The organism is Verrucomicrobiia bacterium (assembly GCA_035629175.1).
Taxonomy (GTDB): Bacteria; Verrucomicrobiota; Verrucomicrobiia; order Limisphaerales; family DASXHY01; genus DASXHY01.
The window spans coordinates 57,672-115,342 of record DASPIL010000023.1; the positions used below are offsets into that span (position 1 = coordinate 57,672).

The 57,671-nt window shown below is 58.5% G+C and carries 42 protein-coding genes (2 of these 42 cut by a window edge); 28 read left to right on the forward strand and 14 right to left on the reverse strand.

What is annotated here, in order from left to right; all coding sequences use genetic code 11:
- The 3 genes in view from VEH04_03885 to queD are tightly spaced (at most 44 nt apart) and all read left to right on the forward strand, a layout consistent with a single transcriptional unit that may run on beyond the window.
- Window positions 1-1,052, forward strand: the 3' portion of a protein-coding gene (locus VEH04_03885) for a hypothetical protein (GenBank protein HYG21898.1). Its footprint begins 94 nt before the window's first position; 1,052 of the gene's 1,146 nt are visible here — the last part of the coding sequence; its start codon lies beyond the left edge, outside the window; it ends in the stop codon at window positions 1,050-1,052.
- A gap of 5 nt (window positions 1,053-1,057) precedes the next feature.
- Complete coding sequence (locus VEH04_03890; protein ID HYG21899.1) at window positions 1,058-2,419, forward strand: acyl-CoA reductase; 1,362 nt, start codon at window positions 1,058-1,060, stop codon at window positions 2,417-2,419.
- A gap of 44 nt (window positions 2,420-2,463) precedes the next feature.
- Window positions 2,464-2,817 (forward strand): 6-carboxytetrahydropterin synthase QueD, encoded by a 354-nt coding sequence (queD, locus tag VEH04_03895; protein ID HYG21900.1) that lies wholly within the window; start codon window positions 2,464-2,466, stop codon window positions 2,815-2,817.
- Window positions 2,818-2,957: 140 nt separating this feature from the next.
- Here the strand turns inward: queD and VEH04_03900 are convergent, their stop codons facing one another.
- Window positions 2,958-5,051 (reverse strand): beta-galactosidase, encoded by a 2,094-nt coding sequence (locus tag VEH04_03900; GenBank protein ID HYG21901.1) that lies wholly within the window; start codon window positions 5,049-5,051, stop codon window positions 2,958-2,960.
- 163 nt (window positions 5,052-5,214) lie between these two features.
- Here VEH04_03900 and VEH04_03905 point away from each other — a divergent pair, with 163 nt between their 5' ends.
- Both VEH04_03905 and VEH04_03910 read left to right on the forward strand, forming a co-directional pair.
- Window positions 5,215-6,021 carry a hypothetical protein gene (locus VEH04_03905; GenBank protein HYG21902.1) on the forward strand — a complete coding sequence of 269 codons (807 nt, stop codon included), beginning with the start codon at window positions 5,215-5,217 and terminating at the stop codon, window positions 6,019-6,021.
- Between the two features lie 9 nt (window positions 6,022-6,030).
- Window positions 6,031-7,371 carry an arylsulfatase gene (locus tag VEH04_03910; protein HYG21903.1) on the forward strand — a complete coding sequence of 447 codons (1,341 nt, stop codon included), beginning with the start codon at window positions 6,031-6,033 and terminating at the stop codon, window positions 7,369-7,371.
- A 29-nt stretch (window positions 7,372-7,400) separates the two neighbouring features.
- Here the strand turns inward: VEH04_03910 and VEH04_03915 are convergent, their stop codons facing one another.
- Together VEH04_03915 and VEH04_03920 are read right to left on the reverse strand one after the other, a co-directional pair.
- The gene (locus tag VEH04_03915; GenBank protein HYG21904.1) at window positions 7,401-8,120 is read right to left on the reverse strand and encodes a nucleotidyltransferase family protein; all 720 of its coding nucleotides are present in this window, start codon (window positions 8,118-8,120) and stop codon (window positions 7,401-7,403) included.
- Window positions 8,104-9,084, reverse strand: coding sequence for a phosphotransferase (locus VEH04_03920; GenBank protein ID HYG21905.1), 981 nt, complete (start codon window positions 9,082-9,084; stop codon window positions 8,104-8,106). The genes VEH04_03915 and VEH04_03920 overlap by 17 nt, the downstream gene beginning before the upstream one ends.
- Window positions 9,085-9,364: 280 nt before the next feature.
- On the opposite strand from VEH04_03920, the gene nusA reads away from it, so the two are divergent.
- The 7 genes from nusA (at window position 9,365) to VEH04_03955 (ending at window position 18,038) form a co-directional block, all read left to right on the forward strand.
- The gene (gene nusA / locus VEH04_03925) at window positions 9,365-10,642 is read left to right on the forward strand and encodes a transcription termination factor NusA (protein HYG21906.1); all 1,278 of its coding nucleotides are present in this window, start codon (window positions 9,365-9,367) and stop codon (window positions 10,640-10,642) included.
- A 106-nt stretch (window positions 10,643-10,748) separates the two neighbouring features.
- Window positions 10,749-13,322, forward strand: a complete 2,574-nt coding sequence (gene infB / locus VEH04_03930; GenBank protein HYG21907.1) for a translation initiation factor IF-2 — start codon at window positions 10,749-10,751, stop codon at window positions 13,320-13,322.
- Window positions 13,323-13,403: 81 nt separating this feature from the next.
- Window positions 13,404-13,766, forward strand: coding sequence for a 30S ribosome-binding factor RbfA (rbfA, locus tag VEH04_03935; GenBank protein HYG21908.1), 363 nt, complete (start codon window positions 13,404-13,406; stop codon window positions 13,764-13,766).
- 39 nt (window positions 13,767-13,805) lie between these two features.
- On the forward strand, window positions 13,806-14,789 hold the full coding sequence (locus VEH04_03940) for a bifunctional oligoribonuclease/PAP phosphatase NrnA (GenBank protein HYG21909.1): 984 nt from the start codon (window positions 13,806-13,808) through the stop codon (window positions 14,787-14,789).
- A 5-nt stretch (window positions 14,790-14,794) separates the two neighbouring features.
- A complete protein-coding gene (gene truB / locus VEH04_03945) occupies window positions 14,795-15,511 on the forward strand; it encodes a tRNA pseudouridine(55) synthase TruB (GenBank protein ID HYG21910.1) in 717 nt (238 codons plus the stop codon).
- A gap of 40 nt (window positions 15,512-15,551) precedes the next feature.
- Complete coding sequence (locus VEH04_03950; GenBank protein ID HYG21911.1) at window positions 15,552-16,475, forward strand: bifunctional riboflavin kinase/FAD synthetase; 924 nt, start codon at window positions 15,552-15,554, stop codon at window positions 16,473-16,475.
- A 129-nt stretch (window positions 16,476-16,604) separates the two neighbouring features.
- Window positions 16,605-18,038, forward strand: a complete 1,434-nt coding sequence (locus tag VEH04_03955) for an MFS transporter (protein HYG21912.1) — start codon at window positions 16,605-16,607, stop codon at window positions 18,036-18,038.
- 14 nt (window positions 18,039-18,052) lie between these two features.
- Here VEH04_03955 and VEH04_03960 read toward each other — a convergent pair whose 3' ends face one another.
- From VEH04_03960 to VEH04_03975, 4 genes are all read right to left on the reverse strand, one after another.
- Complete coding sequence (locus tag VEH04_03960; protein HYG21913.1) at window positions 18,053-19,996, reverse strand: OPT family oligopeptide transporter; 1,944 nt, start codon at window positions 19,994-19,996, stop codon at window positions 18,053-18,055.
- A 256-nt stretch (window positions 19,997-20,252) separates the two neighbouring features.
- Window positions 20,253-20,840, reverse strand: a complete 588-nt coding sequence (locus tag VEH04_03965) for a methyltransferase domain-containing protein (protein ID HYG21914.1) — start codon at window positions 20,838-20,840, stop codon at window positions 20,253-20,255.
- 29 nt (window positions 20,841-20,869) lie between these two features.
- Window positions 20,870-21,568, reverse strand: coding sequence for an ABC transporter ATP-binding protein (locus VEH04_03970; protein ID HYG21915.1), 699 nt, complete (start codon window positions 21,566-21,568; stop codon window positions 20,870-20,872).
- Complete coding sequence (locus tag VEH04_03975) at window positions 21,561-22,829, reverse strand: ABC transporter permease (protein ID HYG21916.1); 1,269 nt, start codon at window positions 22,827-22,829, stop codon at window positions 21,561-21,563. The genes VEH04_03970 and VEH04_03975 overlap by 8 nt, the downstream gene beginning before the upstream one ends.
- 327 nt (window positions 22,830-23,156) lie before the next feature.
- Here VEH04_03975 and VEH04_03980 point away from each other — a divergent pair, with 327 nt between their 5' ends.
- The 11 genes from VEH04_03980 (at window position 23,157) to VEH04_04030 (ending at window position 37,371) form a co-directional block, all read left to right on the forward strand.
- Window positions 23,157-24,179 (forward strand): aldo/keto reductase, encoded by a 1,023-nt coding sequence (locus tag VEH04_03980; protein ID HYG21917.1) that lies wholly within the window; start codon window positions 23,157-23,159, stop codon window positions 24,177-24,179.
- A 263-nt stretch (window positions 24,180-24,442) separates the two neighbouring features.
- Window positions 24,443-24,640, forward strand: coding sequence for a hypothetical protein (locus VEH04_03985; protein ID HYG21918.1), 198 nt, complete (start codon window positions 24,443-24,445; stop codon window positions 24,638-24,640).
- Window positions 24,641-24,778: 138 nt separating this feature from the next.
- The gene (locus VEH04_03990; protein HYG21919.1) at window positions 24,779-25,810 is read left to right on the forward strand and encodes an LOG family protein; all 1,032 of its coding nucleotides are present in this window, start codon (window positions 24,779-24,781) and stop codon (window positions 25,808-25,810) included.
- A gap of 280 nt (window positions 25,811-26,090) precedes the next feature.
- Window positions 26,091-27,992: a TonB-dependent receptor gene (locus VEH04_03995; GenBank protein ID HYG21920.1), complete on the forward strand. Its 1,902-nt coding sequence runs from the start codon at window positions 26,091-26,093 to the stop codon at window positions 27,990-27,992.
- An 89-nt stretch (window positions 27,993-28,081) separates the two neighbouring features.
- A complete protein-coding gene (locus VEH04_04000) occupies window positions 28,082-28,603 on the forward strand; it encodes a YfiR family protein (protein ID HYG21921.1) in 522 nt (173 codons plus the stop codon).
- Entirely contained in the window at window positions 28,603-31,572 is a 2,970-nt protein-coding gene (locus tag VEH04_04005; protein ID HYG21922.1) for a PAS domain S-box protein, read from the forward strand. The genes VEH04_04000 and VEH04_04005 overlap by 1 nt, the downstream gene beginning before the upstream one ends.
- A gap of 86 nt (window positions 31,573-31,658) precedes the next feature.
- Window positions 31,659-32,210 carry an HAD family hydrolase gene (locus VEH04_04010; GenBank protein HYG21923.1) on the forward strand — a complete coding sequence of 184 codons (552 nt, stop codon included), beginning with the start codon at window positions 31,659-31,661 and terminating at the stop codon, window positions 32,208-32,210.
- Complete coding sequence (gene kdsB / locus VEH04_04015) at window positions 32,207-32,965, forward strand: 3-deoxy-manno-octulosonate cytidylyltransferase (GenBank protein HYG21924.1); 759 nt, start codon at window positions 32,207-32,209, stop codon at window positions 32,963-32,965. Before VEH04_04010 ends, kdsB begins: the two co-directional genes overlap by 4 nt.
- A 54-nt stretch (window positions 32,966-33,019) precedes the next feature.
- Complete coding sequence (locus tag VEH04_04020) at window positions 33,020-34,633, forward strand: CTP synthase (GenBank protein HYG21925.1); 1,614 nt, start codon at window positions 33,020-33,022, stop codon at window positions 34,631-34,633.
- Between the two features lie 145 nt (window positions 34,634-34,778).
- Window positions 34,779-35,057 (forward strand): hypothetical protein, encoded by a 279-nt coding sequence (locus VEH04_04025; protein ID HYG21926.1) that lies wholly within the window; start codon window positions 34,779-34,781, stop codon window positions 35,055-35,057.
- Between the two features lie 229 nt (window positions 35,058-35,286).
- Window positions 35,287-37,371, forward strand: a complete 2,085-nt coding sequence (locus VEH04_04030) for a threonine--tRNA ligase (GenBank protein HYG21927.1) — start codon at window positions 35,287-35,289, stop codon at window positions 37,369-37,371.
- Window positions 37,372-37,384: 13 nt separating this feature from the next.
- Here the strand turns inward: VEH04_04030 and VEH04_04035 are convergent, their stop codons facing one another.
- From VEH04_04035 to VEH04_04045, 3 genes are all read right to left on the reverse strand, one after another.
- On the reverse strand, window positions 37,385-37,525 hold the full coding sequence (locus tag VEH04_04035; GenBank protein ID HYG21928.1) for a DUF5989 family protein: 141 nt from the start codon (window positions 37,523-37,525) through the stop codon (window positions 37,385-37,387).
- Between the two features lie 80 nt (window positions 37,526-37,605).
- Window positions 37,606-38,028, reverse strand: a complete 423-nt coding sequence (locus VEH04_04040; GenBank protein ID HYG21929.1) for an SxtJ family membrane protein — start codon at window positions 38,026-38,028, stop codon at window positions 37,606-37,608.
- 1 nt (window position 38,029) lies between these two features.
- Window positions 38,030-39,880, reverse strand: coding sequence for a carbamoyltransferase (locus VEH04_04045; GenBank protein HYG21930.1), 1,851 nt, complete (start codon window positions 39,878-39,880; stop codon window positions 38,030-38,032).
- 273 nt (window positions 39,881-40,153) lie between these two features.
- Between VEH04_04045 and VEH04_04050 the strand changes: the two genes are divergently transcribed.
- Window positions 40,154-41,866, forward strand: coding sequence for a cation:proton antiporter (locus VEH04_04050; GenBank protein ID HYG21931.1), 1,713 nt, complete (start codon window positions 40,154-40,156; stop codon window positions 41,864-41,866).
- Window positions 41,867-41,994: 128 nt separating this feature from the next.
- Here the strand turns inward: VEH04_04050 and VEH04_04055 are convergent, their stop codons facing one another.
- Complete coding sequence (locus tag VEH04_04055; protein HYG21932.1) at window positions 41,995-43,545, reverse strand: UbiD family decarboxylase; 1,551 nt, start codon at window positions 43,543-43,545, stop codon at window positions 41,995-41,997.
- Window positions 43,546-43,848: 303 nt separating this feature from the next.
- On the opposite strand from VEH04_04055, the gene VEH04_04060 reads away from it, so the two are divergent.
- Window positions 43,849-44,625: a prepilin-type N-terminal cleavage/methylation domain-containing protein gene (locus tag VEH04_04060; GenBank protein HYG21933.1), complete on the forward strand. Its 777-nt coding sequence runs from the start codon at window positions 43,849-43,851 to the stop codon at window positions 44,623-44,625.
- A 158-nt stretch (window positions 44,626-44,783) separates the two neighbouring features.
- On the opposite strand, the gene VEH04_04065 is transcribed toward VEH04_04060, so the two are convergent.
- The 3 genes from VEH04_04065 to VEH04_04075 form a co-directional block, all read right to left on the reverse strand.
- Window positions 44,784-45,752, reverse strand: coding sequence for an NAD-dependent epimerase/dehydratase family protein (locus VEH04_04065; GenBank protein HYG21934.1), 969 nt, complete (start codon window positions 45,750-45,752; stop codon window positions 44,784-44,786).
- Window positions 45,749-46,744 carry an N-acetylmuramoyl-L-alanine amidase gene (locus VEH04_04070; protein HYG21935.1) on the reverse strand — a complete coding sequence of 332 codons (996 nt, stop codon included), beginning with the start codon at window positions 46,742-46,744 and terminating at the stop codon, window positions 45,749-45,751. Before VEH04_04070 ends, VEH04_04065 begins: the two co-directional genes overlap by 4 nt.
- 112 nt (window positions 46,745-46,856) lie before the next feature.
- Entirely contained in the window at window positions 46,857-49,238 is a 2,382-nt protein-coding gene (locus VEH04_04075) for a tetratricopeptide repeat protein (protein ID HYG21936.1), read from the reverse strand.
- A gap of 203 nt (window positions 49,239-49,441) precedes the next feature.
- On the opposite strand from VEH04_04075, the gene gltB reads away from it, so the two are divergent.
- The 3 genes from gltB to VEH04_04090 all read left to right on the forward strand — a co-directional run.
- Complete coding sequence (gene gltB / locus VEH04_04080) at window positions 49,442-54,079, forward strand: glutamate synthase large subunit (GenBank protein ID HYG21937.1); 4,638 nt, start codon at window positions 49,442-49,444, stop codon at window positions 54,077-54,079.
- Window positions 54,080-54,260: 181 nt separating this feature from the next.
- Window positions 54,261-55,745, forward strand: coding sequence for a glutamate synthase subunit beta (locus tag VEH04_04085; GenBank protein HYG21938.1), 1,485 nt, complete (start codon window positions 54,261-54,263; stop codon window positions 55,743-55,745).
- A gap of 573 nt (window positions 55,746-56,318) precedes the next feature.
- Window positions 56,319-57,671, forward strand: partial view of an ATP-binding protein gene (locus VEH04_04090; protein HYG21939.1) — the 5' portion only. It continues 690 nt past the right edge of the window; the window shows 1,353 of its 2,043 coding nt (coding positions 1-1,353); the start codon lies at window positions 56,319-56,321; its stop codon lies off the right edge, out of view.

Sequence of the window (57,671 nt, forward strand, 5' to 3'; positions counted from 1 at the left end):
CTGCGCTCAAGTCCCACCTTGACATCGAATTCAATGGAATGGCGCTTGTTCTCTTTGCGTTGCAGTTTGCAAATAACGCCGTTTATCGGCGCCTCTGTGAGTCGCGCGGGATCACACCCGACACGGTGAACCACTGGAGCCGCATCCCTTCAGCTTCAACGGTCGCATTCAAGGAATTCGATGTAACTTCGATTCCGGCCGCGCAGCGCATGAGCGTCTTCCACTCAAGCGGAACGACTGAGAATCGTCCGAGCCGGCACTGGCATTCGACCGAATCCCTGGCGCTTTACGAGGCTTCGCTGCTGCCATGGTTTGAGCGAAACGTGATGCAGAACGTGATGGGGCAGGGGTCAACGTTCAAAGCAGCCGCCCTGACGCCGCCGCGCGCGTTGGCGCCGACCTCATCGCTCGTGCACATGTTCGAAACCGTTCGCGGCCGGCTGAGTGAATCGGTAACGGACTTTGCATTTCTGGGCACCGTTGCGCCGGATGGATCGTGGAAACTGGAGGTCGCGGCAACGCTGGATTTTCTGCAGCTCGCCATCGAGGCAAAACAACCTGTGCTGTTGTTGGGAACCGCCTTTTCGTTCGTTCACTTGATGGATGCCCTCGCCGAGCGCGATCTGCCCCTTGCGTTGCCGAACGGTTCGCGCGTGATGGAAACGGGTGGTTACAAAGGACGCTCCCGCAGCATGCCCAAGTCTGAATTGCACGGGTTGATTTCGAATCGACTCGGTGTTGCGGCGACGCAGATTGTTTGCGAATACGGCATGAGCGAATTGAGCTCGCAGGCTTACGATTCGGGCGAGTTGCGGACATTTCGCTTTCCTCCATGGGCGCGTGCCCAGGTTGTCTCCGTTGAAACGGGGGCCGAAGTCTGTGTTGGGGAAACTGGACTGCTGCGGATCTTTGATCTCGCCAACGTTTATTCCGTGATGGCCATCCAGACTGAAGACCTGGCCATTCGACGAGGCGATGGATTTGAGTTGGCGGGACGCATTGAATCCAGCGAGCCGCGAGGCTGCTCCCTGATGCCCGCGAGCTCCTTTTGATTGCTGTGAACCTGCCCAATTACTTTATCGCCGACCTGCCGGCCGATGCGGTGCTGACACCTGAAATGCTCAGCGAGGCATGCCGCACGTTGCGCCGAAACCGCGAGCAATATTTGGCGGCGCGGTCGACGGAGAGCCTCATTGAATTGCTCAGCGCGGTTGCGCTGAACTGGCTGAACCCGGGCTACACCTTTCGCAAGCTTGCGCTGGAACATGGGCCTGCGGCGACGGGTTTTTCCCGAGAAACCCTGTCGAACGGCCTCGACCAGTTTTTCCGCCAATTGACGCCCGAGAATTTCAGCACGCTTCTGACACAGGATCTCGGTCACACGCAGCGCCTCGAAAAATTCGTGGCGACAGTGGCGGAGGAACGTCAGTCCCGCCGAAGCATCGCCTGCGCGCCCGAGTTGCTGGTGCAGATCGCGGCCGGAAACCTGCCGAATCCTTCGTTCATGAGCCTTGCGCTTGGGATTCTTCTGCGTTCCGCGCAAGTCATGAAATGCGCCAGTGGCGGTGCGTTTCTGCCGAGGCTTTTCGCGCACTCCATTTATGACGAAGATCGAAAACTCGGCGCCTGTCTTGAAGTCGCAGAATGGCATGGCGGAAACACGGCTCTCGAGGACGTGCTGTTTGCCGATGCGGATTGCGTCACGGCGACAGGATCCGATGAGGCGCTTGCGGCGATTCGCCAGCGCGTTCCCGCCCGCGCCAGGTTTGTGGGTTATGGGCACCGCGTGAGTTTTGCTTTTGTGGCAAAGGATGCGTTGACGAGTTACAACAGCCGCAGGGTCATCTCGCGCGCGGCCAATGATGTGGTGGCATGGAACCAACTGGGATGCCTCTCGCCGCACGCGGTGTATGTGGAGAATGGGGGGACCCTGGACGCGGAAGGATTTGCGGAAGCCCTCGCGCAGGAGCTTGCGGAACGTGAAGCAGTGGAACCGCGCGGGTCCGTTCCCAATGAAGCTGCCGCTCAGATCGCCTCTCGCCGCGCGTTCTACGAAGTGCGGGCGGCGCATTCCCCCGACACGCGCCTATGGACCAGCGAACAGTCCACAGCCTGGACCGTTGTTTACGAATCCGGCGCGAAGTTTCCACACTCGTGCCTGAACCGGTTCATCTATGTGAAAGGTGTTCCGGACTTGAAGGCGGTTATTGAAGGTGCGGACACCGTTCGCAAACAGGTTTCGACCGTCGGCATTGCTGCATCCGAGGCGCGCTCAATGGCGCTTGCCACGGAATTCGCGCGCTGGGGCGCGACGCGGATCTGCCCGATCGGCGAGATGCAAAATCCACCCCTGACGTGGCGCCACGATGGACGGCCAGCGCTGGGTGACTTGATTCGGTGGACGGATTGGGAAGGATAGAACTTCGCGATGCCGTGCTGTCGCGTCTGCCTGACAAAGTTACGATGGAACTAAGAAAAACGTTTCAATTTGAAGCGGCGCATTTGCTGCCGCATTTGCCGCAGTCACATAAATGCCGTCGCTTGCACGGGCACAGTTTCTCCGTCGAGATCGCCGTGACGGGTGATTGCGATCCGAAGCTCGGATGGGTGATGGATTACGCGGAGATCACGGCCGCGTTTCGCCCGATCTGGGAGAAGCTCGATCACTACTACCTGAATGAAGTTGAGGGTCTCGAGAATCCGACGAGCGAGAACATCGCCATCTGGATCTGGCGCCAACTGAGGCCTGTGTTGCCCCTGCTGAGCGAGTTGGTGGTAGCGGAGACGTGCACCGCGCGCTGCGTGTACCGCGGGTAGGAGCGCGGGGCTTCAGCCCGCTTGAGCGCGTGGAGGCAATTGCGCGTAGGCAGTGTCCGCGACTGGCAGCGGGGTTTGACGCTGAAGCAGGCTGAAACCTGCGGTCTGGAAATCCCGGTTAACGTGGGACGCGTGACGACTTATTCCTGCCACACCGTGACGCCAGCCACTGGCACTTCGGCCGTCCCAACGAGGATCTTTGCATCGCGCGGCACGGGCGCACGCTGTGATTTCTCTGTGAAATTCGTTGCGATCCAGAATCCGTCGCGCCAATCCACGAGGAAATTTTCAGGAAGGTTTTCCGTTTCAACCCGCGCTCGGTCGAATACACCGCGAATCAACTGCGCTTCGAATCCGCCATCCTGCGAATCGACGCCGATGTAAGTCACACTCCCCCGGCCAAGTTTGCGTGTCACCGCAGCTGCGCCCCCCGCGTAATATTGGTCCGCGTGCGTGGCCAGTACCGTGGCGTCCGGGCCAGGTTCAAGCACCTCGCCCCACGTCACCCAATCGTAGGTTTGCCTCCCTGCTTTGACCTTCGCTGAATTGGGAGCGGGCAGGGTGTCATAGAATTTAATCTTCGCCCCGATGAGTTCGAGGATCGGCATCGCCCACGGTCCTTCCCACAAGTGACCCCGCCGATCCTTGATTCCGGTGCGGCAGCTCAGCACAAGGTGCCCGCCCTTTTCAGCATACGCCGCCAATCGGCGCACAAGATTCGAGTCAGCGAGTTGGTATGCGGGGGCGATGAGGAATGGATACTTTTGAAAGTCTTTGTCTTCGGTGATGACATCCACAGGAGCGCCGACACGCTTCAAGGCGCGATAATGTTTAAACAGGTGGCCCATCGTATCCCAGCGAATGTTCTGCTTGTGGTTGTCGATGTCCCAGCGGTTTTCAAAGTTGTAAAGAAGAGCCGTGCGGCGGGCGCTGTAAGCGGGGGGTTCCTTGGCATCAGGCTTTAGATTTTCCCGCAGCAAGGCGATTTCCTTCGCCGCCTGCGAATACTGTTCTCCGCCCGTGCTGGCAGTGACGCCGTCGGTGCCGACGATTCCATAATGATACTGCTCGGCTCCGAACAGAGGCTGCCGGTAGCGGTAGGTGCAGACGATTTTTGAGCCCGCAGCAAACGCCCGCATGAGCCACATGTGAATGGCGCCGGGATACGGCTGGGGATTCACTTCACCCCAATTCACCTGGCCAGGCTGCAGCTCCATGATGCCCTGGAAACCGTTGATGCTGCGGAAGAAATCGTGAGCGAAGGACATCTGCGCCGCGCCGCCGAGCCGGAAACCGAGCGGTCCTTCGTTCAAGTTTCCGTGGGCGGGATAAATCGTCCACGTCACGATTTCGAAATCCCTGGCGTTCAGGATCGGATACACGCGGTCAAAGCCCTGCATGAAATTGTGCGTGACCCACTGGCGATCACCGCAGTGCTTGCGGAGAATCGAGGTTTGAAACCGGAGATAATCGGCAGCTTCCTCGGCGAACCAGCGTTGGGAGTCGAGAACGGAATGTTCATTCCACTGCGCAACGAATTCGTCCTTGTTGGGAATGCGGATCTGATCGAAATTTTGATACAGCTGCGACCAGAACGCGTTGCCCCAATCGCGGTTGAGATTCTCGATCGTTCCATACTTGTTCTTCAACCACGCGCGGAACTTTGTCTGGCACGCGTCACAGAAGCACGGTTCCTTGCCGTAATGGCTCAGTTCGTTGTCGAGCTGCCAGCCCCACACGCGCGCATCATTGCCAAAGCGCTTGCCGAGTTCATCGACGATTTTGCCCACGTATTCGCGATACTTGGGGACGCTCCAGCAGGCGTGTTGACGCGTGCCGTGCTGCATGCGGCGTCCCTTGGCATCGATCAGCAGGATTTCGGGATGTGCTTCTGAAAGCCACACGGGCGGTGCCGGGCTGGGTGTGCAAAGGATGACCTTCAAGCCTTGCTCGGCGCAGAGTTGGACATTGCGCTCAAGCCAGTCGAAATCGAATTTCCCTTCCGCGGGCTCCATGAATGCCCAAGCGAACTCGCCCATGTGAACGAACTCGAGATTCAGCTTCTTCATGTTGCTGATATCGCGGGCCCATTGGTTGGAAGGCCACGCTTCTGGATAGTAGTACACGCCAATCTGCATGAGATCGCGTTGGGGAAAGAACTTCTCGGAAGCGGAAGCGCTGCCGAAACCAACGATCGCTGCCAGGGCCGATGCGAGTGCCAGGGGAAGTTTCATGGTGAAGCGGAGTAGACCAAGAAAGCGCGCGAAGGCGAAGTGAAATCAAGCCGTTGACGCTGGCTGAAATCGGCCCGGGCTTGCCAACTTACCGGAATTCTGTAGAAGGATGTGTCCACTCAAAGCGCTCGCAGCGTTCCTGCATCCAATTGCGATTTGTCTTATGAAAAAACTTCCTCTGGTTCGATGGCTGGTCTGCCTGGCGGCCGTTCTCGTGCCGGGCCTGACTTCGACCTCGGGCCAGGTGGTTCTCAGTCCGGCGTCGGTGGTTGGCAACACGCTCGGTGAATCTGCCCCCGAGGCAAGCGTCACGAACATGATCAACCAATCAGGGATCACGACGCCATTCGTCAGCGGCTCAACCCATTTCGATACGTATTTCGCAACGCCCAGCACTGTGTTTGCCAATGCCACCGCGAGCAACAACTGGCAGAGCGAGGTTGTCTTCACGCTGCCGCTTGCGGGCACCCTGGACTTCGATTTGGGAGCCACATACAACGTGGACAAGATTGCGATCTGGAACATCTCGGCGAGAGATGTGACGGTCCGCGTCGCCGACTCCATCGCGAATCTGGCCACCGCTCTCATCGCTGCCACCAACACGCTCGTGAATCACATCAACTTTCCGTTCAGTTATCCCGTGGATGTCTTGACGTTGAGTAACAGCTATTCAGGGCGGTATGTGCGTCTGGACATTCATTCCGCCTACACGTTCTCACCAAGCGACACCTTTGCCTTCGCGATCATCGGCGAGGTGGTGGTTTCCGCGTCCACCGATGTAGCCGTGCGGGGATTATCGATTCATTTGGAATCGAATGGAGACGCTGTGGTGACGTTCAGTGGAACCCTTCAAAGCACAACCAACGCGACGTCGTCGTTCATCGATGTGATCGGAAGCCCTGCCAGTCCCTACATCATTCCGAAGGCGACGCAATCGCCCGAGGCATATTTCAGGACCCGGGGAAATTAATACGTTTCAATGATGCGCCTGATTCTTGCGATCCTTGCGTTTCTGTCCTTCGAGTCAGTGCTCAAATCCGCGCCGCGTTCGCCCAATGTGATCTTCATTCTTGCGGACGACCTCGGGTACGGGGACCTCGGTTGCTACGGGCAAAAGCAAATTCGAACGCCGCACCTGGATCGGCTTGCAGGCGAAGGCATTCGTTTCACGCAGGCGTATGCAGGTTCGACCGTGTGCGCGCCGTCACGTGCCGCGTTGTTGACGGGAAAGCATACCGGTCGCGCGACCATTCGCGGGAATCGCGCCAATCGTTCACTGCCGGAAACACCGCTGTCTGCCCAAGAATCGACGCTTGGGGATATCTTCAAACGGGCTGGTTACGACACGGCAGTCATCGGCAAATGGGGCGTGGGAGAGAATGGTTCCCCGGGCGCGCCGAATCGGAAGGGCTTCGATTTGTTCTTTGGCTATCAGACCCAGTTTGCCGCGCATGATTATTATCCCGCGGCGTTGTGGCGAAATTCAGAACGGGTGGAACTTGCGCGCAACACCGGCGGCAGGCGCGGGACTTACACGCACGACTTGTTCATTGAGGAAGCCTGCAACTGGATTGCGGCACGTCGGGATCGTTCCTTTTTCCTTTATCTCGCACTCACGATTCCCCATGCGAACAACGAGGAGCGTCCGAATGGAATGCAGGTTCCGGATGCCGCTCCTTATTCGGATGAGGCATGGCCCGCGACGGAAAAGAACTTCGCAGCGATGATCACCCGCATGGACGACGGTGTTGGGCGCCTCGTCGCACTGTTGAAGGACCTGGGGATCGAGCGTGACACGCTGGTGGTGTTCACGAGCGATAACGGCCCGCATTCAGAAGGCGGACATAGCGCCGAGTTTTTCGACAGCAATGGTCCCTTTCGCGGCCGGAAGCGCGATCTTTATGAAGGAGGGATTCGTGTTCCGTTGATTGTGCGCTGGCCTGGGCGCATCCCGCCACGCGTTTCTGATCAGGTTGTGGCGGCGTGGGATTTTCTTCCCACGTTTGCGGAAATGCTTGGCGAAGCGAAGCCGGAAGAGACCACCGGGATTTCAATTCTGCCCGCGTTGTTGAAAGGCACGAGGATCAATCACCCGCCGCTGTATTGGGAATTTCATGAAGGGGGATTCAGCCGCGCTGTCCGCCGCGGCGACTGGAAACTGATTTTCAAGCCGGGAGCGGAGTCTCGCGAATTATACGACCTTTCCCGCGATCCCGCCGAAAGCCGAAATGTCGCATCGGAGCATCCGCGGGTCGTGCGGCGGTTGGAATCCGTGATGACCCGCGAACGCAAGCCGAGCGAACTTTGGCCAGTCGAATGAATCAAGCCGATACCGTAGCTCCCGCAAGGTTAGGAACGGCTCCCGGTTTTCCAAATCTCCTCGATGTGAGCGATGTCGGAAACGGTTCCTGCCTGGTACCAGGCTCCACGATGCGGAAGGCAAAAGAGCCGATTGCGGCGCAACGCTTCAAGCCACAGCACCTTCACAGAAAACTTCCCGCCAGGTGATTCCGCGAAGATCCGGGGATGAATGATACCAACACCTGCGATGATATACGGCGCGTCAGCGTCGATCCAATCGAACGTATTGTCAGGTTTGATGAACAAATGGTCTTCCCCTTTGTCGTGACCCACCGCGCGCAACTTCGATTGCGTTAACAGCAGGACATCCATGCGAGCGTCATCCCATGCGCGGCTCAGGCGGTTTAAAGCGGAGTCGTCGTCGTCCTTCCAGATGATGTCGCTGTTGATCGTAAAGAACGGTTCGGGCCCGAGCAACGGGAGGGCCCGATGCAATCCGCCGCCGGTTTCCAGCGGTTCTGGTTCCTCGGACAGCGTGATGCGCACGCTTGTGAAGGCCCGAAGGTAGTCCATCAGGGGTTCCTTAAGGTAGGAAACATTGATCACGACCTCGTCGATGCCATACGCGATCAGCTTCTCGAGCGCGTATTGAATCATCGGTTTACCCGCGACAGCCACGAGAGGTTTGGGCGTGTGATCCGTCAGGGGCTTGAGGCGCTTGCCGAAGCCGGCGGCCAGCACCATGGCTTTCCTAATGCGCTGTTCCATGTCGATTCATCCAGGTTCTTACGGGTGCCAGGGTGGGATGCTGCAAGGCGGTTTGAAGTCGACGCTCAACCCGCGCCGAATGCGACTCCTTGTACTGGTGCTTCTGTTCCTTGCGGCTTAATCGCTCGAAAATCGCAAGCACCCGGGTGTGCCGTTGGGCTGCCGCAATGGCGACCGATTGATCAAAGGCATCGCGTTCCAGTCCAGGAAAGGCATCCCGATAGCGTGCCAGCATTTCCTCCCGCAAGCCCGGCGGCAATTCACGGCGGGCGTCCTCCAGGAGTGACACCAGATCGTAGGTGACAGGACCTGCGTAAGCGTCCTGGAAATCCAGCAGGCCCACGCGCTGCACCCCCGCGGATTCGGGAAGGAGCATCAGATTGGCAACATGGTAATCTCGCAGCAGAAGGGATTGGGGAGCGGCATGCGCGAGCGGAAGGACCTCGCTCCAGGCGCGCCGGAATTCCTCCTGTTCCGCCGCCGGGATTCCGGGCGTTCGCCATTCCAGGAAGAGTTCGATGTCGTGCAACATCTGTTCGGGGGAATACACGCGAAGTCCGGCAGGAACAGCATCAGAATTTCGGTGCAACGAAATCAACAGGTCGGTTGCCAATTCGAAGAGTTCCCGAGGTTCAGCGCCTGAGTCCAGCAATTGAGCAAAGGTTCGATCCCCAAAGTCTTCAAGGAGCAGCCATCCGCGCGGAACGTCTCTTGCCAAAATCTTCGGCGCTGAGAACCCCAGCCGCCGCAGGTGTTCGTCCATCCTTACAAACGGGGGCACGCTGGATGGGCAGGAGGAGGCATCCATCAGGACTCCGGTTCGCGAGCCTTGGACAACTCGAAAGTAGCGGCGCTGCGAGGCATCTCCAGCAAGGGGCGTGACCTTCGCCTGGGGCCAGCCGGCAAACCAAAGGAAGGTTTGCATCGGGTCGGCGGGTTCAGCGGATTTGACGTTGATGCTCATTGTCGGCGGCAAGGTAAGAGCCTCCCTTGGAATTGGAAAGGTTCAGACGCGGCAGATATCCATGAGATTGCGGAAAGTCGTCGAAGTGGCCGAAGCCGCGCAGACACGGGGTTTCGCGCGGGTCGGGCGGGAATGGGGGCTTGACGCCTTTGCGGCAAAAACCTAATGTCTTACGCGAACGGTAAAGATTGCTGGATAGCCAGCGCGCCAAAGTCGGAAGATAAAACTTGCCGACTTTTTTGTTCCCCACGTGGGATTTGCCGTTTGAGGAAGCAATAATATGAACGCCGATTTTTTAGCGGTCCTGGATTATTGGGAGAAAGAGAAAGGCATCAGTCGTGAAATTCTCACTGCTGCTGTGCAGGAAGCCCTGTTGTCTGCCGCCAAGAAAGCCGTCGGCCCAGCACGCGAACTCCGCGTCGCCATTGAATCCAAAACCGGCGATATCAAGGCGTTTGCCAAGTTGGTTGTTTCCGAGAAGGTCATTTCAAAGCATGACCAGATTTCCGTGTTTGACGCTCGCCGCATCAAGCCCGATGCGCAAGTGGGAGAAGAGCTTGAAATTGAGGTCACGCCTACAGGGTTCGGGCGCATTGCTGCCCAATACGCCAAACAGGCCTTGATGCAGCAGATTCGCCGCGCGGAAAAGGCGCTCATCTTCACCGAGTTCAAGGATCGCGTCGGCGATATCATCAGCGGCACGGTTCGCCGCTTTGATCGCTCCGATGTGATCGTTGACCTCGGAAAGTATGAAGCGCTCCTGCCCAACCGGGAACGGGTTCCCACGGAGGAATACCAGGTGGGCGAACGTGTTCGTTGTTACGTGAAGGCTGTGGAGCAGGGGCCGCATGGGCCTGAGATCATCCTGTCCCGCGCCGATCCGCGCTTCGTGATCAAGCTGTTCCAACTGGAAGTTTCAGAAATCAGCGATGGCACTATTGAGATCAAGGGTATTGCGCGCGAACCGGGGTTCCGAACCAAACTGGCGGTCTGGACGCGTGACGAGAAGGTGGATCCCGTGGGCGCCTGTGTCGGCCTGCGCGGCCAGCGCGTGAAGAACATCGTGCGCGAGTTGAACAACGAAAAGGTGGATATCATCCGCTGGGATTCGAACATTCGCAATTTCATCACGAATGCGCTCGCCCCGGCGAAGCTGAAGACTTTTGAAATCGATGAGCCCCGCAAACGGGTGCGCATCCTGACCAGCGAAGACCAGTTGTCACTGGCGATCGGGAAGCGCGGCCAGAACGCGCGGCTGACGTCGAAGCTGACGGGCTGGCAGGTAGACATTGACGCCGAGCACGTGGTCACCAAGGGATTTGAGGAGAAGGTGGCCGAGGCGGTGGAATCATTGGCGGCGATTCCTGGGCTGACGCGTGAGCAGGCGGATGTGCTGGTGCACCATGGGTTGACGCGGCTCGAAGATTTATTGCAGGCGGATGAGAGCGACCTTTCGGGGATTCCGGAGATTGGCGACCAGGCAGCGGCGATCCTGGAAGCGATTCGCGCTGAGAGTGCGCGCCGCACGTTGAAGATTGGCGAAACGCAGGTGGGTTGATATGGTTGGCGCTTCAAAAACGCCTGTTGTAATCTCGCGCCTATGACGGCTGCCCGGCACAACCCGCATCCGCTGGCGCGGAGTTCGTTCGCAGTTAAACAGAATTATGCCCGTTCGTATTTACGATATTTCAAAGAAGCTCGGCCTGGAGAACAAGGAAGTTCTCACCAAGGCGAAGGAACTGGGCATTACCGCCGCGCGCGTTGCGTCGAGCTCCCTCGATAAAATTACCGCCGAGTACCTCGAAGAACAGCTGCGCAAGGATCACCCTGCGCTGAGCGCCCCTGCTGCGCCAGCACCGGCACCTGCGCCCCCACCGCCGCCCGACAAGATTATCGTCGTTACTGCGCCTCCGCCGGAGCCCCCGCCTGTGGTCGAAGTGGCGCCCGAGCCTGAACCCGTTCCCGAAGCGGAGCCGGTTTCTCCTGTGACTGTCGTTGAAGTTCCCCCGGCGGCCGAGCCCGCTCTTGAACCGGCGGTTTCCGCTGAAGCTGCCGCGCCGGAACCCGAAGTGGAAGCGCCGTTCGTTGAAGAGTCGGCGCCTGCCGAACCCGTGGCCGAAGTCCCTGCGCAGCCGCAAGTTTCCGCTGCGCCGCCCGTCCCCGCTGCCCCAACTGTGCCGAAGGTTGGTGAAAAGGTTGGATTTATCCAGCTTCCTCAAAGGCCGGCTCCGAAGGTTGGAGACAAAGTCGGTTCCATCAAATTGCCCCAGCCCCCAGTCCGGCGCGGCGAACCGCAGCGCGGCGATTTCAACAGGGGGCGTGATGTCCGCGGCGGCATGCGAGGAGCACCCCCTGCCCAGGGAACCCAAGGCCAGCGCCCGGGTCAGCCACAGCAGCGTCCGGGGGGCAGGCCTGAACCTTCGAAGCCTCTGTTGCCGGCCGATGCACAGGTGATTGTGATCAAGCCGCCGATCATGGTACGCGAGCTCGCGGAGCAGTTGAAGCAGAAGCCATTCGTTATCATTGGCGACCTGATGAAGCTGGGCGTGTTTGCGACGGTCAACCAGGCGATTGACGAAGCGACAGCGCAGAAGGTCTGTGCCGCTCATGGTTTTCGTTTTGAAGTGGAGAAGCGCGAACGCGGCGGCGGCGTGGTTCACGCTCCCATCAAGAAGGTTGAACTCGACCAGGAGGACAAGCCGGAGGAATTGCGTCCGCGGGCGCCGGTTGTCACGATCATGGGCCATGTCGACCACGGCAAAACCACGCTGCTCGACGTCATTCGCAAAAGCGATGTCGCGGCAGGAGAAGCCGGTGGAATCACACAGCACATCGGCGCTTACACGATCTCCTTTCCGCACCCCGAGCGGAAGACCGAGCTGGCGCAGGTCACCTTCCTTGACACCCCGGGTCACGCGGCATTCAGTTCGATGCGCGCTCGGGGCGCCAATGTCACTGACATTGTTGTGCTCGTCGTGGCAGCCAACGACGGTGTGATGCCGCAAACGCTTGAGGCGTTGAGCCACGCGAAGGCCGCGAAGGTTCCGATCATCGTCGCCGTGAACAAGGTGGATCATCCCAACGCGAACCCGCTCAAGGTTCGGCAGCAGCTGCAGGACAAAGGTCTGGTTCCGGACGATTGGGGCGGCGACACAATTTTTGTGGACGTCTCCGCGCTCACGAAGCAGGGCGTTGATAAGTTGATCGAGATGCTTCTGCTGCAGGCTGACTTGCTGGAGCTGAAGGCAAATCCGACGCGGCGCGCCAAGGGCAATGTGATTGAATCCGGCCTGGAGCCTGGCGGTCCGACGGCGACCGTGCTCGTGCGGAAAGGCACGCTGCGCGTTGGCGACGTGATCCTGTGCGGACAATTTTACGGCAGGGTTCGCGCCCTGATCAACGAGGAGGCCAAGCGCTTGAAGGAAGCGGGTCCTTCGGTGGCCGTGAAGGTCCTGGGATTGAATGGCGTTCCTGAAGCGGGATTGGAATTCAGCGTGGTCGAGGACGAACGCGCTGCCCGTGACCTGACCGAAGAGCGCGCGCAGGAAGCGCGGCTGCAGGGCCAGGAGGCGGCGCGCAGCAAGGTCACATTGGAAAACCTGTTTGCGACCCTGGAATCGCAACAAAGCAAGACGCTCAAGCTCGTTGTCAAAGCTGACACGCAGGGTTCAGTGGAAGCCATTGTGGAGGCGCTGAAGAAGATCGATTCGGAAAAGGTTTCCCTGGAAATCATTCACAGCGCGGTCGGGACGATCACCGAATCCGACGTGGCGCTCTCCTCGGCTTCCAATGCGGTCATCCTCGGTTTCCACACGCGGGTCGACAGCGGCGTTGCGGACAAAGCGAAGCATGAAGGCGTGCAGATCAAGCTTTACGCCATCATTTACGAGCTGATCGATGAGGTGAAGGAATCGATGGCGGGCTTGCTAGAGCCCATTCTCAAGGAAGTCATCATCGGATCGGCTGAAGTGCGGAAGGTGTTTGAACTTTCCAAGGGCGCGCCCGTCGCGGGTTGCATCGTCAACACAGGGCGCATTGCAAAGGGCAAGGTGCGGGTGCGGCGCCGGCGCGAGGTGATTTACGAGGGCCTGACGCAATCGCTGCGCCGGTTCCAGGACGAAGTTAACGAGGTCCGCGCGGGGATGGAGTGCGGCATTCGTATCGACGGCTTCGGGGAATTTCAGGTCGGCGACGCGATTGAGTGCTATAATGTGGAAAAAATAGCGCAGAAGCTGTGAGCTTCGGGTTGTGCGGCGAACGAGTGATGGGCGTGCCCGTCCACGATCGGCCGCAAGCTTCGCGCCCAGACTGGATGAACCATGCCTTCTCTTAGAATTCAAAGGGTCAACGAATTGCTGAAACGCGCGATTGGCGAGGCCATTCGCCGTGAACTGCCGGTTAACGAAACGGGATTGATCACGGTGAACGAGGTGGATGTCGCCGGCGATTTGAAGACCGCGACCGTCTACGCCAGCGTGCTCGGAAATGCCGAACAGCAGAAGCGCGGTTTCGCCCATTTGGAACAGCATCGTCCCCGGATACAGGACATCGTTGCCCGAAGCGTCGTCTTGAAGTACACGCCCGTGTTGCGCTTTGTCTTTGACGATTCCGTGGTTCGCGGCAACCGCGTGCTGGAAATCATCGAGAACCTTGAAAAGGATCCAAAGGCGGGAACCGAATAGTCGGATTCGGACCTTGCAGCAGCGCTCGCCGGGAGTTTCATGAAATCGCGTCCCAAGATCATCGATCGCATTATCGAAGCCATTCGAGAGAACGAAACGTTCTGCATCGTGGGGCACATCCGGCCGGATGGCGATTGCGTCGGATCCCAACTGGGCCTTGCGCTTGCCCTTCGCGCGGAAGGCAAGAAAGTCACGGTCTGGAACGAGGACACGCTGCCGGACAAGCTGGCCTTCCTCGATCCGGATCACCTGTTTCAACAACCGAAACCCGGCCAGAAGTTCGACTGCGTCATTGCAACGGATTGCGCAAGCTTCGAGCGGCTCGGCAAGGTGGGCGAGTGCGTGCAGGACCGCAGGTTGTCGATCAACATCGATCATCATGCCAGCAATACGCGCTACGCCGACCTCAATTGGGTTTCGCCGCGCGAACCTTCCACCGGTGAATTGATCTACCGCCTGCTGAAATGCGCCAAGTGGCCCATCACCAAACAGATTTCGGATTGCCTGTTCACCGCGGTCTCGACGGATACAGGTTCGTTCCAATACCCGTCGACGCGTCCTGGAACGTTTCACGTGGGCGCGGAACTGGTCACACGTGGCGCGAACCTCGCAAAGATTTGCGACGAAGTTTACCAGTCGTATCCCCTGTCGCGCGCGCGGCTGCTCAAGCACGTTTACAGCAACTTCAAGCTGACGCATGACAACCAGGTTGCGTATTTCTGGCTGAAGAAGTCTGACTACGCGCGCACCGGCGCGGGGAGCGATGACAGCGAGGGGCTGATCGATCACATCCGTGCGATCGAGCCTGTGGTTGTGGCGTGTGTCTTTGAGGAACTCGAGCCGGAGTTGACGCGCATCAGCCTTCGCTCGAAGAACGAAAAAATAAACGTTAACGAAATCGCCGCGCTGTTCGGCGGAGGCGGCCACAAGGCTGCGGCCGGCGCCCGCATTCCAGGCAAGCCGCTCGCCGTGCAGCGCAGGGTGATCGCCGCCATCCGCAAGGCGCTCGACGCTGCCACATAACGCTCATGCAAGAGTTCACCGCGCTGGACGGCGCACTGCTCATCGACAAACCAAGCGGCCCTACCTCTCACGACGTGGTTGACGCCATCCGCCGCAAGTTCGCGATCAAGAAGGTTGGCCATTGCGGCACGCTGGATCCGAATGCAACGGGGCTGTTGATCATCGTGCTTGGACGCGCGACGAAGCTTTCCGAACGGTTGATGTCCGACGACAAGGTGTATGAAGGAACGCTGCGGCTGGGCGAATCCACCGACAGCTATGACGCCGACGGTGAACTGACAGGGTCGTTGCCGGTTCCGCCGCTTTCGCTGGCTGAGCTGAACGAGACGGCCGCAGAGTTTATTGGCGACCTGATGCAAACGCCGCCGATGGTTTCAGCCATCAAGAAGGATGGCGTGCCGCTCTACAAGCTGGCGCGGAAGGGATTGGAAGTTCCGCGAGAACCGCGGCTGGTGCACATCTACAATTTCCGGTTCACCCAGTACGAAGAACCCCTCGCGACCTTCAAGCTCGCGTGCACGAAGGGAACCTACGTCCGCACGGTCGCGCATGAGATGGGCGAAAAACTCGGCTGCGGAGCGCATCTCGCGACCTTGCGGCGAACGGTTTCCGGCAAGTTCGACGTCGCCGATGCGGCCACGCTGGATGCTGTGCTGAAACTCTCGGCGGCCGAGCTCGCAAAGCGCGTGATTCCTTTCCTGAAACTCGCGGCCAACGCGTAGGTGCCGATTCCAGGCTGTTCGACGCGGAATTCTCATTTCGGTGAACGTCATCCATAGCGCAACGGAGCTGAAACCTGCGGGACGGAAAGTCTGCGCGGCAATCGGGTTTTTCGACGGAGTTCATCTCGGCCACCAGCAGATCATTCGGCAAACGATCGCCGACGCGCAGCAACACGGGGCGATTTCTGTCGTTATCACGTTTGACAATCATCCCACGACGATCGTGGCACCCGAACGCGCGCCCGCCTTGATTCATCCGCTCGCGCAGCGCTTGCGAACGATTGAGTCTTTTGGAGTTCACACGCTGCTGCTGCTGCATTTCGATCGCGATTTCAGCCAACAACCGGCCGAGGATTTCATTGCCAGCCTCGCGCGTGACCTCGGCCGCATCCACAGCCTGTGCGTCGGGGCGAACTTTACGTTCGGCCATCAGCGTGGCGGAAACGTTGCGTTGCTGGAACGCATGGGAAAGAGTCTGGGTTTTGCGGTGCATGGGCTGGCCGCGGTGGCGCTCGACGGCAAGACGATCAGCAGCACGCGCGTCCGTGAAGCGATCCGCAATGGCGATTTGGATGCCGCAGGGCAGATGCTGGGTCGCGCCTACTCGATCAGCGCGGCGGTCGAAGAGGGCGATCGACTTGGATCGCGCATTGGCTTTCCCACAGCGAACCTCAGCGTGCGCGGGTTGGTGCTTCCTCCCAACGGGGTGTATGCAGCGCAGGCGATCATCGGAGGCGCAACACATCGCTGCGTGTTGAACATCGGCGTGCGACCCACGCTCGAGACCAGGAATCCCGCGACGCGGCTTGAAGTGCATGTCCTGGATTTCAGCGGCGACCTGTATGGCCAGGAATTGGAAGTCGTGTTCGGTGAAAAACTTCGCGAGGAGCAGAAGTTCGGATCACTTGCGCAGTTGCAGGAGCAAATTGCCAGGGACGTGGCGGCTGCCCGATTGGCCGGCTGACATTCGCGAAAATCCCGGGGATGCTGCTCCGTTCTTTCGCGTTCCAAGTCGGGGGCCGAAAAGACGCGTGAAGACAAACGAAGGCTGGCCTCCTGTTCCGGATTCCGCTACTCAGGTGCAGCATCGCATATGAACGCAGCCCCGCCCCCAGCTCGCGAACGCTGGCCTTTCCAGGTCAAGTATATCCTCGGCAACGAAGCCGCGGAGCGGTTCAGTTATTACGGGATGAAGGGCATCCTGGCCTTGTACATCACCAACGTGTTGCTGATGACCAAGGATCAGTCGACACACATCATCCACCTGTTCGGTTTCGCCAATTACTTCATGCCGCTTGTCGGCGCGTGGGTGTCGGATCGGTTCCTGGGCCGATACAAAACCATTCTTTGGATTTCCCTTTCCTACTGCGTCGGGCATGGCGTGATGGCGTTGAGCGATGTCACCACGACCATTGATGGAAAAACGATGTGCCTGTACATCGGCCTTGCGCTGATTGCGTTTGGATCAGGCGGAATCAAGCCGTGCGTGTCGGCGTTCATGGGGGATCAATTCAAGCCTGAACAGCGGCACCTGCTGCAAAAGGCATATGCGGCGTTCTACTGGTCGATCAACCTGGGTTCGACCGCGTCGTTCCTGATCATTCCATGGGTCGCGCGCAAGCATGGGTATGCGTGGGCGTTTGGAATTCCGGGACTCGCGATGGCGTTCGCAACCTTCGTTTTCTGGCTCGGAACGAAGCATTACGTGATGGTGCCGCCGGCGCGGACGACGCGGACGGCGGGGTTTCTGCAGGTCCTGTCGTTCACAACTGCGAAGTTTCTCAAGGCTTGGTTGAACCGTGAGCAGCCGAGACAACCATTCTGGGACGCGGCGCGCACGAAATTTCGGGAGGATGAAATCGATGCCGCGCGATCAGTCCTGCCGATCCTTTCCATCTTCGCCCTCGCACCGATTTTCTGGTCGTTGTTCGATCAAACGTTTTCGACGTGGATCCTGCAGGGTGAACAAATGGTGCCGTACCAGCTTGGGGATTTCACGATTGGCCCGGAGGCGATGCTGACGGCAAACCCGATTCTCGTGATGATTTTCCTGCCGATCCTCACGTGGGGCGTCTATCCGATGCTTGGCAAGTGGGCGACGCCGCTTCGGCGCATGTCGGCCGGAATGTTCCTGGCAGGCGGGTCATTCATCGTAGTGGCGATGATGCAGACACGGATCGACCAGGAGGGCGCCCAGTTGAGCGTCCTGTGGCAAATCGTTCCCTACATCATCATCACGATTGCGGAAGTCCTCTTTTCAACAACGGGACTTGAGTTTGCGTTCCGCGAAGCCGCGCCGTCGATGAAGAGCACGATCCTGGGTTTCTGGAATCTGACCGTGGCATTGGGCAACCTGCTCGTAAGCGTGCTCACGTCAGTGCTTGCCGTTGGGGATAGTGGCTCGGAATCGGTCAGCGCGGGTCGGTTTATGTTGTATGCGGCGATGACCTTTGGCGTCGCAGTGGTCTTTGCGATCGTGGCGTCGTTTTATAAGTATCGCGATCCAAGTGCAGCGCTGGGCAAGTGACGCGGGTGATCTGATCAGCCGAAGAGCCGTTTCAACAGCTCGGGCCCGTTTCCCCACAAAACGAGGAGGACGCCCATGAGCGAACCGCCCGCGATGATTCCAGACGCGACTGGGAACGTGAATTCCTCCGCGGCGTTTGGCGCCTTCTTTTGGACGGCGTAGGCGATCACTGCGCCGATGAAAAACAGGAGCGCGTAATACCATTGAAACACCCACGCCAGCCCTGCGGCTGCGGCGGACGGGTAGTAGGCCCGGCCTTTTGGAAACAGAACGGGAAGGAGGGCGAATAGTGCGCCCACGGCGCCCCCAACCCCGATGGACCAGATCTTCACCGGTTCCAAGGCGCTCAAGCCAACACTGAGGGCTTTCGCAACAGCGGCCCAGGTTTGCGCAGCCGGCGCGGGAAATTGTTCCGTTCCAAGCACTGAGGCATCGGGGACGAGGGCGCGAAACGCAAACACGGTCACGAACGTTCCGACGAAAATTCCGGCGAACTGTGCGATGAATTGCTTTCGCGGATTGGCGCCAAGCAAATAGCCGCTTTTGAGATCCACGAGCAGGTCAGCGGAAGACGCGGCCGCCGCAGACGTGATGTTCGCGCTCATGAGGTTCACGTTGATGTTCCCCGGGTTGATCGCACCAAACGTCAGTTGCGTCACCTTGCCCAACGGCCCGATGGGAGTGACATCCGTTTCGCCCGTGATGCGGCAGGCGACCAGGGCGAGCGCGAACGAGAGCACCACCGCAAGAAGGCTTTGCCAATACGGCATGTCGAACGAAATCTTCGCAAGCCAGGCGAGCGTAATGAGCGCGATGAATTGACCCGCTGCGAACCAGCTCATCGGGGTCTCGATGCGTTCCATCGGGTCGTTGGATGCCTTCTTCGTGGTGAACATCGAAGTCAGCGAACGAAACGCGCGAACGACGCTGCTCCACTGCAGCAGAAAGCTGAGGACCCCGCCCGACACCATGCACGCCGTGCCGCCCCAGAGTGTCCATTGGACAAGATCGCGGAAGCCGCTGGTGGTGACGACGCCCTGTTGTTGCAGGATGGGCACAAAGACGCCCCAACAGAGAGTTCCGCTGATGAACATGGTGGCGCAGACGCGCATTCCTGTGATGGCTCCGGCAGCAACAAAGATGGCATCCCAGGAGAAGACGATCGTTCGGCCGCTCCACGCTGCGTAATTGTCGCCAAGCAACGCCTTCTGGGCGTTCGACAGCAGCGCGCTGCTCGAGAACCGCTCCTCAAGCTGCGGCGCGACGCGTGAGAGAAGGCCGAAACCTTCAGCCCAGAACTTGTCGATGGCGGCAAGAATGCCCGAGATGAAGAGCGCCTTTGCGGCTCGCAGGCCTTTGCCGGAATGCGAATGCAGGGCACGCAGCGTTTCCGCGGCTGCAATGCCGCTGGGAAATCGAAGCTGCTCCACGTTGATCATCTGGCGCTTCATCGGTATGGCCATCGTCACCCCAAGCACCGCAAGAAAGAAAACCCAGGCAAGCATCAGGCCCAGGGACATTTGCGTGTTGTTGAGAATGACGAAAGCGGCAAACGCGGAGATCAATGTCCCACCCGTCGAATAACCCGCGGAACTGGCCGTGGATTGCATGCAATTATTCTCGAGGATCGTCATCGGCCGCCGTGCGATCCGAATTTTATGGAGCGTCGTCCAGATGGCGTAGGAAAGGATGCAGGCGGTGATTGCGACGCCGAAACCCCAGCCGGCCTTCAGTCCGATATAAAGATTGGTCAGCGAAAGCACACCGCCGAGAGCGGAGCCCATGATCACTGCGCGCCAGGTGAGTTGGGGCATCGAATCGCCGCGCCCTTTGTACACCTGCTCGAACCATTGGCGCTCGATCTCTTCGGGAGTTCCCTTGAATCCCTGGATCGGAAGTGTGAATTCGTGCGCCGATGCTGCAGGAGCGTCGCTGCCGGAACCAGATTCGGATTGCATGCGGCAAGAATTCCCCAGCCAACGCGGCGGAGCGACTCTTTTTTCGGGCACAGACCTCCAGGTTCTCGGCCAGAGCGGCGACTTGCAGTCGGCTTCCGATGACAAGAACCGATCGTGCGCACATTGAGAGTTGTGTCGATGCAACAAAAAAGTCCAACGCGCCACGAATTCCGCCGCGGGAAAAAATGAAGCGCTGCAAGTCGGCGCTCCGCTGTCGCGGTCGGGGGAGACGTGCTGTGACCTTCGTAATGGATCGCTACGGGACTCGCAGCTTCTTTCGCCACCAAAACATTCTCTCGAGTCCCGTGCGGTTTGGATACGACCGCGGCACCCAGTCTTCGAGCAACTCAAAGCCCGCAGAGAAGCGTCGCAATTGTTCTTCGCGATCTGTTCCAAACGGCGGCCCGTCGGTGTCAGGAATGAAATAGTTCACCGCGAGAAAATGGCCACCGGGTTTCAGCCAGCGCAGAGCCGCTTCAACGTATGCGTCGCGTTCAGAAGGTTGAATGGCGCAGAACAGTGTGTGCTCAAAGATCCAGTCGAATTGCCGAGGAAGGGTGTCGCGAAGAAAATCACCGTGCTGAAAATGCGCGCGCAATCCTGCGGCTTCAGTTTTCTCGCGCGCCAATCGAATCCCGCTCGGCGCGAGGTCGAATCCGTAAACGTCAAAACCGGCCGCAGCCCACGCGCGGACGTCGTGGCCTGTGCCGCAGCCGGGAACGCAAACCGTGCCTTTTTCCAGCTTGTGTGAGGCCAGAAAATCCACGAGGCCGGGTGAGGCCTCGCCTTTGTCCCAACGCAGGTCGCCTGCCTGATAGAGGCTTTCCCAATATTGCTCGCTCATAAAATACGGCACAGACTTGGAGGTCTGCGCTACGGCTCAATCTGGCCATCAACAAGATGCACCACCTTCGGCGCCCGTGCTGCAACCGACGCGTCGTGCGTGGCAATGACGAGCGTGGTTTTCCGCTCGGACACCAGCGAGCACAGCAGGTTGATGATTTCGTTGCCTGTGTGGGAATCCAGGTTTCCGGTCGGTTCATCGGCGAGGATCAAGTCAGGTTCGTTGATCAGGGCGCGCGCAATCGCGACGCGCTGCCGTTCGCCACCGGACAGTTCGTTCGGACGATGTTCGACGCGATCCTTCAAGCCAACCTGTTCCAGCAACTGGCGTCCACGCGCCCTGGCCTTGTCCGCTGGGACTCGTGCAATACGCGCGGGCAGGCAGACGTTCTCCAGCGCGTCGAGCTCGGGCATCAGATGAAATGCCTGGAAAACGAAGCCGACGCGGGTGCGTCGCAGTTCGGCCAATTTTGCTGGTGCGAAGCGCGCGAGGTTTTGTCCGCCAAACCAGATCTCACCCGTGTCGGGTGTGTCCAATCCCCCCAACAAATGCAGGAGTGTGCTTTTGCCTGCGCCTGATGCCCCGCGCAGTGCGACAAATTCCCCGCGCGCCACGCTGATGCTCAGATCACGCAACACGGTGAGCGAACGGCGGCCCAGCGAGTACGTCTTGCTGACGCCCTGGGCGGAGACCAGCGTTTCCACGGAGTGCGATCGGGAATCACTCATAACGCAGCGCCTCCACCGGGTTGAGACGGCTTGCGTGCCACGCAGGAAACGCCGCGGCACAAAGGCAGATCAGCAGCGATCCCCCGCAGATGATCACGATGTCGCCGGGCACGATCAGCGCGGGCAACTGGGTGAAACCATAGATGTCCGCCGGGAACAGTTCCATTCCTGTAGCGCTGCGCATCATGCGCAGGAAACCGTTGCGATACGTGAGCAGCAGCAGTCCGCCGATTGTTCCTGTGATGATCCCCATCACGCTGACAATCAGGCTCTGTCCCATGAACACCCACATCACCTGGCGATTCGAAGCGCCAATGGCTTTCATCATTCCGATTTCGCGCGTCTTCATCACCACGAACGTGATGGTCGTGCAGGTGATTCCGAATGCGGCGACGATGACAATGAAGAAGAGGATGTAGAGCATCACGTTTTTCTCCACGAGCACCGCGGAAAGCAGCGCGCTGTCCTCAAGCCACGTCTTGATCGTGAGCCGCGGATCCAGCGTGCGCGCGAGTTGTGCCCGAACGGGGAAGGCGAGTTGCGGGTCGTCCAGCACCACCGTGATCGCGTGAACGCTGTCGTCGAGTTCGTACATGTCCTGGGCATTCTCCAGCGACGCGACGATCATGTTCAGGTTGTACTCCTCAAAACCCACATTGAAGATTCCGCGTACTTCGTATTCATCGGAAAGCACGACCTCCTCTTCGCCTTGCTCGCGACTCTCCTTCATTCGCTCGATGTGTTTGGGAGAATAAATATCGATTCGATCGCCGACGCCTGCTCCGAGCCGGGACGCGAGCGCCGTTCCGATCAGAATGCTGCGCCCACCGAGGTCGAATTCACCGTGAACAATGTTCGTGGAAAGCGAACTGAAACGGCCTTCGGTTTCGAGGTCGAAGCCGCGAATATTCGGGGCCCAACGGGCCGATTGTCCGTTCTCGAGGCGATATTCCACGAGGACAGGGCCCATGATAAGCGGGGCGACGCCCTTGACGTGTTTGTTGGTGGCGACCTGTTTCATCAGCTCGCGGTAATCGGGCAGGGTGGAGCCCGATTCATGGATGCTGATGTGCGGGTTGAGGCGCAGGATGATGTCGCGGAGTTCCTGCCCGAAGCCTGTCATGACGCTGATGACGATGATCAGAACGGCGACGCCGAGTGCGACGCCGATGACCGAGATGAGCGTAATGACTGAAACGAACGTGCGTTTCGGCCGCAGGTAACGCAGCGCGAGCAACAGTTCGAAGGGCAGTCCAGACATGCGGCGGAAGCTAAACGGATCGATTCAAAGTTCAAGGTTCAAAGTGGGTTGAGCCTGCAACATTCATTCAGATTAAGAGATGAGCAACCACGAAACACACTCATCACACGAAATGGGGCAAGCAAAGATCTGCAGCACGGCGATCCGCTGTTCGGAAATGGCTGGCACAATGCTTTCGAAGGGAACCTGAACGCAAACAACCATCCAAAAGAATTCGCAGCATGCGCCGGATGCGGGTAAAGCCGTACGCCAGTTGCATTCAGCGTGCCTGTGCGCTAGTTCTTTGGAGAACCAGCAGCCGGCCAGGGACAGCATCGACAAATTTTTATGTGCGATCGAAACGAACAATTGGGGCGCCCCTTCACGCGCCGTGAGTTTCTGAAAGTTTCCGCTGTCGCGGGAATCGGCCTGGCGAGTGCGCCGAAACTCTTCTCGGCGGATTCAACACCTGGCGAAATCCCTGTGCGCGAACTGGGAAAGACCGGCGTAAAGGTTTCCGCCGTTGGACTGGGCGGTTATCACATTGGGATTCCGGACGAACAGGAAAGCATCCGCATGATCCGCAGCGCCATTGATCGCGGGATCACTTTCATGGACAACTGCTGGGATTATCACAACGGCAAGAGCGAGATCTACATGGGCAAGGCATTGCGCGATGGGTATCGCGACAAGGTTTTCCTGATGAGCAAGATCGATGGCCACACAAAGGAGGCCGCGGCAAAGCAGATTGAGGAATCGCTTAAGCGGCTGCAAACGGATCGAATTGACCTCATGCAATTTCATGAGGTGATTCGCGACACGGATCCCGACAAGATCTTTGGGGAGGGCGGCAGTGCGGAGGCGATGCTTGAAGCGAAGAAGGCGGGCAAGATCCGGTTCTTCGGATTTACCGGCCACAAGGACCCGGCGATTCATCTGAAATGCCTGCGCGTTGCAGCGGAGAAGCAATTTCCTTTCGATGCCGTCCAAATGCCGTTGAATGTGATGGATGCCCACTTCCGCAGCTTCGAAAAGCAAGTGTTGCCGGAACTCGTGAAGAATCGCATTGGCGTTTTGGGAATGAAGCCTCTAGGGAGTGGAGCGATTGTTCGAAACGGCGGCGTAACGGCTATTGAGTGCCTGCATTACGCGATGAGCCTGCCGACGTCGACGGTGATCACGGGATGCGACACGATGAAGATTCTGGACCAGGCGGTGGAGGCAGGGCGGACGTTCAAGCCGATGACCAGGGAACAGATAACGGCATTGCTTGGAAGGACACGCGAGCCTGCACAGGAGGGCCAGCTCGAGCGCTTCAAGACATCCACGCAATTCGACGGCACCACGCATAATCCGCATTGGCTGGGGTGAGATGGAACATAGCCCAGGTGTCCGAACCTGCTGGATCGCCGTGCTTCCAAGCGGCTGGGCGTAACCCGCGCATTCGCGATACAACTGACTCGGAGGTCTGCGATACAGCGGCGCTGCGTGGGAGCGGGATTCATTTTGCTTGAATTACGGATGCCGCATCGGGATTATCCACGACACGTCGGCCGGTGGTCCGTGAGGAGCGTCGAAGGGCAGTTTGTCTCGCCCGGTTTAGCTTTGAACGAACCCGAGCTGCGCATGACAGTATGTCGCAACGCTCCAGTGCATTGACCTGGTTTAAACGAGATAAGGAACGGGACCGGTTTTACCTTTTCCCGGGGATGGGCGGCCGCGCGGCGCGCGCGAAGCACCGTCGCATCCTGAATTGGTCCATTGCGATAGGCCTGCTCGTTTCATCGATCGTTGCCATCTGCATCTACCTTGCGAACCGTCCCGGGCTTTAGGCGCGCGACGCCGAAAGCGCTGAAGGTTCTGCGGTTTAGGCGCGAACGGATTTCCACAACCGCGGTTCACCTCGACCCAAACCTCTGGCAATCCCTTACCTCAGTTGCAAAACGGGGCGACGCCGGTAAGCTCAGCGCATGATGAAGGCCGAACGAACGCCAGCGGATCCCGAATTGAGGCGCCGTATCCAGGAACTGATCCAGTTCAAGGGCGGGGGATACAACCAGGAGAGCGTTGCCGATATCATAGAAAGCGCGCTGAAGCTCCTGCACGACGTCCAGGACAGCGGCGATGTGCGCGTCATCCGCACCGCCATTCGCGAGTTGCGATACGCCTTCCGTTTGTTTGCGCCCTTTGCCCACGCCCGCAAGGTGACGATTTTCGGCTCCGCGCGGACGTTGCCATCAAAATTGGAATATCAGCAGGCACTGGAGTTCGGCCGCAAGATCGCAGAGGCGGGGTTCATGGTCATCACCGGGGCCGGCGGCGGGATCATGCACGCCGGGCATGAGGGCGCCGGGCCGGAGAAAAGTTTCGGGGCGAACATCCGCCTTCCCTGGGAACAAGGCGCGAATCCGATCATTCGCGAGGACAAGAAGCTCGTCACATTCAAATACTTCTTCACCCGCAAACTGATCTTTATCCGCCACTCCGACGCAATCGTGCTGTTCCCGGGGGGATTTGGAACCATGGACGAAGGGTATGAAGCGCTCACCCTGATGCAGACAGGCAAGAGCCAGTTGATGCCGCTGGTCCTTGTGGATCGGCCGGGCGGCACGTATTGGAAGACGTGGGACAAACACGTGCGTGAGCACCTGCTCCGTGATCAATTGATTTCCCCGGACGATCTGAACCTTTACCGCATCACCGATAATACCGACGAAGCCGTCAAGTGCATCACCCGGTTTTACAGGAACTTCCATTCCAGCCGCTTCGTAAAGGAGTTGTTCGTGATCCGCCTTAAACATGCGCCCACCGAGACTGCAATTGAGGCAATGAACGAGGACTTCCACGACATCATCACCGGAATCCCCATTCGTGTGACGGGTCCCACGCCTGAGGAGCTTGAGGATGGAGATAATGTCGACCTGCCGCGGATCGCATTTGGATTCAACCGCCGGGACTATGGGCGTTTACGGCAGCTGATCGATGTCCTGAACAGTCTTTGATCCGAGGGCCTGCATAGGGTCTTAACCCCATATTTTGAGTGTTTGCGGAGTGTGGATACTTTTCCGGTCCCGTTCGTCCCTTTTCTCGGATGTTGGCGCATTCTGAAAAGTTAACGCAGTCACAGGAACCCGCAGCCTTTGCGGCATCCTGTGTCGAATTTTCTTTGCCCCTGGTTACAGTGATTGGCTGCAACGTCTTCATTGCCAAAGTCTTTGAGGGTCAGGCGGGACGGCCTGCTGAGTCGTTTATTGTCTGATTTTTCGCCTCATGAGCCACTACATGCGTCGACTCTGCAGCCTGGTGCTCGCGATTCTCGTTTGCGTTTCCACTGAATCCCGGGGGGCTGAATTCGGAGAGGCTGAGCCCGCATCGGCGAAAAACCTGAAGCAGCTCAGTTTTGAGGAATTGTTGGAGCAGGAGGTCAGCCTGGTCACGCGGACTCCTGAGCGGCTGAGCCGATCTCCCTCGGCCGTGCAGGTCATTACGGGGGATGATATCCGCCGTTCCGGTGCGACGAGCATTCCTGAGGCGCTTCGCCTTGCGTCGAACCTTCACGTGTCGCAGGTCGACACCCGAAACTGGTCGATCAATGCCCGCGGATTCAACAACCCGCTGGCAAACAAACTCCTCGTGATGATCGACGGCCGCTCGGTGTACACGCCCCTGTTCGCCGGCGTGTTTTGGGATGTGCAGAACGCCCTGCTGGCCGACGTGGATCGGATCGAGGTCGTCAGCGGGCCCGGCGCCACCCTGTGGGGCGCAAACGCCGTTAATGGCGTAGTCAACATCGTGACGCGCGGGGCTCGCGACACCCAGGGGATGCTCGTGGAAGGCGGCGGCGGATCGCTTTTGCAGGATTACGGCGCCGTTCGCTATGGCGGCCATGTGGGCAGCAATTTCTTCTATCGCGTTTACGGCTTCCGATTTGATCGGAATCCTACGGTTTTCCCGAACGGCCGCGATGCAACGGACGCATGGGAGATGACGCAGGGCGGATTTCGAGCCGACTGGCTGCCGAGCGAGGCAAACACAATTACGATTCAAGGAGATTTCTATTCGGGAGAAAACGAAGGGGAGCCGGGCGTGCGTTCGGCAATCGATGGACAAAACCTGCTCGGCCGCTGGACGCATGCGTTGTATGAGGAATCCGACTTTACACTGCAGTTCTACGTGGATCGCACCTGGCGCAACGTCATGCCTCGGAACAATGAGGAACTGCGGACGTATGACATCGATTTTCAGCATCGCCTTCCGCTTGGGTCGCGAAACAATGTGACGTGGGGGCTCGGGTACCGGCTGATGCAGGACGACGTGAAGAATTCGGCTTCACTGGCATTTTTTCCTGCGCGGCGCGACCTGCACCTGTTCAGCGGTTTCCTGCAGGATGAAGTGGTGCTTGTCCCTGATCGGTTGAAGCTGACGGTGGGTTCGAAGGTTGAGCACAACGATTACACAGGCTTCGAATTTGAACCCAGTGGACGACTTGCCTGGCTGCTGGATGAACGGCATACGCTCTGGTCGGCGGTATCGCGCGCCGTTCGCGCACCGAGCCGCATCGACACAGACGTCCTGTTTCCTACCGCAGGCCTTGCGGGAACATCGGACTTCAAAGCTGAAGAGTTGCTGGCGTTCGAATTGGGATACCGCGTGACGCCGCATCGCAACGTTTCGCTCTCACTCGCGACGTTCTACCACATGTATGAGAACATCCGCAGCATAGAACCTGCTCCCGGTGGATTTGAGATTCAGAATAAGAACGAGGCGGAGTCCTGGGGCGTGGAGCTTTCGGGCACAATCCAGGCAACAGACTGGTGGCGTATGCGAGGGGGCTATACCTATTTTGATCGCGATGTGCGCCAGGTTCGCGGCGGGATGGACATCAACGACGGAACCAGCGAGGGGAACGATCCCCGCAACCAGGCGGTTGTCCAGTCGATGTTCAACCTGCCAGGCAGGGTAGAGCTGGACTTCACATTCCGTTACGTCGACGCACTGCCGTCCCCGCATGTGCCCGCATATTTCACCGTTGACACGCGCGTCGCGTGGCATCCGACTGAAAACCTGGAGCTTTCGGTGGTTGGACAAAATCTCTGGGACGACCAGCATCCGGAGTTTGGCGCTGCCGGCACGCGGCAGGAGATTCCACGCAGCATATTTGGAAAGGTGACATGGCGGTTTTAGGGGCAACTCATCGGAAAAGGGCGGGTGGATGGCGACAGCCCCGGGGGCTGCGCGGCTGGGATATTTTCCGCATTCGCACCGCGTGGTGGATGGCACTTCTATGGTTTGTTTCGGGGACGCTTGCATGGGCGCAACCTGTTTCGCGCGAGTATCAGTTGAAAGCGGTGTTCCTTTTCAACTTCGCACAGTTTACCCATTGGCCCACCAACGCCTTCGCCGGCACCAACGATCCGATTGTGATTGGGGTGCTGGGACGAAACCCGTTTGGCGATGCGTTGGGGGATACGGTGCGGGGGGAAACCGTGGGTGGCCGCCCGCTGTCGCTCGAGCATTACAGCCGGGTGGAAGAGGCGACCAACTGCCACATCCTGTTCATCGCGCCATCAGAAAGCCGCCGCACGCAACGGGCGATCGACGTGCTGCGCCAGCGCCCCGTCCTGACTGTGGGGGACGAGGATACGGCAGAGGGGCGCGCGGTCATGATCCGATTCGTTGAGCAAAACAACAAGTTGCGCATTCGCGTGAACCTGGATGCGGTCAACGACGCCCATCTGACGCTCAGCTCCAAGCTGTTGCGCGCGGCGGAAATTGTTTCTTCAGGGAGACAGTGATGCGACTTCAGGATCTTCCCATTCGCCGGCGCATCATGGCGGCCATCATGCTGACCAGCATGACGGTTGTGTTTCTCACGGTGGCGGCGTTCATGATCTACGATCTGACGACGTTGCGCCGCACCATGGCGCGGGACTTCACGACGCTTGCCCGTGTGCTTGCGGATAACAGCAGCGCGGCGCTGGCATTTCAGAACGACATTGACGCGCGCAAAGTCCTGGCTTCCGTCACGGCCGAACCGCAAATTGTGGCAGCTGCGTTGTACGACGCGGACGGGAGCCTGTTCGTATTTCATCCGCCCGAGCTGGACACGGCCTCCCTGCCGAAAAATCCCACGCCGATTCCCTATCAATTCAGCCGCCACGATGTGGTGCTGGTGCAGCCGGTCATGGAAGCGACGGCGCGGTACGGAACGTTGTATCTGAAGGCCGACCTGCGGATGTTTTACTCGCGCTTGAAGCTCTATGCCGTGCTCTCGATTATCATTCTCGCGAGTGCTGTCATTGTTGCCTTCGCGCTTTCGAACCGTCTGCAGCGGCATGTTTCAGAACCCATTTTAGAGCTCGCCGGCGCGGCTCAAAGGGTTTCGAAATTGGCTGATTATTCAGTGCGAGTGCCGCTCAGCAGCGCCGGGGAGATCGGCCTCCTGACGAGCGCATTCAACCAGATGCTCACGCGCATCCAGGAGCAGACAGTCGCGATTCAGGAGAGCGAGAATCGATTGCGCATCGCGCTCGAGGCGTCGCGCACGGGCACGTGGGATTGGGATATTGCGGTTTCACGCGTGCGCTGGGACGAGCGGAACGCAGCTCTGTTCGGTCTGAAGCCTTCAGAATTCCGGGGCACGTACGAACATTTCGAGGCGTTAATAGAAGAGGGCACGCGGGAAACCGTCAAGCGCGCCGTTAAACACGCTCTCGAGCAAAAGACTGATTTCGAGGTGGAGTTTCCCATCGTGCTTCCGAACGGCACAAGGCGCCAGATGCTCGCCCGCGGCCGCGCGTTCTACGATGGGAATGGGAAGGCGGTTCATATGAGCGGGGTCACGCAGGATGTGACGGAACGCCGGCGTTCAGAAGTCGCGAGCCGCTGGTTCTCTGCAATCGTCGAATCGACGGATGACGCGATTGTCGGAAAGGACATGCATGGAATCGTCACGAGCTGGAATCGCGGCGCTGAGCGCATTTACGGGTACACAGCGGACGAAATGATTGGCAAGCAGATGGAAATCCTGTCCGTTCCCGAGGACGCTGGCTTTGAAGAAAGGCTTCTCGACCAGGTGCGTCGCGGCGAGACCCGGCAATATGAGGTGGATCGGGTTTGCAAGGACGGAAAGCGGATCACCGTCGCGCTCACATCGTCGCCCGTGCGTTCCAACAATGGTGAAGTGATTGGCGTTTCGTCCATTTCGCGAGATATCACCGCGCGCAAACTCGCGGAACGCGAACTGGAGGAAAGCCGCGCGCGCCTTTCGGGAATCATCGGGTCAGCGATGGATGCGATCATCAGCGTCGATTCCAATCAGACGATTACGCTGTTCAACGCGGCGGCCGAACGAATGTTCCGCGTGGATGCGATCGACGCTGTTGGAAAGCCGCTCGACATGTTTATTCCCGAACGCTTCCGCCGCGCGCACCGCGGCCACGTCCAGGAGTTTTCAAAGACAGGATCGACGGCGAGAGCAATGGGGCACTTGCGGCCGCTGGCAGGTCTGCGGGCCAATGGCGAGGAATTCCCGATTGAGGCGTCCATTTCGCACATCGAGATCGGCCAGCAGCAAATCTTCACGGTCATCCTGCGCGACATCACCGAGCGGATGAACGCAGAGCAATCGCTTGAGCGGCAGGCGCGCGTGCTGCGGGAGCAGGCGCAAATGCTCGACCTTGCGAACGTGCTGGCGCGTGACCTCGATGACCGCGTCATTCTGTGGAACACAGGCATGGAGAAGATGTATGGATGGCTCCGCACCGAAACTTTGGGGCAGGTGGCGCATCAGATTCTTAAGGCCGGTTTTCCCGCCCCGCTCGAAGAGATTAAGGCGATTCTTTATCGGGAGGGACATTGGGAAGGGGAGGTGGTTCACACCCGCAAAGATGGCCAGCTGCTTTATGTGAACAGTCATTGGGTGCTCCACACGGACCCGCAGGGGCAGCCGATCGCGGTGCTTGAGGTGAACACTGACATCACGGAACGCAAGCACGCCGAGCAGGAGATCCTGCGCATGAACGCCGAACTCGAACGCCGCGTGCAGGAGCGAACGACTGAGCTTGTGGCGGCGAATCACGAGCTTGAGGCATTCACGTATTCAGTGGCGCACGACCTGCGTGCACCGCTGCGGCACATTGACGCATTCACAAAAATCATTTTCGACGACTTTGCCGACGAAATTCCCGAGGAAGCGCGCCACTATCTGGAGAACATTCGCAAGGGCAGCCAGAACATGAATCAGCTGGTGGACGACCTTTTGAACCTCGCGCGGATCGGACGACAGGAACCGCGGCGCGAGACGACGCAACTCAACGTGTTGGTCGACGACATCATTAGTGATCTGCGTCGGGAAACGGATCGTCGCAACGTGGAATGGCGGGTAAGCCCGCTGCCAACGGTGGAATGCGATCCCGGACTGATCAAGCAGGTGCTCGTGAACATCCTTTCCAACGCCGTCAAATACACGCGCCCAAGGCAGCAGGCGGTCATTGAGGTCGGTCAATTTGAAGAGAATGGAGAAACGGTCATTTTCATTCGCGACAACGGTGTCGGCTTCAATATGAAGTACATCGACAAACTGTTCGGTGTGTTCCAGCGGTTGCATCGGTCGGATGAATTCGAGGGCACAGGCGTGGGATTGGCGACGGTGGAACGAATCATTCGCAAGCATGGCGGCCGAATCTGGGCTGAGGCCCAACCCGACAAGGGCGCCACGTTCTACTTCACACTCGGCAACCGCGCCAACGCCGCTGCCGCCTGACGCCGCTTCGCGCCTGGGCTGCCCAAGCTCCCCGTCACGTTGAACCTTGAACGTGGAACCAGGTAATCCCTACTATCGCGCGCGACATGAGACGCGCCGTTTTCCTGGATCGCGATGGCACCCTGATCGCGGAGAAACATTATCTGCATCGGATAGCCGAGGTGGAAATTTTCCCAGGTGCGATCCCTGCATTGCGCCGGCTGCACGACGCCGGGTTTCTTTTGTTCGTCATCACGAACCAATCGGGTGTTGGCCGCGGTTATTTCACGCTCAACGATGTGGAAAATGTCAGCCGCCACATTGCGTCTCTGTGCGCAGAGGAAGGCGTTTGTTTCGCCAGGGTCTACGTGGCGCCGGAACATCCTGACGCTCCCAGCCGTGGACGCAAACCGTCACCGCAGTTCGCCTTTGACGCGCGGGAAGAGTTCGGGCTGGATCTGAGCCGCAGTTACATGATCGGCGACAAGCTGATCGATTTGGAATGCGGGTGGAATGCGGGGTTGCGCCGAAGTCTCCTCGTTCGCACGGGTTATGGGGCTGAGTTGGAACGAACTTCGCCCGGACAATTGACGAAAGCCGTCGTTGTGGATGGACTTCCCGACGCTGCAGATTGGATTCTCAAAGATTCGAGCCAATGAACATCCTCGGAATCATCCCCGCCCGTTTCGCGTCGACCCGTTTTCCGGGAAAGCCGCTCGCGCGCATCGCGGGAAAATTCCTCATCCAACACGTCGTTGAGCAGTGCCGCCGGGCAAAATCGCTTTCCGACGTAATTGTTGCAACCGACGACGAACGGATTGCCTCCGTTGCACGCGCATTCTGCAGGGTGGAAATGACGCGGCCAGAGCATCCAAGCGGTTCTGATCGCATCGCCGAGGTGGCGGCACGTTGTGATTGCGAAGCCGTCGTGAACATCCAGGGTGACGAACCCTTGATCGATCCCGAGGTGATCAACCGCGTGGCAGGCCTGCTTGCGGAGCATGAGATGTCGACGGCGGCGACGGTGATTCGGGATGTTGCCGAGTATGACAACCCCAACGTCGTAAAAGTCGTTGTCAATGCTGCCGGCCGCGCATTATATTTTTCGCGGCGCACGATTCCATATCTGCGCGAAGCCGCCAACCGTCCGGTGAGCGAACAGTTGGCGGCGTTTCCTTTTTTGAAACACCTGGGCATTTACGGATTCAGGCGGGAAACGTTATTGAAGCTCGTCCGATTCCCAGTGTCACCGCTGGAATCCGCGGAAAAGCTCGAGCAATTGCGGGCGCTGGAAAATGGAATCCAGATTGCCGTCGCGCGGGTGGAATACGACAGCGTTGGCGTGGATTTGCCGGCCGATGTTGCGCGCGTGGAAAGAATTTTGGCTGCAGTTCGAAATGATGCGCAGGGATGAAGGGATCAGGCGGAGAACCGTTGTGGGTCCGCCAGGAGCTGTGACCGGTAACCAATGAAATATATCTTCGTAACAGGCGGCGTGGTGAGTTCGTTAGGCAAGGGCCTGACCGCCGCCTCTCTCGGCACCCTGCTCGAAAACCGCGGCCTCAAAGTCGTCCTGCAGAAGTTCGATCCCTACTTGAACGTGGATCCGGGAACGATGAGCCCATACCAGCATGGAGAGGTTTACGTGCTCGACGACGGCGCGGAGACGGATCTCGACCTCGGACATTACGAGCGCTTCACCAACGTGAAGCTCACCCGGTTGAACAACCTGACGAGCGGACAGGTTTACCAGAACGTTCTCAACAACGAGCGCGAGGGCAAATACCTCGGAAAAACCGTCCAGGTCATTCCTCACGTCACGGACGAAATCCAGAACCGCATTCATCAGCTCGCCGAACAATCGAAGGCGGACGTGGTCATCACGGAGATCGGGGGCACGACTGGCGACATTGAAGGATTGCCATTCCTTGAAGCGATCCGCGAATTTGCCCTCGACGCAGGCCACGGCAACGTCGCCTTCATTCACGTCACCTACGTTCCGTTCATCAAGGCGGCAGGAGAGTTGAAGACGAAGCCCACGCAGCAGTCGGTCGCCAAGTTGCGCGAAATTGGCATCGCGCCGCACATCCTTGTCTGCCGCTGTGAACAGCCGCTCGACAAGGAGCTGCGTCAGAAAATTTCCCTGTTCTGCAATGTTCCCTACGAAGCCGTGATCGAGGAGAAGGACGTTGATCACAGCATCTACGAAGTACCCCTGATGCTGCAGCGCGAACGGATGGACGACCTGGTCTGCCGTCTTCTGCACCTGGATACGGGCGTGGCATCCATGGCGCACTGGCAGGAAATCATCCGCAAACTGATCGCGCCGCAGCATCGGGTTCGCATCGGCGTTGTGGGCAAATACATTGGCCATCAGGACGCGTACAAATCTGTTTACGAGGCAATCATCCATGGCGGCGTTGCCAACGATTGCGGGGTGGAAATTCAGCGGGTCGATTCCGAGGAGATTGAGCGCGACGGTCCCGAGAAACATTTGAAGGGACTCGGCGGCATTCTGGTCCCGGGAGGGTTTGGCGAGCGTGGCATTGAGGGTAAAATTCGCACGGCCCAATACGCGCGGGAGAAGAATATTCCGTATCTGGGGCTTTGCCTGGGCATGCAGATCGCCACGATTGAGTTCGCGCGTAATGTTCTGAAGTTGAATCGGGCCCATTCAACCGAGTTCGACGCCAATACGCCGCATCCTGTCATCGCCATGCTGGATGAACAGACGCGCGTCACGAAAAAAGGCGGCACAATGCGACTCGGCGCTCAGGCTTGCCAGCTCGTCATGGGAACCCGCGCGCAGAAGCTGTATGGCTCGTTTGTCGTCAAGGAACGGCATCGCCATCGTTACGAGTTCAACAATTCCTATCGGGAACGGTTCGAAAAGGGCGGGTTTGTGTTCAGCGGCTTCACCCCTGACGGCAAGCTGGTCGAAATCATTGAAGTTCCCGAGCATCCGTTCTACCTCGCGGCACAGTTCCATCCAGAGTTTCACAGCAAGCCGCACCAGCCGCATCCGCTCTTCCGGGGATTCATCGCTGCCGCCCACGCACAGATGCATCATAAGCCGATTTGAACCCGTGTCAGATGCGGGATTTCAGATTTGAGATGACCCGCCCCCGGGGCAAGTCCCTAGGGTGAACACCGCATATTCCGGCCGTCAAGTTTCTCGACGCGTGGCCGATATCTGGACAACAACAGCAATTAACCGAAGATAAAATATGCGAGTAGAACCAAACGACAGCACCCAGAACGCGTTCCGAGTGTCCTCATTAAAGGCAAAGCACATCGCCACCCCCAACGCAGCGGCCGAGGAAGCCGCAGACTTCGCTGCATCCGCCCAATTGCTCGAAAAGCTGGAGCAGGTTGAGTCAACCCGGGCCGGCAAGGTCGAGGCAGCCAAGGCATTGGTCGCCGACCCGAACTATCCTGGTTCGGCCACGCTGGCGAAGGTGGCCGATGTGATTGCGGAAGGCCTTGCGTCGGAAAAACGGCAATAATGCGGCGGATTTGAAGAGATTCCGATTGCTCCCGTACCGGCCCATCCCTACTTTTGCTCGCGTGTTCAAATCTGGTTTCGACACAACGACCCTTTAGCGTCCGCCCGAACAACCGGGATGGACGCGAACGCCTCGAACTGTTCTATTCGGGGCGTTTTTATTTGAAGCGTTAGTTGCCAGTAGTTTGGGCTGTGTGCCTGAACGGACGCGCAGGGACTGAAACTTTTTTATGGCCGAAGAAAATCCAGTGCAGCCGAATCCGCAACGCAAGACCCTCGACGAGCGCGAGAAGATGACGGAATTGGAGCGCATCCGCCATTCGTGCGCTCATGTCATGGCCACGGCCATCCTGCGACTCTGGCCAGACGCGCAATTCGCCTACGGCCCGCCTGTCGAGAACGGGTTCTACTACGATCTCGAATGTTCGCATCGCATTTCTCCCGAGGATTTCGAGAAGATCGAGGCGGAGATGAAGCGGGAGATCAAGGCGAACAACGTTTTTGAAAAGATCGTGGTCACGCGGGATCAGGCGATGGCCGAAGCCCGCACTGGCCGGCTGGGCGGCCTGGCTGAACGCCCGGGAAACGAAAGCAAGTTCAAGCTGGACCTGCTCAAGCAAATTCCCGAAGGCGAACAGATCACCTATTATCGCAATGGCGATTTCGTTGACCTCTGCGCGGGGCCGCATGTCATGCGCACGGGCAACATCGGCGCGTTCAAACTCACAAGCGTGGCCAGTGCCTATTATAAAGGCGACGAAAAGAACCCGCAGTTGCAGCGCATCTACGGGACGGCCTTCAAGAACAAGACGCAGCTTGACGAGTATTTCAAAATGCTCGAGGAGGCGAAGCGGCGCGATCATCGCAAGATCGGCGCGGAGATGGGATTGTTCGCGATCGACACGGAATACGTCGGACCTGGAATGCCCCTGTGGCTTCCGAAGGGCACCGTGCTGGTTGAGGAACTCGAAAAGCTCGCCAAGGAGACCGAGTTTGCCGCGGGATATGTCCGCGTCCGCACGCCGCATCTGGCCAAGGAGAAGATGTACAAGACCTCAGGGCACTTGCCGTATTACGCCGAGAGCATGTTTCCGGCGATGCATCTGCCGTTGGAAGGGATCACTTCAGATCTTACGCCAGAACAGAACAAGGCGATCACAAGTGAAGCAGATCAGAAGATTCTACAAGAATTGCCGAACTTTGAAGAACTAGAACGATTCCGGGGAAGGCAAGGGGAACTCCTTCACGTGATCGACAATACAATTGAAAGCTTCGACGGAGAGACGAAGAAACGATGGGAAATGCTTGCGCGGACAAGGCTTTCAGTTGCCCTCACCGAACATCTCACCGCCGAGCGCTATTACTTGAAGGCGATGAACTGTCCGCATCATCACCGCATCTTTGCGGCGGAACCGCGGAGCTATCGCGATCTGCCTCTGCGCCTCGCGGAATACGGCTGTTGTTATCGCTACGAGCAAAGTGGCGAACTCTTTGGACTGATGCGCGTGCGTTCACTCAACATGAACGACGCCCATATTTATTGCACGGAAGAGCAGTTCGCGGACGAGTTCCGCGCCGTGAATGAGATGTACCTGAAGTATTTCAAGATCTTCGGCCTCGAAAAATACCAGATGCGTTTCAGCACGCATGCGAAGGAAGGGCTTGGCGAAAAGTATGTGGATCAGCCGGAGTTGTGGCTCAAGACCGAGGACATGGTGCGCAAGGTCCTGATTGAATCCGGAATCAATTACGTGGAGGTCGCGAACGAAGCCGCGTTCTACGGTCCCAAGATTGACGTGCAGGTCTGGAGCGCGATCGGCCGCGAATTCACGATCGCCACGAACCAGGTGGACTTCGCTGTGCCCGCGCGATTCGGTTTGCAATACAAGGATCGCGACAATGTTCTGAAGACGCCCCTCTGCATCCATCGAGCTCCGTTGGGCACGCATGAACGATTCGTTGGGTTTCTCATCGAACATTACGCGGGCAACTTTCCCTTGTGGCTTGCGCCCGAACAGGTGCGCGTGCTCACGATTGGCGACGAGGAGCCGCTTGTGTCCTATGCGAAAGGCATCGCGCAGGAACTCCGGGCCAGCATGGTGCGGGTGGAAACTGATTTCGGGACGGATCCCATCAAGGCGAAGATCGCTGAAGCGGAGAAGGCAAAGGTGCACACGATGCTCGTGATCGGCGGCCGCGATCTCGAGTCGGGAAACGTAAGCGTGCGCCTGCATACGGGGGGACCGCAAGGCGCGAAGCCGAAGGCCGAGGTGGTGGCAAACATTCTGGCAGCGATCCGCGATCGCCGCGCGTGAGCGCGGTGGCAACTCAGAACAGTGTGTAGATGAACGGGGCGAGACCCGTTCCTCCGAGCAGGATCAACGCGCCCAGGACGAGAAACAGTACGAGGATCGGCACGAGCCACCACTTCTTGTTCGTTTTGAGAAATTCCCAGAGTTCAGCCACCAATCCCGCATCCTTCTTCTGAGCGGCGGCTCTTTCAAATGCACTCTCTCCCGGGTTCTTCATGCAATCTGCTTAGACAAGGTTCAATATTGCTTCAAGTAGTTTTCAGGCGGAGACGGCTCTCCCCGTTCGTGCCAGTAAGTGTCGCGATGCCCCGAGCGTTTGAGTTTGCCTTTGGCGATCAAAGGCTTCAATTGCATCTCATCACGTCCCCGCAGGCGCAAGGCGATTCCGATTGGCGTCATGATGACGAAGAACAAGAAGACGAGAATGGCGTGCGTGACAACCCAGCCGATCGGAAAGGCTGCGATGGTGGCGGTGACAAAGAGCCATCGAACCGCCCCTGGCCAGATCAAGCCGATCACACCGGCCACGGCCAGCACTCCGGACACGGTCGCTGCGAGTGCAAAGCACCCGTAACCGACGAGTGCGGCCACAATGCACGCTGCTGAAAACTGGCGCAGCATTCGATGCGTGGGATTGAGGGGCAGCTCGGACCAGCGCATGTCAGTCGAGGGCGAATTGTTTCAGGTGTCGCTCGCGCGCCGCCGCCGCAAGGGACGCGGGCACCTGTTGCTTGTGCACTATAAAGTCTTCCAGCACTAACACATCCATCCCCGTCGCCAGGAAACAGCGGATCGCATCCTGCGGCGTGCAGACGATTGGCTCACCGCGAATGTTGAAGCTGGTATTCACCAGAACCGCGCAACCCGTGCGCGCCTCAAAGGCCTTCAATAAACGATAAAAGCGGCCGTGCCGCTGCGGGTCAACGGTTTGAATGCGTGCGCTGTAATCCACATGCGTGATCGCAGGCAGGGTCGACCGGGGGACTTGGAGGCGGCGGCGCAAGTCTGGATCCTCCCGCATCTGCCGCGCCTGTTCATTGGCGACATGCAGCCTGTGTTCGGATCGGAGTGGGGCGACGAGCAGCATGTACGGGCTTTCCGTTCCCGGCGGCACGTCGAAATACTCATGCATGCGCTCCCGCAGGACGCACGGTGCGAACGGTCTAAAACTCTCGCGGAATTTGATCTTCACATTCATTTGCGCCTGCATCGCGGCATTCCGTGGATCTCCGAGGATGCTGCGGGCACCGAGCGCGCGCGGGCCGAATTCCATCCGACCATGGAACCATCCGACCACTTTGCCCGCATCGAGCGCTTCAGCAACATCGTCCAGCAACCTGCCTTCCTCGACGTGTGTCGCAACAAGTCCTGATTCCCGCAGCGCCGCTTCTATCTCGTGCTGCGCCCACGCGGGGCCGAGAAGGCTGCCGTGTTGCGTGTCCTGCGGATTCTCGCGGGGGTGTTCGAGCAGTTGATGCCACGTGAATAAGGCCGCTCCAAGCGCGCCGCCAGCATCGCCCGCGGCCGGTTGAATCCAGATGTTCTCAAAACGGCCTTCTTTGAGCAGGCGACCGTTCGCAACACAGTTCAGCGCCACGCCTCCCGCCAGAACCAGATTTCGCGATTCCGTCACGCGTTTGGCCTCGTGCGCCATTGCCAGCACGATTTCTTCGGTCACGAGCTGGATACTGGCGGCCAGATCCATATGCCGTTGTTCCAGGGTCGATTCCGGAGCGCGAGGAGGTCCGTCAAACAAGTCATCGAACCTCCGATTGGTCATGGTCAGTCCATGGCAATAATCGAAGTAATCCAGATTCATTCGAAAACTGCCATCGGTTTTGAGGTCGAGCAGGCGCTCGCGAATGACATCGGCGTAGGCTGGCGTTCCATAAGGCGCCAGGCCCATGAGCTTGTATTCCCCGCTGTTCACCTTGAAGCCGCAGTAATACGTGAATGCGGAGTAAAGCAGGCCGAGTGAATGCGGGAAGCGCATCTCGCGAAGCAGGCGAATGCGGTTGTTCTTTCCATGTCCAATCGTGGCGGTGCTCCATTCACCAACGCCGTCCATGGTCAGGATGGCGGCGTCGGCAAACGGACTGGGAAAGAACGCGCTCGCCCCGTGGCTTTCGTGGTGCTCGGTGAACACAAAGCGCGCGTGTCTGGCCGCCTTCAAGCGGTCGCGCAGCACGCGTTTCAAATGGATCTTGTCCTTCAGCCAGATCGGCAGCGCCATTTGGAAGCTGCGGAAGCCTTTTGGCGCAAAGGCGAGATAGGTTTCAAGAAGACGGTCAAATTTAAGGAATGGCTTGTCGTAGAACACGACGTAGTCGAGGTCCGCAGCGCTGCATCGTGCTTCCCCAAGGCAGTAGGCCAGCGCATTTTCGGGAAAGCGAGCGTCGTGTTTCACACGGGTGAAGCGTTCCTCCTGGGCTGCGGCGATGATTTTGCCATCGATGACCAGTGCCGCCGCGCTGTCGTGGTAAAAGGCGGAGATGCCAAGGATGCGTGTCATCGGATCGAGATCACCCTAGGCGAGCGGGAAAAACGGGGCAAGCCCGCTTCAAGCGATGCAGACCTGCGAGTTTGGTGTTGTGTCGCACGGTTCATTGCCGTCTCGTGATGGATCACGACCTGCCGGCTTGGATGCTGACACGACGACCGGGTTTGGAAACGTGGATACGTCTTTTAGACCTCGCACGTCGCGTTTTGGGGGACCGCCCGGGAGCGACTCCCGTAATACTCCAACTCGACGGCTCGCGGCCGCCCTGCTTACTCTTCGCGTCAGATGCCCCAGCTTTTAATCGACATTGCTCTCTGCATTATTGCCGCGTGGGTTGTGGGAGTGGGCGCGCACCTGTTGAAACAGCCGCTCCTGCTCGCGTATCTGCTCGCGGGTTTTCTCATTGGGCCGGCTTGCTTCAAGTGGGTCACGGACCAGGCTTCGATCGCAACAATTTCCGAGATTGGATTGATCCTCCTGTTGTTCATGATCGGCCTCGAGCTGGATCTCAAGAAGATGTTCAGTTCCGGAAAGGCGATCAGCATCACAGGCTTTGTGCAGGTGTTCGTGTCGATCGCGCTGGGCTGGGCGTTCTTCTGCATCCCCATCTTTTTCGCGACGCGACTCGAGGCTTTGTATCTGGCAGTGGCGGCCGCGATGAGCAGCACGATCATCATCGTGAAGGTGTTGTACGACAAACACGAGCTCGACACGCTGGCGGGGCGGATCACGCTCGGCATCATGGTGCTGCAGGATCTCGTGACGATCATGTTCCTCGCGATCCAGCCGAACCTCAGCGATCCGCGGCTGGCTGCCCTGGCGTTGGCTTTCGGCAAGGTATTTATGCTCATCGGGATCGGTTACGTCGTAAGCCGGTTTATTTTGCCGCCGATCTTCAAGTTCGCCGCGCGTCTTCCGGAACTCATCCTGATTGGGGCACTCGCGTGGTGTTTTGCAATGGCTGGCTTTGCTGGAACGATCGGACTTTCGTCAGCCATGGGAGCTCTCATCGCGGGCGTGATGGTATCCACATTTCCCTACACGCTCGACGTGGCAGCCAAGGTCACCACGTTGCGGGACTTTTTTGTGACGCTGTTTTTCGTGGGCCTTGGGATGGCGATTCCCATGCCCACATGGGAACTCCTCCTGCTGATGCTGCTGTTCAGCATGTTCCTCGTGGGCAGCCGGCTGGTGACGGTTTTCGTTCCGCTGCACCTTATGAAGATGGGTCACCGCGCCAGCCTCATTCCGGCGATCAACTTTTGCCAGCTGAGCGAGCTTTCAATGGTGCTGCTCGCATTGGGACACAAGAGTGGCGACGTTTCGCCGCGATCAATGGGCGTTGCGTCTCTGGCCTTTGCGTTTCTCGCCGTGGATTCCACCTATGCGATGTTTGGAAGCGAAGCGATCCTGCGCAAGACATCGCCATGGCTTACGCGGCTTGGCTTCCGCGACTTGCCTGAAGCGCCGTCAGCTACCCCAGCTGCGGTGGTCCAGAAGAAGCGGATTTTCATTCTCGGGTTCTCCTGGACGGCCAGTTCGTTGCTGGATTCCATCCTCCGCGAAAAGGCTGCGATGGTGCCTGAGTTGCAGGTGATTGATTTCAATCCCCAGGTGATCTCCGAACTGCGCAGGCGCGGGGTCAAAGTGACTTACGGCGACATCAGCCGGCGCGACGTGCTGCTGCAGGCGGGAATCACTGAAGCCGAAATTATTATCTGCACGCTGCCTGACATCATCCTGAAAGGTGCGAGCAACCTGAAACTGCTTCGGCAGCTGCGTGAACTGAGTCCAGCAGCGCAGATCATTGTGCACGCCGAGAAGTTATCGAACATCGTGCCGCTCTATGGTGCGGGGGCAAGTTACGTCAGCGTTCCGCGACTGCTCGAAGCCGCTGACCTGGTCGGTGTGATCGAAGCAGCGAATAAGGGTTTGCTCGAGGAGAAGCGCAAAGAACAACTCGACGAACTGGCAGAGCGCGACGAGGTGGTTCCCTAAATACGAAGGCGGGTTGGAGTCTTGGTTGCATCAAGGTGTGTCTCCTCAACGCCGCACACGCTTGGAGAACCCGCCCAGCAGGTCAATGGAATACTGTGCCGCGCCGATCCCCGCGGTAGACGACGGCCTCAACCCTTTAAAAGCGCATTGACTCGCGATATTACAGCGGGATCCATCGCAATTCCGGGTGGCCAGGGGCGCTTGAATCCTTCTCCCGCCAGCTTCCGTGTCGCATCGATTCCCAACTTGCTGCCCACTGCGATTTCACTGGTCGCATGATCGAGCACATCAGCCGGGCCCTTTGTGAAGATGCTGTCACGCTGCGGGTCCGTATTGGCGCACAGACGAAACAGGACCGCGCTTGTGTCGTGCACGTTTACGTCGTCGTCCACGATGATGATGTATTTCGTGAACATCATCTGCCCCATGCCCCAAAGCCCGTGCATGATCTTGTACGCCTGCATCGGGTAGGTTTTGCGGATGCTGACGAAAACGAGGTTGTGAAAAACGCCTTCAGCGGGAAGCGCGATGTCGATGATCTCCGGGAAGTTCATCCGGAAAATCGGCAGGAACAATTTCACGGACGCCCCGCCCATATAGAAATCCTCCATGGGTGGCACTCCGACGATGGTTGCTGGATAAACTGCATCCTTCCGATGGGTGATCGCGGTGACATGAAACACCGGGTACGGTTCGAGCAACGTGTAGAATCCAGTGTGATCGCCGAAAGGCCCTTCGTCCCGCAGCGGTTCCGTTGGATCGATGTAACCTTCGATGACAAAATCGCAATTGGCAGGCACCTCGAGGTCGTTTGTTTCGCATTTAACCAGTTCGACTGACTTCTTACGCAGGTAACCCGCCAGGAGAAATTCATCCAGGCCATCGGGAAGCGGCGCAGTGGCGCAGAACGGAAACATGGGATCACCGCCAAGAAATATGCTGACAGGCATCCGCTGTCCTGTCTCGTAATAGCGGCGGCCGTGCCGTGCGGCAACCTTCTGCAGCTGCCAATGCATCCCCGTGGTTTGTTCGTCGTATACCTGGATGCGATACATGCCGACGTTCCGTTCGCCCGTGTCAGGATCGCGGGTCACAACGCACGGCAACGTGACGAAGCGTCCTCCGTCGAGCGGCCAGCATTTAAGAATCGGCAGATTGAGCAGCGTGGGCGGAGCAGGGGAGGTAGGGGGCAAAACGACAGGGCCCGGCTGGTGAACGGCGCTGGCGACGGGCGGGGATTTCGCGCTGGGTGCAGAAATGGGTTCGTTAAACCTATGAATGACTTCCTTGCACGGGCCGTCCTTGACGATCTTCGGCTTCGCATGGCGAAGATCCATTGCTGTGGAAAGCAGCTTGAGGGTTTCGCGAAAAGATGTGGGCGGTTTGGCTTTCATCAGCGATTCCAATTCCGCTGCGACAATCTCAACGCTGTCGGCGCCCATGCTCAACGCCATGCGTCGGTGCGATCCGAAGGTGTTGATGGCGACTGGGAAGGGGCTGGGTTTTCCGTTGATGGTCGGCTTCTCAAAGAGCAGCGCCTTTCCACCGTTGGGCGATTTCATTGCGCGATCCGCGATTTCAGTGATTTCCAGTTCCGTCGCGACAGGTTGCGAAATGCGCTTGAGTTCGCCAACGGCGTCAAGGTGGTTCACCCACGCGCGAAAGGAGTCGAATGCCATGGCGCGAAGCTAACGAAGCAAAGGGGTGAGAGCAAAGAGGCAAAGTTTCCAGGTCCTATGGGTCCTATAGGACCCATAGGACCCATAGGACCCATAGGACCCATAGGCGTGATTCTCACGCGCGACGCGTGAAATTTGCGCGCGTTGGGGTCAAATTGCGTGATAAAACCGCAGAAAAGCCAATTAAATCGCTGGTGGTACCGGCATTGCTAAAGGAGAGTTAGATACGGGTTGACAGTGAAAGTGGATTCCCTAGAGTTCGCGGACTGTTTGACCACCAAACAACGATAACCAAACGAAGATATGAAACGATTCACCAACAAAATTCGAGCGTTCACCCTGATTGAGCTGCTCGTCGTTATCGCGATCATCGCGATTCTGGCGGCCATGTTGCTCCCCGCACTGGCCAAAGCCAAAGCCAAGGCGCAACGCATTAGCTGCGTGAACAGCCTCAAACAAGTCGGCCTTGCTTTCCGCGTCTGGTCCGGCGACAACAACGATCGCTATCCGATGTCAGTGGGTACCGCATCTGGCGGCGCGCAGGAATATGTCGGCCGTTCGAATGGAACCGGCGGCATCACCGCTCCGACCGCGGGTTATCAGCCCGGCCGTGTTTTCCAATCGATGTCAAACGAACTCTCCACGGCTAAGGTCCTGGTTTGCCCTTCGGACAATATTCATAACAATGCAGCCACGAACTTCGGCAACCTCGACCTCCTTGGCGCGCTGAACCCGGCTCCGAACTCGGTCACCAAGATCAGCTACTTCATCGTCGGCGACGCTCTCGAAACCGATCCGCAGATCATCCTGACTGGCGACTGCAACATTGGTTCCGGCAGTGCAAACAACGGTGCTGCAACGGCTCGCTTCGGTTCCGTCACAGCCACTGGTTATGCTGCCACCTCAACCGCTGGTGGTAACACTGGCTGGGCATGGACCCAGAACGACCTGCACCAGAAAGCTGGTAACATCGGTCTGTCTGACGGTTCCGTTCAGCAGGTAACGGTGAGCGGCCTCCGCGCTGCCCTGCTCCAGTCCACCAACACGGTGACCGGTCCAGTGTTCAACTTCATGCCTTAAGCATCGAAGCTGAGTCTTTAGAATATTTCACAAGGGCGCCTTCGGGCGCCCTTTCTGCGTACCCAAATCAGGACCGCGGGTTCAGCATGCTCGGCGGGTTCTTCGAAATCGCTGACGCTTGCATCAGTCACATGCTAAGCGGCGGGACGCGTGAGCCTCTATTGCAGCGCAGCGTTCGTGAGTCGAATGATCTCGGCGAGAGAAGTCGTTGGACGCGTCCTAGTCACCCGCGCCAGTTTGTCTGTGGTTGGCTTTCGACGAAGCATATCAGCGAAGCCTGGCGCATACGCGGTATCATAGGGGACAAGTTCGACGGAAGAGGACGAACCCAGGACGTCGATCACGAGGTGCGCGAGTTCAAGGATGGAAACCTCCTCGGTGCTTCCCACGTTGAACACCTCGCCTCGTGCAGCAGGCGTTTCCTGGAGTTTCACGAGGGCGTCGACCACATCACTGACATGGCAGAAACAGCGCGTCTGTGAGCCATCGCCAAACACTCGCAACGGCTCGCCTTTTCGTGCGGCTTCGATGAAGCGTGGCAACACCATACCGAACCGTCCCGTCTGGCGTGGGCCCACCGTGTTGAAAAGCCGCGCGATTGTCACGGGCAGTCCGATTTCGCGCGAATACGCGAGCGCGAGAAATTCATCCATGAGCTTCGAGCATGCGTAACTCCAGCGCGCACAGTCGGGCGGCCCAATGATGAGGTCGTCTGCCTCGCTGAAATCAGGCTTGTTGCTCTTCCCATACACCTCCGACGTTGAAGTCAGCAGGATCTGGGTTTTGTGGGCGGCTGCCGCCTGAAACAGAACCTCCGTTTCCCTGAAACTCGATTGCAAAACATGCAACGCCGAACGCACGACCAGTTCAACGCCGACCGTTGCGGCCAGGTGGAAAATCGAGTCCGCTGCCGCAACGAATTCATCGAGATGCGAACACGTGGATATCCGGGATTCGACCACGCGCAAATCAGGGTGGGTGGCGACTGGTTGCAGGTTGGCGAGGTTTCCCGTCGACAGATCGTCAACGACGGTGACTGAGCGTCCGCTGTTCAACAGGCGTTCGACCAGGTGCGACCCAATAAATCCCGCGCCGCCTGTCACGAGGATGTTCGCTTTGCGGTTCACATCAGGGCGCGGGCAACCGCCTCGGCAAGGCGCTGACGAAATTCCGGTGTATGAATGCGGGAGGCTTCGGCTGGATTCGACAAGTAACCTGCCTCGAGCAAAACGGCGGGACGATTTTGTCCGCGCAACACGCCGAGGAAGCGCGCCCGCCGAACACCGCGATCGACGAATCCACATTCCTTCAGCAAGGCGCGATGGAGCAACATCGCGTATCGCAAATTATCCGCATCAAAACGGTTGTTCGGAAACACAGCGGCGGGATCATCCTCGTATTCGCGCGTCAGCGTTGACCGCATTCCCGTGGGTGTCAGGCAAAATGTTTCAAGGCCAGCCTGTTTGCCTCCGGAAGGCGCGGCGTTGAAATGCAGGCTGACGAACAAGTCCGCACGGCATTGATCGGCGAACGCCACGCGCGCTGAGAGCGGGAGGTCCATGTCGTTCGTCCGCGTCAGGTAAACCTGCCATTGGTTTGCGCGCAACAGCGGTTCAAGGCGCAAGGCCCAGTCCAGCGTGTAATCCTTTTCATTGAACCCAGTAACGACGCTGCGGGTGCCGCCGTTGCCACCTCCATGGCCGGCATCAATCACAACAATGCGGGTTCCGGCAGGCGGAAGTGGGGCGGGCTGCAGCAGGGGTTCGAAATTTTTTTGAAGATCGAGTTCGTGGATGACGGGTTGGAAGTTCTCAAAGCGGACATCGAAACCGAGCCGGAATTCAGCCCCGTCCCATTTCGCCACCTGGCTTCGCGTGCGAATTTCAAACTGGCCCAGGGTTGTGTCCAGCCAGAACACAGGATTCCAGTTCGAAGGCGAACCGGAGAGGGGGCCCAATTGTTTTTCGGCAGCCCACTGGTTCAGGGGGATCCAACGCGGCGGCTGGGATTTCGGCGGTTGCATTCTGACTGGAGGATCCTGTGGCGGCGGAGCGAGCGTCTGCGACTCGCGCACTTCCTCTGGAAAAAACGCGGTCGTGGAATCGTCGGGTTCAGGCATGGTGGTGCACCCAGCCAGAAGAATGAGCCCGCTCAAAATAATCCGATCAACCCTCAACACGCTGTCATTGTGGAACAAGGTTTCGATGACTCAAGACGTTTCATGGTGTGCGTCAATTTTCTGCATTTCGAGTGAGAGGCCGTTGCTGACGATAGAGCGACGACGCTTCCTGCACGCGCGTCGCGAGATCTGCCTGGCCTTGTGCCGTGGCCAGGGCTTCGGCCTGGGAGGCAACCCGAATGGCTTCCTGGAAAGCGCCCGCTGCTGCGTGTGCAGCGGCGAGCGTGTGAAGCACTGGGGCGCGCTGGTGCTGAGTCAGTTCGGCGGCTCGTGTTGCCAGGTCCACTGCTGTTGCACCGTCACGAACCGTTTCGTTGCTTGCTGTCGCAAGCGCCCATGCGAGCCCATTCAACGCTTCGACTGAGTTCGGCGCGACATTGACTGCCGCTTTCAAATTCGTGACCGCGTTCTCTTCATTACCTGTTTCGAATTGCGCCAATCCCAGGAAAAGCCGCGCCTGTCCGTGCTCCGGTTTTCGGCGGATCACTTCTTCAAAGTGCATAGCCGCCGCCTGCGGATTGCCCTGCACGAACAACCGCCTCGCGAGATTAAACCGCGCATCCACGTGCTTCGGATCCACCTGCACCGCGCGTTGAAAGTAAGATGTGGCCTCTGGGAAGCGTCCCAATCGTTCCAAAGCCACGCCGGCATTGAACAGCGTGACGGCGTTCGTCGCATGAAAGCTTAGCGCCTTTTGATATTGGACGAGTGCGTCGGCATACCGTTGTTTGCGGACCAGGGCGGCGCCCAGATTGTTGTAGGCTTCGAGATAGGTGCTGTCGATCTTCAGGGCGCGTTGAAGATTGGTCATCGCCTCGTCCACTTCGCCCAACGCCGTTAGCGCTCCGCCGAGATTGTTATAGCCGTCGGGGTTATCCGGCTTTAATTCAATGGCCCGGCGGAACGCCTGCAGGGCCGCGTTGGTATTGCCGCTGTGCATCAGCGCGCGGCCGTGCAGATTCTGGAAAATCCCGCTCGTTGGGTCGAGGGTCACGGCCAGATTGAGATTTTCCAGCGCCTCCTCATGCCGGCCCATTCTCGATAACAGATCACCAATGTTTGCGCGGAAGAGCGGGTTCACGTCGTTGATTTCAATAGCGAGGCGGAAGAGTTTCAACGCGTCCTCCAGCCGATTGCGATCAGCGTAAGCCGCAGCAAGGTTGTTTGCTGCGATCGGGTTGTCACGGGTCACCGCAAGCGCGTGGCTGAAGATCGCCACGCTGTTCTGCCAATAACTAAGCTGAATCCGCGTCAGCCACGCGCAGGCAAGCACGAGCGTTGCCCCCGCGTAAAAGCTCGTGCTGTTTCGAAGTTGAAAACGCTGAAATAATTCGTGTGCAAGCCATGCAACCGCGATGAAGATGCCGATGGACGGAATATATGTGTAACGATCGGCCATGGACTGTGCGCCGACCTGCACCAATCCGATCACGGGGACGAGAGTTCCCAGATACCATAACCAGCCGAACGTGAAGTGAGGACGCCGCCTTGCCCAGAGCACCGCCAGCACCGAGAGGGCCAATACGGCCGCCGCCCCGATTAGAAACGGCTGGATCAACCAGACTTTTGGCAGGGGATAGAACAGCGCCAGATCCTGCGGCCAGAACAGTTTTTTCAAGTAAGCGCCGTAGGCCGTGAAGACATTGGCGAGGCGCATCGTGACGGGCAGCGATTCCGTTCGCATCACCGCCCCCGCTGATTTCTGTGCCAGGAACGTGACCACGCTCATGGCAAACGTCAGCCCAAACCATGGGATTTTTTCCAGGGCAAGCTTCCAAAAACATCGGGAAAAGAAAGTTCGCCACCCCGTGTTCTCGACTCGTTGCAGCGGCCAGACATCGAAAAGCAGGAGAAGAAACGGCATCGTCACCAGCATCGGTTTGGCAAGCAGGCTGAGGACAAACCAGCCGAGCGCTGCCCAGGGTTGAACCCGGCGTCGCGGGTCCCGAACCCAGCGGGTGTACGCGAGGATCGATAGAAAACCGAAAAAAGTGCTCAGCACGTCCTTGCGTTCGGAAATCCAGGCGACCGATTCAACGTGAGTCGGATGCAACGCGAACAACGCAGCCACAAACAGGCTGCGCCACACAGCGCCAGTCATCCGAACGAGCAGGACAAACAGCAAGGAAGCATTTGCGCTGTGGATGAGCACATTCACCATGTGATGCCATCCGGGGCGGACTCCAAATAATTCGCAATCCAGCATGTGCGACAACCACGTCAAAGGATGCCAGTTGGCGATTTGGAAATCTCCAAAGGCCCACACCACGCCGTGCCAGGTGAGTCCCTGACGCACCACGGGATTGGAGTAGACGTAGTCGGGGTCGTCGAAGTTGACGAAGTCGAACGTGGCGACCTGCGCGTACACGGCGAGCGTCAGCAAGGCAAGGCCCAGCGAGAGCCATCCCACGCTTCGATTTGCGTCGTTCGACATGGAACGGATGCTAGTGGACGGTGTGGCATGAGGCAAATCCGGCAGCATTGGGGACGCGCTTAGCATTAGGAGCGTTGCAAAAGTCAGGCCGGCAGTTTCGGTGAATAAATTTCCGAAATGAACTGTTGCGCAGTTGTTCTATTTGCGCCAAAACTATAAAAATTTTACTCATTTTTTGAGCCAGAAGCATTGAACCTACGACGATGAGCAGGAACATAACGGGTCAGCAGAAGATCGAACCGGTTTTACTCGGTCCGCCGGAGAAACAGGGCCTGTACGACCCGCAGTTTGAGCACGATGCATGCGGCGTCGGGTTCGTTGTCAACATGAAGGGCCGCAAGTCGCATCAGCTGGTCACCGATGCCCTGCAAATCCTCGTAAATCTTGATCATCGCGGCGCGTGCGGATGCGAAGTCAACACGGGTGACGGCGCGGGAATCCTGATGCAGGTTCCGCATGAATTTCTGGCGTCTGAGACGGAGAAGCTAGGCTTCAAACTTCCCCCATTTGGACAATACGGCGTGGGCATGTTGTTCATGCCGCCCACACTTGCCGATAGGGATGGTGTCAAGAACGAAGTGTCGAGGATTATCGGGGAAGAAGGCCAGCTGCTGCTTGGATGGCGGGATATTCCAACGGACAACGCATCACTCGGCAATACCGCCAAGGCTTCAGAGCCGCACATGATGCAGGTCTTTGTGGGACGCAATCCCGCGTTAAAGGATGATCTGGCTTTCGAGCGGAAGTTGTATGTGATCCGGAAGGTTGCCGAACAGCGGATTCGTTACAGCGGGAAGGTCCCGGGAGGAAAATGGTTCTATGTGTCCAGCCTGTCGAGCCGCACCGTTGTTTACAAGGGCATGCTGATGCCCGCGCAGGTCGCTGAATATTATCCCGATCTTCGCAATTCGGAAATGACAACGGCGCTCGCGCTCGTGCATTCCCGTTTTTCCACGAACACGTTTCCGAGTTGGGACCGTTCGCACCCGTACCGCTTCATTGCGCACAACGGCGAAATCAACACACTCCGCGGCAACATCAACTGGATGCACGCGGCCCAGTCCAATTTCAAATCGGAACTGTTCGGCGCCGACATCAAGAAGGTCCTGCCTGTGGTGAACACGGATGGCAGCGACTCCGCCATGTTCGACAACGCGGTGGAATTGCTGGTGATGGCCGGCCGCGAGTTGCCGCATGCCATGATGATGATGATTCCCGAGCCGTGGGAAAATCACGAGAGCATGGATCCACAGCGTCGCGCGTTCTACGAGTTTCATTCGTGCCTTATGGAACCCTGGGACGGCCCCGCGTCAGTGGCTTTCACAGACGGTTTTCGCATCGGTGCATGTCTCGATCGAAATGGATTGCGGCCCTCCCGTTATTACGTGACTAAGGATGACCTGGTCATCATGGCGTCGGAAGCGGGAGTGCTCCCGATCGAACCCGAACGTATCGCGATCAAGGGCCGCCTGCAGCCGGGCCGCATGTTTCTGGTCGACACGATTGAAGGCCGCATCGTGGCTGACGAGGAGTTGAAGAAGAAGTACGCGAGTGAGCATCCGTATCAGCAGTGGCTGGATGAACATCACGTGCTGCTGGAACAGCTTCCCGAGCCCACGCTGGGAACCGAGCCGGAACATCGCAAGATTGTTCAACGCCAGCTCGCCTTCGGTTACACGTTTGAGGATCTGCGATTCATTGTTGGGCCGATGGCGAACGATGGCGTGCAGCCGCTGGGTTCCATGGGAACCGACACGCCGCTTGCCGTGCTGTCGAACAAGCCGCAGCTGCTCTACAACTATTTCAAGCAGTTGTTTGCGCAGGTCACAAATCCGCCAATTGATCCGATTCGCGAAGAAATCATCACATCGACGGAGACGATGGTGGGTGCCCGCGGAGGTCTCTTGAATCCGACGCCTGAAAGCTGCGCGTTGATCAAGCTCGAGCATCCGCTGTTGACGAACGCCGAGCTGGAGAAGCTTCGGCACGTTCAGCGCAAGGGCTTCAAGGCGCAGACGCTTTCAATCCTGTTTAAGGCGGGCGACAAAGCCAAGGGCCTCGAAGCAGCCCTCGACGAGGTATTTGCCGCGGCGGACCGTGCGATTGCAGATGGCGCAACGATCCTGATCCTTTCTGATCGCGGGATTTCGCGCGAGATGGCTCCCGTTCCTGCGCTATTGGCCGTTGCGAGCCTGCATCATCATCTCATCCGCAAAGGCACCCGCTCGCGCGTCGGCATCGTCCTGGAATCGGGTGAACCCCGTGAGGTCCATCACTTTGCGCTGCTGATTGGATATGGCTGCAGTGCCATTAATCCTTACCTCGCCTACGACACGATCGACGACATGATTGGCGAAGGCCTGCTGGTGAACACCGACCATCACAAGGCGGTGAAAAAATACATCAAGGCGACCATCAAGGGCGTGGTCAAGACGATGGCGAAGATGGGCATCTCCACCATCCAGAGCTACCGCGGCGCACAGATCTTTGAAGCGGTCGGGCTGAACAGTGATGTCATCGACAAATATTTTACATGGACTGCCTCGCGCATCCAGGGAGTCGGCCTTGACGTCATCGCCGAGGAGGCGCTCGCGCGGCATCATCATGCGTTCCCGGATCGCGATGTGAATGGCGAGCTCGACGCGGGGGGGCAATATCAATGGCGCGACAACGGGGAATATCACCTGTTCAATCCGCAGACCATTCACAAGCTGCAGATCGGCTGCCGGCTGAACAGTTACAAGATCTTCCGCGAGTATTCGGAACTGGTGAATAATCAGGCGAAGAATCTCTGCACGCTGCGCGGTTTGCTTGACTTCAAATGGGCGGAGAACCCGCTGCCAATCGATGAAGTGGAATCGGTGGAATCCATTGTGAAGCGCTTCAAGACGGGCGCGATGAGTTACGGTTCCATCAGCAAGGAGGCGCACGAGGCGCTCGCCATCGCGATGAACCGACTCGGCGGCAAGTCCAACACCGGCGAAGGCGGTGAGGATCCGGCCCGCTACAGCTGGACAAACGAACTGGGTGATTCAAAGAACTCGGCCATCAAGCAGGTCGCTTCCGGGCGATTCGGCGTCACCAGCCATTACCTTGTCAACGCGCGGGAATTGCAGATCAAAATGGCGCAGGGTGCCAAGCCTGGCGAGGGCGGCGAACTCCCGGGCAAGAAGGTTTTCCCGGAAATTGCGAAAACCCGCGGCACCACCGCGGGCGTGGGCTTGATCTCGCCGCCGCCGCATCACGATATTTATTCCATCGAAGATCTCGCGGAGTTGATCCACGACTTGAAAAATTCCAACCGCGACGCGCGGATCAGCGTGAAGCTCGTGGCCGAAGTGGGCGTGGGAACGGTCGCTGCCGGCGTCGCCAAGGCGCATGCAGACGTTGTGTTGATCAGCGGGCATGACGGCGGAACCGGCGCGTCGCCGTTGTCATCGATCAAACATGCGGGCGGTCCCTGGGAACTCGGCCTGGCAGAGACGCATCAAACGCTGGTGCTGAACAATCTGCGCAGCCGCATTTATGTGGAGACTGACGGACAGCTCAAAACGGGGCGTGACGTCGCGGTCGCGGCGTTGCTGGGCGCGGAGGAATTTGGTTTCGCAACGGCTCCCCTCGTGGTGCTCGGTTGCATCATGATGCGCGTGTGCCACCTGAACACCTGCCCTGTAGGCGTCGCCACGCAGGATCCGCGATTGCGCGAACGATTCAGCGGCGATCCCGCGCATGTGGTGAATTTCATGCGCTTCATTGCCGAGGAATTGCGCGAGATCATGGCGAAGCTGGGTTTCCGAACGATCGAAGAAATGGTCGGTCGGACGGATCGCCTGGCGCCATGGAAAGCAATTGATCATTGGAAGGCGCGCGGTGTGGATCTCACGCCGGTGTTGCATCAGCCGCAGGTCGGACCTGAGGTCGGGCGTTTCCGCCAGATCGCACAGGATCATGGGCTTGAGAAATCGCTCGATGTCACGCATCTGCTGGACATCTGCCGCCCTGCCATTGAACGCGGCGAATCCGTCAAGGCTGAGTTGCCGATTATCAACGTCAACCGCGTCGTTGGCACAATCACGGGCAGTGAGATCACGAAGCAGCACGGGCCCGCCGGGCTTCCGGAGGATACCGTGCAGTTGAAGTTCAACGGCAGCGCGGGGCAGAGTTTTGGCGCGTTTATCCCGAAGGGCATGACTCTCGAGCTCGAGGGCGATGCGAACGATTATTTCGGCAAAGGCTTGAGCGGCGGCAAACTCGTTGTGTATCCGCCGAAGGGCTCCACTTTCGCAGCTGAGGATAATATCATCATCGGCAACGTCGCCTTGTATGGCGCGACAAGCGGGGAGATTTTCGTGCGCGGCATGGCGGGTGAACGGTTTGGTGTGCGGAACTCGGGGGTCAACGCGGTTGTCGAAGCCGTGGGAGATCACGGTTGCGAATACATGACTGGCGGACGCGTTGTTGTGCTCGGCAGGACGGGCCGGAATTTTGCCGCGGGCATGTCGGGTGGTGTTGCTTACGTCCTGGATGAAGCGGGCGATTTTGCGAATCACTGCAACATGGAACTCGTGGGACTCGGGCCGCTGGTCGACACGGACGAAACCGAAGCGGTTTGGAAATTGATCCAGCGGCATCACACCTACACGCGAAGCGAGCGAGCGGCAAAGATATTGGCAGATTGGAAGGCGCACGTGCCGAAGTTTGTGAAGGTGTTGCCGAAGGATTACGCCCGCGTGCTGGAAGCGTTGAAGCGAGTGGAGCAGCAGGGTCTCAGCGGCGACGACGCGATCATGGCCGCCTTCGAGGAAAACGTGCGGGACGTGGCGCGTGTTGGCGGTGGGTGAGCAGCCTGCTGATGCAACACACTTCAAAACGGGTAGCGCCTGGCGCACTCATCGGCTGAAGCCGGAACTCTCTAGAACTGTAACCTGAACAATGAACTGGAAGACGCGAATGGTTGAAATTGCGGCCGCTGATTGTGCGCGGCGCATTCCGGCGTTTCGCCTCCAGACCTGACAACTACTCATGGGTAAACCCACTGGATTTCTTGATTACCTGCGCCAGCTGCCGAAGGATCGTTCGGCCGCAGAGCGCATTGCTGACTGGAACGAGTTTCACTTTCACATGCCGGAAGAGGACCTGCGCAAGCAGGGCGCGCGCTGCATGGATTGCGGAATTCCCTTCTGCCATACGGGACAGCTCCTCAACGGAATGGCCAGCGGCTGCCCGATTCACAACCTCATTCCCGAATGGAACGACCTCGTTTATCGCGGTCTCTGGCGCGAAGCCCTCGACCGGCTTCATAAAACCAATAATTTCCCCGACTTCACAGGCCGGGTCTGTCCGGCGCCCTGCGAAGGCTCATGCGTGCTGGGCATGAACAACCCGCCCGTCACGATCAAGAACATTGAATGCGCGATCATTGACCACGGCTGGGAGAATGGATGGGTCGTTCCCGAGCCGCCCAAGAAGCGCACTGGAAAGAAGGTCGCCGTTGTGGGATCCGGGCCTGCAGGCATTTCTGCCGCCGCCCAGTTGAACAAGGCCGGTCATCTCGTGACCGTGTTCGAGCGCGCCGATCGGCCTGGAGGCCTGCTCATGTATGGCATTCCCAACATGAAGCTCGACAAGAACGAAGTCGTGATGCGCCGGCTGAAGGTGCTTGAGAAGGAAGGCATCCAGTTCGTCTGCAACACGGAGGTGGGCAAGAACCTGCCAGCGGAACAGTTGCTCAAGGATTTTGACGCCGTCGTGCTCTGCACGGGCGCGACCAAGCCGCGTGACCTGCCGATCGAAGGCCGGCCGTTGAAGGGCATTCATTTCGCGATGGAATTCCTGACGGAGAATACCCGCGCCGTGCTGAATCAGCACAAAAACGGCGGGTTCATCTCCGCGGAAGGCAAGGACGTCGTCGTCATTGGCGGCGGCGACACGGGAACGGATTGCGTCGGAACCTCGATACGCCATGGCTGCAAGAGCCTCGTGCAGGTGGAAATTCTGCCCAAGCCGCCGCTTGATCGGGCGAAGGACAATCCGTGGCCGGAATGGCCAAAGGTGTACCGCATGGACTACGGGCAGGAGGAAGCTGCCGACAAGTTTGGCGCCGACCCCCGCGTTTATCTTACCACCGCGACGAAGTTCGAAGGTGATGCGAACGGGCACGTCAAGGCGGTCCATACGGTCGAAGTTGCGTGGGAACGCAACGACAAGGGCCAGTTTATGTCGAGGCACGTTCCCGGGACGGAGAAAGTGCTTCCTGCGCAGCTCGTGTTGCTGGCGATGGGATTCCTCGGGCCGGAGCAGCCGTTGCTTGATGCGTTGAACGTCGAACGCGATCCGCGTTCAAATGTGAAGGCGGAATTCGAGAAGTATCACACGAACATCAAGGGCGTGTTTGCTGCGGGAGATTGCCGCCGCGGACAAAGCCTCGTGGTCTGGGCCTTCAATGAGGGTCGCGGCGCCGCGCGCGAGTGTGATCGTTACCTGATGGGGCACACGGACCTGCCGTAAGGTGCCCCGACCTTGCCGTTCCGGCGCCTCAGCGTGCGGGAGCGGAATGCCTTCTGAGCAGCGCGGCTGTGTCTGCACGGCCCAGCCGCAATGGGCGGGAACGCGTGCAAGCTTCATCCGTCGGAATCCGCCCACGGCACTGCGCCTGACGCGCAGACAGGCTGCTGTTCACCCCAATTAAACCCGCCCTTCTGCGCCTTCGCAGGTCGTCCACTGAAACGCCGCGAACGCAGCGCGCTTTCTGGAACACTTCATTTTTCCCGCGAAATAGTTTCCCCCCGGCAATTCTGTACGTAATCCTCCTGATTTAAAAATTCGGTATTCGATGACATTGAATGGGCCCGCGTTGTTTCTATGCTTGTGGACAAGAATGAATTGACCCGGTGACTTCCGTATGGATTATCTAATGACAGTGACCGCAGCAGGAAAGGCTTACTTCGTTTCGCATGACACCCGGGGTAGACAGAGGATCGTCAGGCGTGAAGCGATTGTCACTTCAACGGGGACCGACCTGGTCGGACGGAAGCAATCGCGATCGCAATTTTTCTATACCTTGGTGAGCCCACTCTCGAAATGAAAACCCTCCTTGTCCTGGCTCCGCATCCGGAGCTGGCCGAGACCCTTCGTGCGGGTCTCAGCCCTGAACAGTATCGTATTGTCCACCGCGCCGGTGTTGAAGAAGCGGAGCCGCTGCTCGCGCACGGCCTTGCCAACGCCTGCATCGTCGATGTGGAACTTGCGGGCGTGCAGGAGATTTGGATTCTTGAGAAGCTGCGCCGCCGCGCGCCGCGGTGCCCGATCATTCTTTTTACAGGTTCAAAGCAGGCGGAGTGGGAGGAGGAGGCGTATCTCAAGGGCGCCACTCACGTGTTTGCCAAGCCTGTGCGAATGCGCATGTTCACCGCCATGCTGGAGCGCCTCTGGACTGTCCCCGCTGCCGCGGAAGCTCCCCACACGGAAAAGCATCCCCACGAGGTCGCCAAGCCGCCGGAGCCGGCGCAGCTTTCCGGTGCCGCCGCACAGGCCAGCTATCAAAGCCTCGGCGCCTTGCGCGGGTTCTCAGCCATCCTCACCCATTCGCTTGACGCCGATGCAATGCTCAAGCAGTTCCTGCTGTTGCTGCGCGAGTTGATCGGCATCAACCGCGCCGCGGTGTTTCTGCATCAACCCGTCCAATGGATGGGTGAGCGGCTCCCGCTCGAACAAGGCCGGCGCCTCCGCGCCGCGTGCGCCATCGGCGTTGCGCCGGGACTGCTCGAGCACTTCGAACTCTCGTTCGAAAACGGGATTGGCGGACAGGTGTCGCGCCTCGGGCGAATCCTGCGACGCCACAGCGAAGAAGCGCGCCGGGACGCGGAAACTCAAAAAGAATTTGAATTGCTCGGAACACAGGTTGCCGTGCCGATTCTCGACCGCGAAACCGTGGTCGGAGTGGCTGTGTTCGACGGCCATATCACGGGCGAACCGCTGGCAAACGGTGAACTGGAATTGATCTTCCATCTGCTGGAGCAGGTCGGGCTCGCAGTCAAAAACATCTGGCTGCATGATCAACTGGGATCGAACCACGAAATGATGGCGGGCATTCTCCGCGAGTTGAACAATGCGTGCGTGGTCGTGAATCGCGATCTCGCCGTGCTGCACTCCAACAAGACGGCCCGCAGGTTCTTCACGGTTTCCAATCGGCGAACGGGCGAATTGGAATTCAGCGACCTCCCGCAGTCCATTGGCGCCAAAGTTTATCAGGTGCTGAAAACCGGGACTGCAATCCCGCCATTCAAGTTCCAGCCCGAAGGGGTTCCAGGCGCGGTGTACAACGTCTCGATCGTTCCCTTCCAGCGCCAGACCGGAACGCAACCCGCATCGGCGTTATTGATGGTCGAGGACCTCACCCAGAGCGAACAGTTCCGGCGGCTGGAACTCGAGACC

Coding starts and splice junctions, on each gene's coding strand:
- queD (HYG21900.1), top strand. CDS start 2,464: ATGGAACTAAGAAAAACGTTTCAATTTGAAGCGGCGCATTTGCTGCCG.
- VEH04_03900 (HYG21901.1), bottom strand. CDS start 5,051: ATGAAACTTCCCCTGGCACTCGCATCGGCCCTGGCAGCGATCGTTGGT.
- VEH04_03905 (HYG21902.1), top strand. CDS start 5,215: ATGAAAAAACTTCCTCTGGTTCGATGGCTGGTCTGCCTGGCGGCCGTT.
- VEH04_03910 (HYG21903.1), top strand. CDS start 6,031: ATGATGCGCCTGATTCTTGCGATCCTTGCGTTTCTGTCCTTCGAGTCA.
- VEH04_03915 (HYG21904.1), bottom strand. CDS start 8,120: ATGGAACAGCGCATTAGGAAAGCCATGGTGCTGGCCGCCGGCTTCGGC.
- VEH04_03920 (HYG21905.1), bottom strand. CDS start 9,084: ATGAGCATCAACGTCAAATCCGCTGAACCCGCCGACCCGATGCAAACC.
- nusA (HYG21906.1), top strand. CDS start 9,365: ATGAACGCCGATTTTTTAGCGGTCCTGGATTATTGGGAGAAAGAGAAA.
- infB (HYG21907.1), top strand. CDS start 10,749: ATGCCCGTTCGTATTTACGATATTTCAAAGAAGCTCGGCCTGGAGAAC.
- rbfA (HYG21908.1), top strand. CDS start 13,404: ATGCCTTCTCTTAGAATTCAAAGGGTCAACGAATTGCTGAAACGCGCG.
- VEH04_03940 (HYG21909.1), top strand. CDS start 13,806: ATGAAATCGCGTCCCAAGATCATCGATCGCATTATCGAAGCCATTCGA.
- truB (HYG21910.1), top strand. CDS start 14,795: ATGCAAGAGTTCACCGCGCTGGACGGCGCACTGCTCATCGACAAACCA.
- VEH04_03955 (HYG21912.1), top strand. CDS start 16,605: ATGAACGCAGCCCCGCCCCCAGCTCGCGAACGCTGGCCTTTCCAGGTC.
- VEH04_03960 (HYG21913.1), bottom strand. CDS start 19,996: ATGCAATCCGAATCTGGTTCCGGCAGCGACGCTCCTGCAGCATCGGCG.
- VEH04_03965 (HYG21914.1), bottom strand. CDS start 20,840: ATGAGCGAGCAATATTGGGAAAGCCTCTATCAGGCAGGCGACCTGCGT.
- VEH04_03970 (HYG21915.1), bottom strand. CDS start 21,568: ATGAGTGATTCCCGATCGCACTCCGTGGAAACGCTGGTCTCCGCCCAG.
- VEH04_03975 (HYG21916.1), bottom strand. CDS start 22,829: ATGTCTGGACTGCCCTTCGAACTGTTGCTCGCGCTGCGTTACCTGCGG.
- VEH04_03980 (HYG21917.1), top strand. CDS start 23,157: ATGTGCGATCGAAACGAACAATTGGGGCGCCCCTTCACGCGCCGTGAG.
- VEH04_03985 (HYG21918.1), top strand. CDS start 24,443: ATGTCGCAACGCTCCAGTGCATTGACCTGGTTTAAACGAGATAAGGAA.
- VEH04_03990 (HYG21919.1), top strand. CDS start 24,779: ATGATGAAGGCCGAACGAACGCCAGCGGATCCCGAATTGAGGCGCCGT.
- VEH04_03995 (HYG21920.1), top strand. CDS start 26,091: ATGCGTCGACTCTGCAGCCTGGTGCTCGCGATTCTCGTTTGCGTTTCC.
- VEH04_04000 (HYG21921.1), top strand. CDS start 28,082: ATGGCACTTCTATGGTTTGTTTCGGGGACGCTTGCATGGGCGCAACCT.
- VEH04_04005 (HYG21922.1), top strand. CDS start 28,603: ATGCGACTTCAGGATCTTCCCATTCGCCGGCGCATCATGGCGGCCATC.
- VEH04_04010 (HYG21923.1), top strand. CDS start 31,659: ATGAGACGCGCCGTTTTCCTGGATCGCGATGGCACCCTGATCGCGGAG.
- kdsB (HYG21924.1), top strand. CDS start 32,207: ATGAACATCCTCGGAATCATCCCCGCCCGTTTCGCGTCGACCCGTTTT.
- VEH04_04020 (HYG21925.1), top strand. CDS start 33,020: ATGAAATATATCTTCGTAACAGGCGGCGTGGTGAGTTCGTTAGGCAAG.
- VEH04_04025 (HYG21926.1), top strand. CDS start 34,779: ATGCGAGTAGAACCAAACGACAGCACCCAGAACGCGTTCCGAGTGTCC.
- VEH04_04030 (HYG21927.1), top strand. CDS start 35,287: ATGGCCGAAGAAAATCCAGTGCAGCCGAATCCGCAACGCAAGACCCTC.
- VEH04_04040 (HYG21929.1), bottom strand. CDS start 38,028: ATGCGCTGGTCCGAGCTGCCCCTCAATCCCACGCATCGAATGCTGCGC.
- VEH04_04045 (HYG21930.1), bottom strand. CDS start 39,880: ATGACACGCATCCTTGGCATCTCCGCCTTTTACCACGACAGCGCGGCG.
- VEH04_04050 (HYG21931.1), top strand. CDS start 40,154: ATGCCCCAGCTTTTAATCGACATTGCTCTCTGCATTATTGCCGCGTGG.
- VEH04_04055 (HYG21932.1), bottom strand. CDS start 43,545: ATGGCATTCGACTCCTTTCGCGCGTGGGTGAACCACCTTGACGCCGTT.
- VEH04_04060 (HYG21933.1), top strand. CDS start 43,849: ATGAAACGATTCACCAACAAAATTCGAGCGTTCACCCTGATTGAGCTG.
- VEH04_04070 (HYG21935.1), bottom strand. CDS start 46,744: ATGCCTGAACCCGACGATTCCACGACCGCGTTTTTTCCAGAGGAAGTG.
- VEH04_04075 (HYG21936.1), bottom strand. CDS start 49,238: ATGTCGAACGACGCAAATCGAAGCGTGGGATGGCTCTCGCTGGGCCTT.
- gltB (HYG21937.1), top strand. CDS start 49,442: ATGAGCAGGAACATAACGGGTCAGCAGAAGATCGAACCGGTTTTACTC.
- VEH04_04085 (HYG21938.1), top strand. CDS start 54,261: ATGGGTAAACCCACTGGATTTCTTGATTACCTGCGCCAGCTGCCGAAG.